Genomic DNA, 57,671 nt, shown 5'->3' with positions numbered 1-57,671 from the left:
CTTCATAGCCGGATCGGTCTTCGAGATCCTTTCAAATTTGGCAACACCAACCACTACGTTCATCCGTATCAACTTCATATCCATCTGATGCGCCATGAAAGCGCCAAGCTGCGCAATCCCAAGATAATTGCCGTAGGCCTTCACAAACAACTGTTGTGTCGCGTAAAAGGCGTTAATGACCAAACCTTCGCCTGTGGGCTCAAAGCTAACATGTTGCATGCAGGGAAACTGCAATTGCGCGTCTGCGACATGGTCCCGTGCCGGGTCAAAAACGCTTGCCTGAAACATCGACCGCCGCACGCCATCTCGCGCGCTGTATTGCGACAGAATCCATTCCAGCTGATTTCCGTCGCTCGCGCCACTCCCAAAGCTTGTCAAGCGTTCGAAGTAGAGTCCTCGCTTGTTGTCCCGGCGATTCATTGCCTGATAGCGAGGAAAAGCGTCGCGGTACAGCTTGAACAATACCTTTCTGTCGCCTCGCGCGATCTGCCAAAGTCGTTGCGGAAAGATCGTAAAGGCGACGTCCTCAACATCTCGGAACTTCTTGGAAAGCAACAGTTTGTCCAGTTCGCTACGAACGTCTGCGTCCTCAGCGGGCATCCCGTCCTCGTCAAAGCCCGTTACGCTCAGCACCAAAGGAGAAATCTCGGTCCCTCCATGGTCGATGACGTGTAGTACCGCTTTGGCCCAAGCGCGGGACAAATCAGGCTCGTCGACGAGAAATGGGGCTACGACTGGTGCACGTCGCTTAGTCATCTGACACATCCTCTAGGTGGCGATACCGCGCGAGTCCAACGTATCGCCTCCTGGTTACGCGCACAAAGGTGGCCCATGAAGTTCCGGGGATGACGACACGCGTGATACCCGGCTTCATGATGCGAAAAACTCTTCCTGCTTTTACGTCTCGCTCTGGCATCAGGATTGCCGTATCCACGACAACGCCCATTGGAAGCAGCAGCCGCGCCCCCTCCTCCGCGTCAAGCGTTGGCGAATTCCATTCGCGGTCCGCAATCGTCAGTGGTTCAGGCACAACTTCTCCGAGGAGCTCAGTCCGGATCATCTTCGGGGTTATCTTTCCGAGTTCTGCGCGCCGCGCCAAGCTCATTGCTTGTATGCCGTAAGCCATGTGATTGACAAGCGTTGCCTGCCCGACACCGAAATTGCATGCCACTGCATACATTTGTGTCGCGGAAGCGGTATTCGGGTTTAGTCCGCGCCGATTCAACGCTTCACGCAATCCCAACGTCGGCATCAGGACGAACGAAGCGAAAGCGTCTGCGAGCACTTCGTCCGGGTGGCGGGCCTCGGTCGAGAGCTGTTCTTCCCGCAGTTCATCGATTGTTGAGCCATGCCCAAACACATGATGCCCGAGTTCATGCGCACAGGTAAATGCACGCCTTGCCAATGGTCGCAAGGCCGAAACATGAATACGGGGGCGAGGCTCGCGGTCGTACATCCCCTCCATATTGATGTCATTAAACCGCACCGTGACGCGAAGTGCCTCGCAGAGTCCGTAGATGCACGCCGGACTTTTCTGGTCAAGACCGGCCTTCGTGCGCGCGGCAATTGCTGCCTGCATCCCCATCATGACCAATGCTTTCTGCTCTGTGCGCGACGTCGACACTGAGGAATTCGCGCTCATCATGAGTTACCTTCGCTTTCAGAATCCGTGCCTCTCATCGATGCCAGTAAGCGCAGCAGGCGATCGAGATCGTCTGGTTTGAGCTTGGCCAGCTCTCGCGCGGCGAGTTGCAGCCGTGGATCATCCGTTTCTAGTTGCTCAGCCGTTTCGGCAAATAGCCACGGAACGGTGACGTCGTATATCTCCGCAAATCGCGAAAGCTCCTCCGCCGAGACCCGGCGATTACCTGCCTCTATCTCGGAGATAGTCGGTCGATGCATTTCAAGCAGCTTCGCGACCTGCCCCTGCGACAACCCGGCCATTTTCCTTGCTTCCCGTAGCCGGTAAGCAATTTCGGCCCGCTTGGCCTCTTGCTGTTCACTCATTTTGCGTTTGCCGCCTGTGCGGCCTGTTGTGCCGGAGCTTGTGCGTCGACCAGCGCCACGACGAGCTCTACGCTTTCGTCAAGGGTGAGTGCAATACAACTCTTTTCCTTGCGAAAGATATTTACGTCGTTCGCGATTACGACGCCCAATTTCGCGGCAAGCATCCCTATGGCTACAGGCCAGATTTTGCTGTCGAACTTCGGTAAGACTTCCAGCGACTTCGTTTCACCGACAAGAGCTGGGCATTCGAGTCCGCTTGCGGCCTGAATTTCCTGCAGAACTTCGACGAGCGATGTACGTACTACGGCTGCATTCATGTTTGCCATCCGTGTCCGGCCTTACCGGCAGTAAGATTATCTTACCATGCAATTTCGCAGGCGCGAGCTTTTTTGAACGTCGAGCGTCAACGTCAATATCGAACCTCACTGGACCGTGTCCGTAACGACGAACACAAGGAATTGCGACCGTCAGGGTCGAAACCGCTCGGCCAGAACCGGCCGAAACGGTGCCGCTTAGCGAAGCGAAGGGACAGACCATCGCTCAGCTACGGCGGACTCGGGCGCGAACGCAGCCAATTCGGGCTTCTGAGCCCAGCATCTGGCCACGAGCAGCGGCTCACACCTATCGCGCATCGATTCGCGGCCCCTCATCCCTCCACGCAGTCTGCACACGGCTGCCGTGATCGCCCTCGCTTGTGGCGCCCCTGCGCGGTCAACCCGAGGCTCGGCATGCATCCGGTTCCCAGGTTCCCGCCCTTGACCCGCGACCGTAGCCGATAGCGGGCAGGTGTCAAGGGGCAAGGGACCATGTTGCCCGCCCCCCCCTCCCTCGCCTTTTTCCTTGACGCCTGCCCGCTATCGGCTCCTCAAACCGACCAAAGTAAAGGCATGGATCAATACACGCAAGCAAACCTTGGGCGGTGAAACCACGAAGCAGACGTTCGCTTCGAAAGGGCAAGCGCCATACGGACGAGATCACGCAACGAATGAACTAGGTACTATCTCTCATCCATTCAGGTCAACACACTCAACGTCGGCACCACGACGTATTCTGGCATCAACTTTGGAACGTAGGTCCGCCCACTGCCCCAGGCATCGACCATGTGAGCCCATTCCTACTGGATGTGGCGCCGCTGCTCGGCATATTCTGCCTTGTTGTACACCGCGCGCACCCCACGCTGCTCGTGTGCCAAACATTTTTCTATCCAGTCAGTATTAAACCCGGCCTCATGCAACGGTGTGCTAGCCGTTCTCCTCAGATCATGCACGGAGAAAGATTCAAAGTCCGGTGCCCCACTCTCACAAATCAGTCTGGGCGCCCCGTATCCCGGCAAGAAGCGCTGGCCAACAATGTTCGGCGCCTCGTCAGCGTCTCGTCGTCAAGTTGGTGCGCCTGTTGCGAAACGAATGACGAATACGGAGACAGATCACGATCGAACCCAGTCAACTCGACCGCACGAATCTTGCCGCACACATTGGGTCGAATCATATTCGTCTAGTGAACGAAATCTACAAGATCTAGTAGCGGGCCCAAGTGATCGGGTAGATCGAGCCTCGACGACCCAGCCGTCAATCGCAATCACCCGGCGCAGAATCTGCGAATTCGGATACTAAGAAGGCGACGGCTTAAATAGCCGCATCGCCGCCCCTCGCCACACGTCGACAACAGAACGAATTCGGCACGGCGTCGTGCTGGGCATGAAAGCGGTTCATCAAACTCATGAACTCGGCACCTACGATAGCGCCCGCGAATCAAAACTGTTGGTCCCTAGTAAATAGTCAACCCCAAAAATTGGCAGGATCATCCGCGCTTTTTGGTCGAGCCGACCGTTGTTCTCGGAATTCCCGCAACGCAAACGGTCAATCCTCTGGCAGCGAGTTCTTGTGTCACCCGCAATACCAGATCAGGCCCGCACGCGAATTCATGACGCGGTTCGACGACACACACGGTCAACTAGCCGAATTCGTAATGCCCGCTAGCGGCGCAAACTGACCGGCGTCAACGTGTTGCCACCGAAATCCAAGAACCAGATCCGAACTACCGAGAACTTGGCCCCCATGCGATTCCAGGCCAGTCCCCAAAGCCCCAATCGCCAACCTCGATCACATATAGATCCAGTCAAGATAGGCGAATTCGACGGCCAGCGTTCGCGCATCTCCACCATCAGGAACAACACGCTTACCGTTCGGATCTTCGTGCGCCGCCGACCGTTCGACAACCCCGGTTTCAAACTCGAATTCGGTTAATCGCAGATCAAGTCAAGTTCAGTTGGCAGCCCCGCCCGGGGCTCTAGTAAATAGTCGCATTCGCGGCCAACGAATCGGATGTCCATCAAGATGCACGATTGAACATCCGCAACTAGTACCAACGTGTTCAGCTAACGAACGCAGACATCGACGCCCCTCAGCGCATTGGCGAACCGACCCACAACTAGGCTCCCACACCCAGAACCTTCGTAGTTAGAAATCGAATTGCCGGAACGTTCGCGTTCCCGCCGGTTCGGGAGATTGCCAATTGAACTGATCGGCGCTAAACCAAGATCTGTTGGTCCGGGTCACCGAGGATTCGCGTGCATTCGCGATTCGGCGTTCGGCTAATCGGCCACCCGGATTTCCAAGTTTTGGTGGGTCAGTAAATAGGGTGTGCTTCGGGTTCTCTGCCCGATGCCGGACTTAGGCAACGATTGCCTGCTGGAGCACACGATGAACACCCAACCATTAGCCCAAGAAAACCCAACGACGGTTGCGTTGCTACGCCGCCCCGACGTCGAACGCATTACTGGTCTTTCGCGATCATCGATCTACGCGAAGATAAAAACCGGCGAATTCCCCAGACCAGTTCCACTTACCAGCAGAATCGTTGCATGGATCGAGTCCGAGATTCTTGGTTGGGTTCAATCAAGAATCGATGTTCGCGACGGCGGTGCAACGTGATAGCGGAAGCAGAATGGTTGCACGTCACCGCCGTAAGAAATTACCCGCGCGTTGAAACTCTGCAATCTCGATAGATCCGCCCGCGAACCAGAAACCGTGAGCGCCCGAAATCTGGGGTCGTAGGTCTCCCAGCTTTCGAGATGCCGTCGATTACGTGAGCCCGTCGATCACGATCATCGACGAGCGCTTCGTTGCTGACAGTCCATTGTTGAGAATGCAATAGTCATCGACACGATTCAAGTTTCCCCCAAGTCCCCGCATTGAACTTTGGCTAGTCCACACCACTGATGGTCCTCCGTTCTCCGCGTGGTCAACGTGCCAAATTGAGGTCTCTGCGAAGACGACGGCCCGGGCTGGTATCTGCAAATCTAGCGTCCCTAGTAAATACGTCCATCGAGCACACCCACATCGTCGCTCGCGGCGATTCACAGTTCCACGATCACCAACGACATATGAGACAACGACAAACGGAACGACGACCATCGACGAAAACGAAACGCGTGGCGAATTCGATCACGGGCATCGTCCGCGCTTTCGACCGAATCAAGATCTACGTTGACGATCGACTATCGGCGAAGAAGATCGAGCAAAGGCTCGTCAATCTCTGTACCGACGTTACGATCGTTTATCCGATCCATAGATCTCAGCGAATCTGGGCGACGAAGATCGAACTTCGGCAGCCGACGTCGGAAGCGTTCATCGAGCTATCCAACATGCTCGGCATACGGCACCTGACCAGGGTTAGCTATGCCGAGGTCGCCATCGATTGGCTAACCCCAGATGGAGAGAGCGCGGCTGTCATGGCCGAATATCTGCTTGAACATATGGTGGTGCGCGCACGCGAGCGGGCGAACATCGAGGAAGAGACCGCCTACTTCAATCGGCGAACCAACAAGAACGGCAATCCTAGTCCGCACGTCCCGGTGCTCTACGCTGACCGACCGAGCAAACTTCTCGCAAGGCGTTATCCGGAGCCTTGCTGTCACTTCGAGCATCGTTTCAACGGTCACGCAGCATGCTCGTCGATCGGATTGAACACCCTCGCAGATTGCATCGCGTTCGATCACCACATCTTCTGGCGGTCGACTCTTCGGTTGTGCGAATTCTCGTCGAAGATGGATCTGGGTGCTGCCCTTTCGAATCGTTCTGACCTAACAGCATCGGCGCTTCGAAATCGTGCCGCGAACTTCTTGCAGGAGCATCGCGTTGGGGCCTCCAACGAATCACCGTACGTTCTGCATAACTGTGTGAGGGCCAAGCCAATCATTCGCCGAGCACTAAGAGCTATCGACAACAGACATCTACTGGAACCGCGTCCTCGCCACTGACATCGAGACTCAATACCAATTGTGCCGTTCGCGTAGCCGTTGAACTAAGGAATGATAAATACAAAGAACATTTCCCCTTCGCACACTGATCGACATCACGTTTATACGCATTTTCTCGACGGAAACACTGCGAATCCTGCCCTTTTTGATCCACACCCCCGCTACAAATTCGCAACCCAAGCCCCTCCCCCTCGCTCAAACATCTGGTCTTAACCACAGCTTCAACATGAACTTCCCACTGACGCCTGAGCAGATCCAGGTCGTTGAATCTCGAGCCCCACGCCTGTTGATCAACGCTGCACCGGGTGCTGGCAAATCTTCAACACTGCAAGCCTGTGCCGAGTACCTGCTAAACCATGGAGCGAGCCCGACCTCGATTCTTATCCTAACCTTCAGCAATCGAACGCGCGACGAACTACGGACCCGCATCAACAATCCGCAGGTTCTTGTCAGCACCTTCCACGGCTATGCAAATCGAATCGTTCGTGAATCATCTGATCATCGGCGTGCGGTAGCGAACTCCGGTCAATTGGCAATCGCGCTGCGCCAAACCGTGGCGCACAATAGCCTCCTAGTACATCGCTTTCGAAAACACGGAATCGATCTTGCAGACAAGGCAGAGCAGCGCCGCCTCCTGCACTTCTTGATCTCTTCGCATGGAGATCCCGATCTCGAACAGCGTCTACTATCCGATCGTAAATCGTCGGTTTCGCACTACGCGCCATCCCTAATCGAACTACGGCAACTTGCGCGCAGGTTTAACCGCCGTCTTTGTGATCAGGGCCTAACCACCTATGCTCAAATGCTCGACCTAGGGCAAGCCCAAGCCGACCAGCATCGATCGGAGATCAAGCATGTACTGGTCGACGAGTACCAGGATATGGACATCGCTCAGGCCAAACTGCTGGTGACGATTTGCAAGAACGTGGAGACGCTGAGGATCTTCGGTGATCCTGGGCAGGCCATCTATTCGTTCATGGGCACCCAGGTCTCGGACCTAGCAACGTTGTTGAGCGCACACACCGCGACCCTGAGCGAATCGCACCGGCTCACCCATCAAACCGCCGAATTCGCATCCTCGCTTTTGAACTCGATCTCCATCACGGGATCTCGTGATGGCGCCCGCCCCGTGCTCAAACAATGCAAAACCCAACGAGGTCAGGAACAGTATCTAGTAGATGCAATCCGTAACCTGAAATCGCGGGGTGTTCCATCAGAGCGCATCGCCATTCTGTCTAGGACCAGAATCGAGTTGCGCATCATCGAGCGCGTGTTACGTGCCCAAGATATTGCCGTGACCCCGATGCATCGTGAAACGCAACGCCATCATCTTTTGGGGATGCTTGAACTGCTGCGCCTAGTGAACGCGAATCGCGAAGAACTTCGGGAACACCTATCGAGATCCCGAAGCCGGGACCTTGAGGCCGGCATTTCGAAAATCGTCAGCGAGGTTCCGCCACAACATCAAGCATCGCTAAGACGCGCAGTAGTTGCCGCGGCCAGGGCCGGCAGTCTAGAGGGTCGATTCAGCGCGGTTAAACGTGCATACCTTTCGATGCTGACGAAATCTGGTCTTGGCGAATCGCGAACCTCGGTCGAGCACGAACTGAATCTCTGGCAACCACTTATCCGCAAGTTCAGTACCGTGCGTTCTTTCACGGCATTCGTCGAACGGCAATACGATCAACTCGGCGTCACGCTCTCCACTATTCACTCGGCAAAAGGTAAAGAATGGGAGCACGTGATGGTGATCAATGTGACCGACGGCGTGATCCCCCACGTGAGAGAAATTCAGAAGCGGAACGTCGAGGAAGAACGCCGTCTGCTCTATGTGGCCACGACACGAGCACGAGAGAATCTGTATCTGGTCCACACGCCGGTCTTTCGTGGTCCGGTGCTTTACGCGCAACGCTCCAGATTCTTGAGAACTCGCACATTGCGTCGTTGCGAATTCTTGGGATAGCCGAGGATTCGCGTGCATTCTCGATTCGGTTTCCGGCCAATCGGCTAACCAGATTTTCAAGTTTTGGTGGATCAGTAAATAAGGTGTGCTTCGGGTTCTCTGCCCGATGCCGGACTCAGGCAACGACTGCCTGCTGGAGCACCCGATGCACCAAACACTGGTCAATGAAGAACAGACGTCGATTGTATTTCTCCGACGATCTGACGTCGAACGAATTGCCGGCCTTTCACGATCATCTATCTACGCGAAGATGAAAGACGGTCAGTTTCCCAAACCGGTTCACCTATCTTCCCGGATGGTCCGCTGGATCGAATCTGAGGTCCTTGCTTGGGCACGGGAAAAGATCGCCGTAGGTCGGACGATCACCGTTAGCGATCAGAGTGTGGCCTAGCACCCAATCAGTTTTGCTCTTCTTCGCCCCCTTCCTTCGACAAGCAGCGGGGTGTAGGAGATGTAGGAGATCTGTGGATGTCGGAGAACGCTGCGTCTTTTTTTGACCTTGATGACAGGGAAAGAAAAAGGGGCCGGGCACCAACATCACGATTTTTCCTGCATCACCTACATCGCTCGCTCCGAAATTCTAGAATCAGCGAACTACATGAAACCGACAAAAACAACCAACTGCAACATCAAGGCCATGACCCAACACCTCAAGGCCGTTGCCAGCCCATCGACCGACGGCACCCGGTGCGCCGCCATTCAGGTATTCCCCGAACGCGACGGATCGAACGTGAAGTCCCAATCACTGTATCTTGAGGCAACTCGTGAAACCGCGATCGAACTAGCGGCGCTCAACGAACGTGGTGCCGCAATCGCAGTCGTTCCTCAACGAACGGACGGTCAAGGTCGCAGGTCCGAGAACATTACGCGCATTCGCTATCTCGTTGCTGACTGTGATTCCGGTCAGACGCGCGAATCTCTGGCTGTGCTCCCCGTGCAACCCGACATTTTGGTCGAGACGTCCGCAGGTCGATTCCACGCATACTTCCGAGTGAAATGCGAACGATCCAAATTCCGGGAGTTATCGCTGGCGCTCGCGAATGCCCTCAAGTCCGATCCCAATTCGACGGACGCTGCCCACGCATTTCGACTAGCGGGCACCATTAACTGGAAACGCGGTCAGAGAACCAAACTCCGAAAATGCGGGACAGGATCTAATGCAGGAACCGCCGCCGAACTCATCGAGGCACTGGGCGGGCAGATTCCAGCAACTGAGACGCCCGTGACTGCGCGCCCCATTCGAAAACGGGGTCACAAAATAGCCGATCAGAAACCTAGTGCTGATGAAGTACGAGAACTTCTGGCTAGGATTCCAGCCCAAGATCGGACAGTGTGGCTACACATTGGCATGGCCGTGCACTCGTGGGACGACAACGCCGGATTCGAGATCTGGGATCAATGGTCAAGATCGGCCCCCGAGAAATACGACGAGGCTAGACAAAAATCAACTTGGGCCAACTTCGATCTGAACGGCACTCGAACAATCAGGACGATCTACTACTACGCGAATCAATACGGCACGTCAGGTGATGCTTCAGGACGATCCTCGTTTCCGACAAGCGATGCCGACGTTGCGAAATTCGTCGCAGTAAAACTCGGTGAAAATTTGAAGATCGTTGAGAATGAATCGTGCCGAGTCTTCATCGACCATCACTGGAGCAAAGATAAACGAGCGGCAATCCGATCCGTTTTAAGCGAGATTTCCGAACTCGTAGTCTGCGCAGAAGAAACCGGCAACTCGACAGCCGCATCGATCCTCAAACGTATGGCGTCCTATCAGAGCGCGCAGCGGATCCTCACAGGTATGCAGGCGTTTCCGGAACTCGATGCAAAGGCTTCAGACTTTGATACTGATCCGTATCTACTGGGGGTTCCGAATGGGGTCGTGGACCTTCGTACAAAGGAGTTCCGTGCGGGCCGACCGCAAGACATGATCACGTGTACGACCGATGCGAAGTTTGATCCTACCGCGCGATGCCCACAGTTCGCCGCATTTCTACAGAGTGTTGCTCCTGACCGGGTTCTCCGCAGGTTTCTTCGCTCCGTTCTTGGTTATTCGATGACAGGATTGATCAAAGAGCAGAAGGCGTTCTTCATGCTAGGACGTGGAAGCAACGGCAAAGGAACGCTGACGCGGGCGATCGAAAACGTCGTTGGGCCATTTTACTCGGGGCAGATGTCGCCATCGTTCCTGAAGGGCGCGAACAAAGGAAATGCCAATGGGCCGACACCAGCGCTAATGGCGTTACAACGGCCTCGCATACTGTTCTGCACCGAATCCGAGCGACGAGGTGGCATTGATGAACCGTTCTTCAAACAACTGACCGGAGGCGATCAGGTGAGCGGCCGCCACAATTACGGGGAAACAGAATCGTTCCGACCACGCGGAAAACTGCTTCTGAGTACAAACGAAATGCCAGATTGGGATCGAGAGAACGACGCATTGTGGCGTCGTGTCATGGTCATCCCGTTCACGCAAAAATTCTCGGGGGCCTCACGTGACAATGATCTGGATGACAAGCTCGCAACCGAGGCGTCAGGAATTCTTAACTGGCTTATCGCAGGTGCATCTGATTACCTACAAGCCGGTCGCTTACCCAGATGCGCCCAAGTTGAAGCCGCAACATCCGACGCGCGGACGCGTGCCGATTCGGTACGGATGTGGATCGACGCAGAGTGCAAACGTTCCGCGAATGGCAAAATCGCGGCGCAGGACGCGTTCGACGCATACTCGAGATTTACTGGCAGGCATGGTGTCGAACCTGTGACAATCCAGAAATTTAAACTGCGCATGGTAAGCCTCGGGTTCAAGCAAAAGCGTATCAATCGAGGCAACCAATACGTTGGAGTCCGCTTAATCAATTTCTAATATCGATGCACCTGGTCGACGTGAGAACCCACGTCGACCATCATCCGCGAAGTATGATGACGAGATCACGGCCACGGTGGTGCGCTGCGGCATCGATATCTCGAATGTCAAACGCCTTTTGCGGGCCAGTTGCAACTAACAATGCCGTCATACAACGGAATCAGCGCCTTAACTTCGTTGTTTCTCAGCTTCCTTATGGCTGTAATCGATTCGCGCACCTCTCCGTCTGCCCATTGAGGCAAAAAAGCGAACGCGTGCAACTGATCTCCGTCAAGTTGGATCACCCGTCGAGCGCTTTTCTCCCCGTTGCAGGCTTCCTCACTGAGCATGTCATTCTCGAATGCAACATGGGCGACGAGTAGCCGCTCTACAGGAGACGAAATCAATACGAACTCTGCGCTGTTCCATATCGTTAGCAAGAACAGTGATACGGTAGAAACCGCTGGCGCGAGGAATCTACGCGGACCGAGAACTTCTATTTTCTTGATGGAAACAGCTATGAAAGCAAGCAGTGATAAACCTTGACATAAAGCGATCAAAATTGCCGTTGGAAACGCCAAGTATCCGACCGCTCGAAGAAACGCGCCAAGCGCAGCCGCTACTGGCAAACGGGACGCGGCCGGACCAAAGAGTAGCGCAAGATCCTCGGCCGTATGAGCATGCGCGACCCACACCAAGATTAGCAATAGCGTCCACCGGATAACGACGCAGAACGGGCACTCCAAAGCTCGAAGTACCTTTCTGTTCCCACAAAGCACGATTGCAAGCCAAGCAAGCGGCATGAGCCCCAACACGGTCAATTGCAACAGTACGTTGAAGACGTCAGTTTCCGAAAGGTAATGCGCCATAACCCACATGCTGAGCAACGCCAGTACCGTCTGCCCAACAACCATTCGAGGTGTCGACAGAAAAATAGCAACGCCTATCGCTATGCGATTGACTTTGCCGGGTAGATGATGACGCTCACTTATGTTTCGGATGATCCTGACTAGGGGATGGAGTACGAAGGCCCACGCCTTCATAAAATGGCACGTCGCAGCAAATACGGCGAACGGGATCGCTAGCGTCAAGAAGGCACCGGTCAAAATTCTTAGGACGATCATGAAATCTCCGATTGAACCAATATCCTCATATCGGTGATCGTCGTCACATCTTGAGTCACCCTCGAAGCAAAGAGTCGCGAAAAATCCGCTTCGTGTTGTCCGTGTAGTGGTCAACCCATCCCGGACACTGCGTTAATTTTTTTCTGCTACCGCGGGAGCCACCCCGTCGTTAAGTTGATGGGGAAGTAGCCAGTTGTATCGTTGCACCGGGTAATGGCCGATGTCCCGATGAGCTTGGGGTGCAGTCATATATCCAGTGTTCGGCACCAGTTCCGTTTTCAAACTCCGGAACAAACGCTCCATTGGCGAGTTGACGCTCCTATGTCAACAGCGTCGTATTGAATCGGCCAAATCCGCCAAGATGAGAAGGTACAACTCCCTGACGATGTAGCGCTTCAGCTGCGATGAATTTTCCTGTCAAGGACCAGCGCCGCAGCATTACGTTTGAACTCGGGGGGAAACGAACGACGTTGTTTGATCATCAGACACCTCTTCATGGCAAGAATTTCCGCCTAAATTGGTGTCCGGATCGATTAGACCACTACACTCTGGGCATTGTGAACCAGTGTCGATCCTGATTTTCGAGTCGTGCACCTACTGGCCGCAAACTCTAGTACGTGTTGACGAGCCCAGCGGAGGACATTGGACTGCACGTAGCAGCGCTTTACATGCATGAGAAACTGTGACCCGGCCATGCAATACGGCGTACGGACGCCGTATCGATTGTACACAACTAAGAGTAGCGTCTAATAGACCAACGGGAGGGGAGATGCACTGCCTATTGATCGGAAATGGATTCAATCGTCTGTCGATGCAACTCAGTTGGCCTCAATTGCTAGCTCAGCTCACTAATGAGCTGGGGCTTGACGGTCAAATCATCCCCAGCGAAAAGAAGCCGCTTTCCTTGTTCTTTGAAGAGCTTTGCGTCAGGCTTCCGGACTTTAAGAACGTCAGATCAGCCGAGCTCCACGTCAAGAAGCGAATCGCAGAACTGGTGAGCTCGCTCCCCCCGCATGCACAGCTCGGCACGCTGGTAAGTCAGTTCAGCAACATACTTACGACAAACTACGACGTCGCTGTCGAGGTCGCTCTGGCCGATCATCTCTACTCGTATCGACCTACGGTTTCTGAGAGCAGGTATAGCCTATTCCGGAAGAACGAAGTCGGCACCCGGCATGTGTGGCACATCCACGGAGACGCGATGCGTCCCGCCACCATTCTCTTGGGATATGACCAGTATGCGGGCTATCTGCAAAAGATAAGGAACTACGTAACAAAAGGGCTCACGGCAAGTGAAAGAAAGTCCGTACGTCTCAGTGTGCAAGAGAGGCGGATGAAAGAGAATGCGACGTGGGAAGCGGAAATCTTCGTCGTCTCTTGGGTGGACATCTTTCTGAGAGACCACCTGCATATTGTCGGCTTCGGTTTCGACTTTACGGAAATCGATCTCTGGTGGCTTCTTCTCTACAAACGAAGACGAGACACGAGAACCGGGAAGACTTTCTTCTACTGCATTGACGTCGATGGCAGTCTCGAAAGAAGCGAAGCAGCGAAATTCTCCTTGTTCCGATCTTTGGGGGTAGAAATCATTATGGTGCCATCAGAATCCTACGAACGGGGCTACGCATCGATTATCGATTTAGTGAGACAAAATATTGTTTCTTACCCACAGTGGCTGATCACCGAAACACAAACCAACTCGAATCCAAGCGTTATCGAAGTCGATATTGTCCCTCCAAAGACTGTTGAGCGCCGTCCAACCCAGCGGCGCCTATTGTTCCCCAAATAACAGCAATTCATCTTTTGGCACGCGGGCACCATCGGCGGTTCGGCTATTAACTCAGCGCTCGCCGAACATTACCAGGACATTGCGCGGGAAAATTTCTGCGTGTGGTCGCTGGAGCGACGAGATGGGGAACGCTCTGTTCGTGACCTCTATGATTCACTGTCCGCGAAAACGCGACGTCGAAGCTCTGAGCTCGTCGATCAAACAATCGGTAAACCGGCAGCAGCCCAGTTCGTGAAGAGTGGATCAATCTGAACAACCAGTATGCTGGCCCCGAGTGGCAACGTTCAGCCGTTGAACCTATTCCGGACCGGCGACTTCATGTGTTTTGCAAGGCCGGAATCATCCGGCTCGACTACTCGGCATGATCGTGAGTTTATTGAGCCTGCCTGTAGATAACCGGACACATCCTCGGCGAGGGACCGCCCCAATAACGTAAGCGTGAATGCCATCAGCGTGCGGCGCTTTCAACGAATATAGCCGCCAAGCACGAGAATGGTAGCAAGCGTTCCGATACACGTGGCACCGGCGACGACCGTGCTTCGCAATTCGAAGTCATCGTGGTCAGTGGCCGTGTTGCCGCCCCTCGGTCCCATGAAATAGCCGGTAGCTCCGACTACCACGCTTATCGGGACCAACGCTCCTACAATGGTTCGAATAGTCACAATCATGATCAGCCTCCCCCGGTACTGCAATGCAGTTGATTCTCCATCTTGTCAGTATTGCGAGAGGGGGAAATTCGCCGACGACAATTTTCAAACGATCGATTGAAAATTAATCATACTGGAGTTGCCCCTGTAACTCAGGACAGGCGGACACCGTTAGGTTGATGACACCGCATTACGCCTGAACTCGCGAGGCGAGCGGTATTTCAGGGCTTTGTGCGGATGGCGCTCATTGTAGTGTTCAAACGCGATAGCCAGACGCGAGAGCGCTGTTGGTGCGTCAGACTTGTCCATATAGGCGACGTAATTGTGCTTCATGGTCTTCACGAACGATTCGGCCATGCCATTGCTCTGCGGCGAACGAACCGGCGTGGTCAGCGGCTCAAGACCCAGTTCGCGAGCAAAGCTGCGCGTGCGGTGGTCGATGTAGGCCGAGCCGTTGTCCGTCAGCCATTCAATGGGCTGCGCGGCCTGCGTGGTGCCGAAGCGCTGTTCGACGGCGGCCAGCATCACGTCGCGCACCACATCACCGCTATGCCCGCCGGTCGTCGCTGCCCAGCTAATCGCCTCGCGGTCGCAGCAGTCCAACGCAAACGTCACGCGCAGGGGCGTACCATCGTCGCACCGGAACTCGAAGCCATCGGAGCACCAGCGGGTGTTGCTGCGGTCCACGGCAACGCGACCGTCATGTCGCCGCTTGTCTCGCCGCACGCCAGGGCGGCGCAGCAGCAACTGATGCTCCCGCATGACCCGATACACGCGCTTGGCGTTGATGCACGGCGCACCGGTCTGCTCCCGACTGCGGCGCAGCAGCGCCCAGACACGCCGGTAGCCGTAGGTCGGCAGATGCGCCACATGGGCCTGAATCTCCTCGACCAGCCCGGCATCATTGGTCATGCGGGCACGGCGACCATCGCGCCAGTCAGACGAGCGAGTTCGCTTCACCGCCACGGCAGAGCGCGCCACGCCGAGAACTTCGCAGACCGTCTTCATCGGTCGTCCCCCGGCAGCAAGGGCGAGCGCGCAATCAGGTTTTTTGAACGGCCCCATTCCACGGCTTCTTTCAGGATTTCGACTTCCAGCGTCTTCTTCCCGAGTAGCCGTTGCAGTTCCTTGATTTCCTTGATGGCGGCGGCCAGCTCAGATGCCGGCACAACGGTTTCGCCTGCCTTCACCGCCGCCAGACTGCCTTCCTGGTATTGCTTGCGCCAGCCGAACACCTGGTTGGCATTGACGCCGTGCCGACGTGCAACGGCCGACACCGACGCTCCCGGCTCCAATGTTTCCTGCACGATGGCGATTTTTTCTTGCGCCGTGCGCCGACGACGGCGCTCCGGCTCGGTCAGAATTTCGATGCTTTCCACGTAATGACTAGGCTTACTGATAGGCACAAGACTATCCCATATTTTAAGAGAGTCCTCGTGTCCTCAGGTACGTGGGGCCGCTCCACATACCCACCAGTGAGTAACCCGACATGTCGGCGAAGCGACGTCAAATAGCCCGCATAACATTCCCGTCGGATCGCCGGCATCAGACTAATCTCTAGAATCCGTAGACGCATGCCGAAGCGACCTCCATAGACCGCTCACGCTACGTTACTTGACGCAGAAACGAGGCGATTTCTTCCTGCACGTTTGGCGGCATACATTCGTTCGTCAGCCTCTTTCAGGACCTCTGTGATCGCCGCTCCATCCTGTGGCCAGGTAGCGACACCGAGTGAAATCGTAATATGGCCGACAGGGTCGATCTGAGTGTTCATCACAACTTGGCGTAGACGCTCTCCGATGGCAGCAGCTGTGGATGTGGACGCATCCGGCAGAAGCAATGTGAACTCCTCGCCGCCCACTCGACATGCGAGATCGATGTCGCGGCTGTATTCGCGCATTAGTGCTGCAAGACGTTGCAGGACCACGTCCCCAATGTCATGTCCAAAGGTGTCGTTCACGCGCTTGAAATGATCGATATCCAACGCTATCGCAGAAAACGTTCGCTCCTCGCGCGACATTTCATCAAGCGCCTCGTCCATTGCGCGTCGATTCAGTAGGCCCGTTAGTGGATCCGTGTGGGATGCGAGCTCAAGACGGGTCACCCTAGCCTTGGTCGTGTTTATGCTTCTCAGAAGGGCCCGTTTGATGTTGCTCGCTTCAAAATACCAAGCGTTGACTCCGGCGATTGCGGTTGCACTTTCGACAATGCCAGTATTTGAAGCGCTCTCGGCAAGTCGCCTAAGCGGCTTCGAAATCAATACCGATAGCCCCCAAATCACTGCCATACCCAAAATGGCGAGAGGCACTGTCTCAATTAGGGTGCGGTAGACCATGCTTCCCAATGGACGGAGCACACTTACAACGGGCTGCTGGCTGGCAACACCCCAGTGGCCGGTAGGGATAGGCGCATAACCGGCAAGAACGTCTACCCCCAGCGAATCGGTGATTCGATCGCTTCCATCCCTCCCTTCAAGGGAGCGGTCAACCGCAGCATTTTCTCCAATCGTTGATCCCACCCTCGATTTCGTAGAGTGATAGAGAAGCGTTCGGCGGGAATCTACTATGTAGACTTGGGAGTCGCCCCAAAACACATGGGTGCTTACGAGCCTCCCTAGAACTCCATCGGATTGTAGATTAATCGCGCCGCCCAGAAATCCGAGGTAGGTCCCACTCCGAGCAAAAATGGGCATTGAGACCACCACCACCGGCTTGCCGTCGGCCGATGTATGAACATCGCTGACAAACGGCTTTTGCTCCCGGAGCGCATCAACTGTGTCTGACGACTCGACTACGTGATCACGGAGTCTTGAAGATATGGGGGTGGCGGCGACGACGTTCCGATTGGGTCCAATAATTGCTACGTTGTCAAATGTGTTGTCCTGCGCCTGCACACGATGCAATTCGTCTGCGAGAGCGTTGGGATCGTCCATCCGATCAGACAGTCGGCTCGCCGAATACCCTAGTCGAAGTTGAGTGTCGCGCAGGAAAACGTCGATCGACGACGCCACCCTAGCGCTGTACGCCCGATTTGCTTGCAACGAATTCTCTATCAATGCCTGCTTTTTGAACTCGATACGCCGAGTACAAACAATTGGCGAGGGTCGCAATACATGCAGTGAGCGTCAACCCCAGGATGAGGCTACGAAGATCAGTGCGCGGAATGGTCGACATGGTGGGCTGCCGTCAGCGTTCATCGAAGAAGATCCACTGGGACAAAGCATACCCCCGAATACGAGCGAATTCGTATCGAAAGGATCTTCAAGTGAGCATACCTAACGTCGGGGCGGCGACGCGAAATAGCCCGCATCAGGACCCCGCATTCTGATTGCGGGCTTCTCTCTTAACGTTAGCCTTACAAGTCAGAGGCACCGGGCAATGTTAGACCTTCCTCAAAAAAACAGTGAAGAACGCCGAATAGATGATTTGCATCCGCCAGAGCTCTGGTCCGATAAGTCATGGAAATCATCAGCCTTGGCTCCGTTCCGAAATATCGAAATTCCGAATAGTCCCAGTGAAGCGTTGGTCGTAGCCATTCGGCCAATTCCTTCCCGTGCGGATAAGCCTGCTTCACCCAAGTCTTGAGCAGTTCGTCGACGCACGACACGAACCCTTCGTTCTGCCCCACCTCGACGTCTCGAAATGAGATGTCGACGTATCCATAAATCAGGCCATCAATCTCCCCATGCGCGCAGCCCAGTGTCATCAGCGCTGATGTTGGCGAGTTCATCATCGAGATGAACGCCTTCAAAGCAGGAAAACTCGCTGCCTCGTGGATTTTCTCAATATCAGCCGGGTTGTTTATTAGGTCTAGGCCGCCGTTATTCGTATCGTCATCCCGTCTCTCCGCGCGATACGGGAACACCTTGAATCGATCGTTCAATTCATTCCGTTTCATGTCGGTTCATTGCTTACGTCAAGACGTCACACGATAGCAGAACGAGATTCCCACGGTCCAATCCATTACGTTCCCTACACCCATTATCTTAATTCTGCAGCCGCCCCGCTGGGCGCGCTCGACGGCCTAACCGAAGGTCAGTGACATCAAGCGCCGTGTGGAACTGCCGTGGCGCGGCTACGATGTGCAGACCATCACCCATCTCACTTCGGCGACGAACCGATGCGGGTGTTCTCCATTCCTGCGGGGGCTCTGTGAAGCTGAAGAAAGCACCGCGTACGCACATCCACCAAAAGTATGATGGCCACTGCACCCTGTTGCGGCTACCAGTTGCCCGGGCGCTCGCACACCGATCACTTTGAGCAGTGCGTCCGTGATCTGAAACGTGAGGGAGTTCGCCCAAGACGGCCCCCATCTTTCCGAGTTATCCGAACTCGGCCGATGTAACCGACTGCTCCATCCGGTCGTGCGGCGAGCACCGTCGTAACAAAAAGGGGGGCTTCAAATGGGCCGTGGTCTACATGGAGCGCCACCGATACTAAGGAGGGCGTGATTTACAGGTCGATGTCGTGCACGAGAATCACCACCGCATCGGGAATAGCAGTGCTTCCCGCTGGGTCGTAATCAACGAGTTGATTCGCAACAAGGTGGCGAATTCTCCCTTCAAGGGCAATGCGCTCCCCTATCGGCTCGTCCTCCCAGCGCTGCCGGACTATCGAATCAAGATCGATCACCAACGGAACATTCCGTCGGTCGATATCAGGCACTGTCCATTCAACCTGAACGCGGCCCATGATGTCGCTCACCGAGAACACTGTGTTCGTCGGGAATACGCTGTACAGGATGTTCCCAAGCCACGCGGCATCGTCCATTCGCGCCTCCCGTTGTTTCGAGGAATCCTAGCATGAGACAAAACGAGATCGTCCGGCTCGCGAGAGCCGAGCGCGACAGGCGAAATAGAGATATTCCGGCGAGGTACGACCAGCAGCATCAGCGCGATCGCAAGCAACAGGAACTCCGGGCCGAAGTCGAACGAAACGTAAGGGACAAGCCATGACGACAACCCATGTGGTCACAACGAAAAAGACCCATCAGTTGAGATGGGCCATAAATCCGCGGTGCCCGGGGCAAATTCAGCACCACACGGTCAGGAAAGTCTACGCCGCTAAATTAACCCCAAAAGTGAGGAATACCCGGAACAACCAAACGTTCGGCTAAGAGTAGCACCGCGGCGCGCTGTGGCCGAGGTGAAGGCTGCTCAGCAGCCGACAAGCCGACAGTCAATCGCGAAGCGAACCTCTTCGATGAGGGTCTGCTGAATTGCGTCGAGTTCGTCGGTCTTCGGCAGTTTGAGCTTTCTGGGGCCGAACGGCTCGATGAGCTCGACGCCATCGAAAGCGGTCACTTCGATGGTGATGTCCCACAGGGTCGCACGCTCGCCGATTTGAATCTCGACGGTGCACCCGCGATACACGAAGTTGATGGACGCCATGGATTTAACGGCTTCAGAGAGTGTCCGAATACAAATGATAGTACGACCGAAATTCTGCGGATCATCGTGCAAGCGTCACGGACACGCGCGCCGAAGTCCAATAGCACACCACACAGGGGACATTTTGGACGTCTGCATGTGCGTGCTCGGTTCAGCGAGCTCACCACGCGCTCTAATGAGCAGCCCTGTGCGAAGTGCCTAGTATCACGTCGATCGCCGCCTAGCCCGCTATTTCAGCGACCAGATAGGCCCATTAGCGCGAAAACGGTCCGTTGCGAACCTTGATTGGCGTGCCGAGTGCGATGACACCCGCAGGCACTATTGCACCCTCGACACTAAACCATGCCTCAAACATATCCCCTGCAGCCGGCTCCAACTTAACGCAAATATCGAAGCCGCGATACGCAATCGTTCTTTCCATTCTCTCCTCCGAAGTACGCGATGACACGACGTGCGATTTCGCTCACGCCGCCGTATATGGAGCGGCAACGCTGTGTTCATACTACTCGTCAAGCACCAACACGCCCATTGATCCCGTGCACACCATGGCATGGGACAAATGGGTTTGACACCAGTCAAGGCAGAAAGCCCAAGGGGACGGCCGTAGGCCCAAAAATCGAAAGGCGGGGGCATATTGCCCCCCGCACTCTTAAGACTAGATCACGCGATAGCGTCACCCCTTATGGAGTACCCACGACACACGGTGACGTTTGTATCGATTATTGAAACAACCGAAACGCGAAGATTCTACGGGTCAACGCTCAAGCCTAGCGTATATCGTCCACCATCTTTTCTACCGTTCGCGCCTTTTTCAACACGGCGTGTGTTGCGCTGGCGCTCGGAGGTAAAGCTGGGTCGCTGTCCGAGTTAAAAGCAGGCGGTGTCACAGTCAGTTTCGGCTCGTTTCTCGATTCTGGGAGTTCGCGGGTAAACGTACACCGCCGTTAAGTTATCACCGCGTAGCGCGAATCAATACCATTGCACCGACAGCCATCAAGAAGGCCGCCAACGCAAAGCTTGCAGCCGGCGATATTACCGTCCACAACCAGCCGACCATTGCACTAGACACAAACTTCGTCGCACCGTTTACGATGCCAAGGGCTCCATAGTTGATTACAAGAGTATCGCGCGACACCATTTCCGCAGTCACGGTAGACTCCATCGCTTCTTGTACTGCGGTATACAGTCCGGCGACGGTGAACAGGATGGTCAACAGAGCAAGATCATGCAATCTCATTAAGAACGCTCCTGCAAGAAATGCCCCAAGCACTGCACCAAGTCCATAACCGCCAACGAGCACTCGAACGTGGCCTGTACGATCCGCCAGAATCCCAATCGGATAGGACGCGATTACTTGGACCACGTTGCGCCATACGTACAGCATGCCGGCCATCTGTGCCGCATGAACAATCCCTAACGATGGCGAAAGTAACGTGGTCGCGGCGAGAATGAGCAAACTGTGAGAGAAATCTCCAAGACCAAATATGCCGACGGCCCAAAGATAACGCTTGAACTTCAGGGGAAGGCTTCGCATTGAACTGACGAACCGCAACCTCGGGTTTGCGCTTTGCTCGGGATCCTTGACCAACAACAAGAAAGCCACGACCGCCAGCACACCGGGAATCGTAGATACCCACAAGACGAGCCGAAATGGGCTGGCCATATTTGCCCAACTCATTCCTTGAGCCCAGCCTAGGAGTGCCACGCCGAGCAATGGGCCTGCGATGGCGCCCACGCTATCGGCGGCGCGGTGAAACCCGAATGCTCGCCCGCGCGTTTTCGCAGATACGGCTTGAATGACAATTGCATCGCGCAAAGGCCCCCGCAGCCCCTTCCCAAACCAGGAAATCAACCGCCCGGCTAGCAAAAGCGGCCATCCGGCAGCTAGGGCAATGAGCACCTGCCCTAGAGGCGTCAGACCGTAACCGATAAGCACCAGCGACTTGCGCGCACCGATACGATCAGCAATATATCCGGATGCCATTTTGGTGAATGCCGCGACCGCGTCAGCTACCCCCTCAATGACGCCAAGCATAAACGCCGGAACACCGAGCACCGCGAGAAAGCCAGGCAAAATGACCGTAGTCGTCTCGTAGCAAAAGTCACCGAGTGCGCTGGTCACACCGGCACCGACGATGGTCCGGTTCATCCATGGCTCCGCATGCCCGGGGGCAATATCGTCGCCGTCGCCATGCGGGTGCTCCAGCAACCCTCGCGATTCTGCAGGAACGTTGGGAACGACGCGAGATGACAACGGCGCCAAATACGGTGTGTGTGAAGGGGGGCTTTTCATCAAACCACCTCGAACGTGGTCAGTACAGGATAGTGATCAGACGCCCTATCCGTTAATTCACTTCGAATCACCTGGTAGCCCGTGGCAAAGACCGCCATAGACTTCGACGCCAACACGTAATCGCAACGCATGGTGGGAAACTCCGCTTGCCGATAGGCCAATGTCGGAACCGTGGGCTCCCCATTTTCGCCAAGTACATGACCGACATCGACCCACCCTGCCGACTCCAGCCTGTTCAACACGGCATGATCGACTCGGGTCCAATCAGCCGATGCGTATCGCGCCTGATGGTGAGGCTCCAATCTCGCCCAATCTGTAGGCAACGCGTCATGCGGCGATGCGGAGTTGAAGTCACCAGCGACCAAGGCGAGTTGGTCTGCCCGCGCCTGAATAGCCAAAACCGCCGCCTCCCGAAGTCGAGTTTCCGGACCATTGGGACACAGATGCACCCCTACCAAAGTGAGATGCCTGTCGACTCCGGGAATAGCGACTCTCAACACAGCGCAAGTGTGATGAAAATTCGCCGAATCAACGTCAAAGCTAATCGGTGCGAGGGGCGACCGTAGAAAAATCGCGACGTTCTGACCTGTACGCGGAGCCGAAGACAAAAAGCCCCGCATGCCAATGAGCTTTTCCATCGCAAACAACCCCGCTGCTCCATTGGCGCCGAAGCCTCTGGCTTCCTGCATGAAATACACGTCCGGCTTGAGTAGATTGATCGTCTCAATCTGGTCTACGAAGCGTTGGTCCTTTTGTCCGTCACGCCCGGCAAACAGCGTGTTATACGTGAGCACCCTTAGAGAGAACATCGCGAATCTCCTGTTTTTATCCTTGCGTGGGCAGGCTAGAGATGATTTTCGTCGTGTGCATCAAATACGCGTTGCGCGTAAACGTCTAGGAGCGCCTCACATGTCTCAAGGCCCGCCTTGGCTTCCGCAGCAAGGCTCGCACCATAGAAATCCAATTTGATGATCTTCTCCAGCCACGTCTGCAGCTTCTTCACGTCGACGTCGTTTTCTTCCAGCTCCGCGTAAGTGAAATGGCCCGCCGCTGTTTCCTTTGCGATCTCTTCCTCGAAATCCTTGCATTTAGCGAGGAACTCGACGTATTCCTCGTCGCGGTCTGCCTTGAAGCGCGCAACGACCTTGTCTTCCTGCAGGCGATCAAGCGCGACAGTTTCCAGAAGTACCGACTCACCCTGCATTTCGTCGATCTCGTTCTCCAGGATCTTCAGCCGCCGGTTGTGGTCGTCGTTTTTGGGCAACAAACACACACCACTCTGCAGATACACAGCCCCCATCCCTTTGAGTTTTCTCCAGAGAGCGACCCGTTTCCGGGCGGGCTCCGCTGGCACCTTGTATGTAAGCAGCAACCAATTCTGCATATCTCGTATCCACCAAAATGTAACAACCGTTACTTTTTATGATAATTTTCTGAACATTTTCAGTCAAATCACTATTTGTTATTTCTAAATATGCGGTGAACTATCGTCGCCGAAGCTCAACCGGCGACCTAGCGTCAGGGCCGCTGCGTTCACAATGACTCGAAGCGGCGTTATGCTGGGCAAAATGCGCATCTTTTTGGCATACCCTCACACCATCCACCAGTTTCAACTGCGGCAGTCAAGGAGGACTCAAATGACACGAATTCTCTTGGTCCGGCATGGACATGTTGAAGGTATCGAGCCAGTGCGATTTCGAGGCCGCGCCGACACACAGCTCACTCCCATCGGGAGAGCGCAGGCGTCTAGGCTTGCTACCAGGCTGCAAAGACACTCGCCTCCCGCATTCGTCTACACCAGCCCCATGTCTCGCTGTGTCGACACTGGGGAGTACATCGCAAACGCGTGCGGCGCAGCACGTGCAACGCTGGAATATTTGAATGACCTAGACTACGGTGATTGGCAATGGCTGACGCATGCGGAGGTCAAACAAAAATGGCCTGAAGAATTCGAGGCATGGCGAACTAGACCGCACCTCATGCGTTTCCCCGGCGGAGATTCGCTTCAGGATCTGGTGTGCCGCACCGCCGATGCATTGCGATACGTTCTGGCCAAGCACACCGACGAGCAGCGTCCCGTGGTTCTGGTCGGACATGACAGTGTCAACCGGGCGCTATTGAGCCAGCTGCTTGACCAGCCTCTGTCGGCCTATTGGCGTATCAAGCAGTCTCCCTGCGCCATCAATGAATTTGACGTCAGGCCGGCGGGTATCCAAATCCTTCGAGTGAACGATACCGCTCACCTTGAGGAGGTCTAAGGAGGCAAAACATGCGCATCCGTTGGTGCTAGAATCGTGATCACACAGGAGATGGCATTCCTCCTTCAACCGTCGCGCTCGCGACTGATGATGCCTACGTACCCCGAGACATGCGGGATGTAGGCTTATGAATTTCCCCCCAAAGTTTCGGACCGAATAGCTCTTGGCTATCGCACGTTCCTCGCGTGCTCACGGCCGACCAACGCATTGGGAGAATTTCCACATGGCCAAAGGCAGCCAATTAACGGTCTACTTCACAAAAAACCAGAAAAAGGGGGGACAAGATGCCGATACATGGATCGCATCTCTGATTGAACAGTCGGGCATCCATGGTCAGACAACGGTGCAAGCATCGACTGGGGTGGGAGCAGATGGTAGGCTGCACGCAGCTCGGTTCTTTGAGTTAGCCGATGAGCCGGTTGCCATCACCGTTGTTGCGGAGGAAGAGAAGATCGACGCCCTGATCGCGGCCCTTTCAGCCGGTGGAGTCAAACTTTTTTACACTCGAATTCCCATCGAGTATGGGTACCTCGGAGGAGATTAGTCCAACACGGCTCGTGAATACGGGGATGGCATTCCCCTAACAACCTCCGCCATCGGATGATGATGCCTGCGCGACTGCAATGGCCACCGGCCAGGGTGCAGAGTGTTCGCTGATGCGGAGCATAACGAAATGACAACCTCCCAGCACGCCGTGTCGTCCGAGATTACAGGCAAGCTCTACGGGCTTCTTGAGAAATTTGACAAACTGCGCGGAATTCTCGATACGTCACCGGCGGACTTTCGCATTTCTCAACATTGTGACGAAGAGCCGGCGCTGGTTAGGGACACAGCCCTTGACGCAGTTCACCGAGTCCGCCTCGCGATATTCGATCTGATAAGTACGGCGGGCGCTGTCACCTATCTCGACTCAAGGGACACGCTTCAAACCATGCGCGCTTGCCTCGACGAAATCTCCGCCTCGATTTCACAGCTCGACGCGTATCTTCGGCAAACGCTAACACCCGATTTCCCGGACAGCTCGCGGCATATCAGGATGTTCATTGAGCGCGTTGAAGAAGCAGCCGAAATTGTGCGCTGTTCGGTGGACGCCGCATACACACATGGTGGCGCCCCTACCTCGGCAGATTCGAATTCCCATAACGAGATTGAACTCGATTGGCTTCTGCAGACCTGCTCCCAGTTCGGATTGAGCTCATTGCAAGAACGCGCCGAAGTGTTGGTGAAGCAACGCACCACCGACTCCCTGCACCTTCTATTCGTTGGACAGGTCAACTCCGGGAAAACATCTCTGATTAACCTCGTTGCTCCTACTGCCAACTTACCGACAGGGCCGGTGCCAACCACTGCGGCAACTACGTTGATCGAGTCCGCCAAACGCACCGGCATCCATATCCTGTTTTCCAATGGAAGCCGCACTGAGGTATCTGCGACACAACTGGACGAATACCTGAACGCCCAATGGAACAGGAACAATGCGAGGCACGTATCTCTGGTGAAAGTGGATTTGCCCGCAACGAATATCGGAGATGGTCTGGTGATCATAGACTCGCCTGGTATTGATGGCGTAGAAACCAGCGGCTGGTGGTGGCGATCCTCGCAGTACTTCGACTTAGCAGTTCTCATCGTGGATGCGCAGGGTCTCTGCAATCTGGACTTGCGAATTGCGAGCCGTGCACTGGATCTGGGCGGCGAACTCGCAGTATTTATCAATAAGGCAGATCAACTGTCGTTGCGTGAACAGTGGCAAGTCCTCGAACACGCCGACAAAGTCATGAAGCGCTCGTTCGGCGAGCATATCCCGATATACCTTTCAAGCGCGAAAGAGGATCATCAGGCATTGAACGCTCCGTGGCTGGAGGGTCTATTCAAGGAAAGCATCGCGAGGCGCGCACAACTCAGAGAAGGCGTGAGGACTAGGCGGATCGGCAAGCTGCGGCGAGACACAGTAAGTACACTAAGCGCAAAGATCCATGCCCTCGAGTCGAAATCGTCCCCCCAAGACCTGGAGAATCGCTCGACCCGGTGCCATCAGGCACTTTGTCGCGCGGAGCATTGCCTGGAAAACCCACCTACCGTCAGCATGATTGAGACGAGGTACGCGGCGACCATATCTGAAGCTGTCTCGGAAGCGTGTGAGAATATCGTCGAGCTCATACGACAGAGTCCCGACGACCTGGTAGATCCGGCACCACTGATCCTGTCATCGCTTCGAAGTCGTGTGAGTTCCGACGCGGAATCCTTGATTCAACAACTCAGGCAGAGAGAGGCCGCGTTCCGCGAATTCGTAACACACGCCAGGCAAGCGATATCCGATTCTCGCACCGACTTCGATGGACACTACCCACGTCTTCCTGTACTTCCTGAAATAGACTTCGGACCTCTCACAGCCGGCAGATTCTTCGACGAACTGAGACGTCAGTCGCACTGGCGGACATTGCATTCACGTGCCATGCGTGCATTGGCGAATCTGCGTGTATTTGAAACTCTGGAGGTTTGGACGTGCGGGATCGATGGGTTGCTGAACGAAACAGCCCAGGGGTGGGCTCATGCGAGGCGCACCTGGTTGGACAGCGAGCGAAGCCGTCTGACCGACCCGCGCAACTCCGTTGCAATGCGACTCTCAGCGATGCAGGAGGCGCTAACCCAGTTGACGAGCAATTGCGTGAGTGGCACTGCGAATGGCCCTGAAAATACTGCCGGTGCTATCGGCAACAACATTTAGTCACTAGTCGCGGCAACTGAGGACACGGAGAGCCAGTTGGGGACCATCGTATTAGTGCGTCACGGAGAATCACTCTGGAATCGTGAACAGCGCTTCACAGGGTGGACCGACATCGAATTGACACCGCTCGGGGTGAAGCAAGCGAAACACGCAGGCAAAGCGATTGTGGATGCAGGACTAGGATTCGATGCTGTTGTCACTTCCAGCCTTCGGCGAGCCTCTGACTCACAGGAACATATCCTCGCTATGATGCCGACGGCTGAACGGCTTCGTTGCATCGTCGATTGGCGATTGAACGAGCGTCACTACGGTGGCTTGACCGGAATGGGTCGCGCGGAAGCCGAGATAATCTACGGTACCGCCACAGTACACCGTTGGCGCCGGGACTACACGTCCCGCCCCCCGCCGATGAATGCTGCGCAGGCGCGGAGGCTGGTCGGCAAGCTATCGGCATCTTCGAGGAATGAAGTTCCGTTCATCCCGCGCACGGAATCGCTACAGGACACGTTCCATAGGGTAGCGCCATGCTGGCGAGACACGATTACCCCGTTGCTGCGAGTCGGAGGCTGCGTGCTTGTCTCCGCGCATGGGAACAGTCTTCGCATGCTTATCGCGGCTATCCACGGCACGGATCCTGCTGCATTTTGCTCGATGGATGTCCCCAATGCGACGCCCTTGGTCTACCGCCTCGATTCGAAACTACGTATCAGGAACGTTCTTGAATTACCGACAGGCGCCGACGGCCGAACGTCGCTGATTCTGTAGTCTTGCATGCGTCGCAACCACCGAAATGCCAAGTCACTCGGCTCTCGTCCCTTCGGTAACCGGCAACCCCGCCTGAGTCGGTTCATCATCGCGATCCAGGGCCTCGCCAAAAATCCGGCGGTAGAGGTCGTCGCCGAAGCTCGTCTCAAGTGGCGCGCCCTCGATAAGCCGGAAACTCCGCGTTCCATCCTCGTTGCGAGGTGCACGAAGGAACAACGTCTTGCCAGACTCCGATGCGATGACAGATCGGGCCAAATGGTAAAAATGGGTAACGAACAGCACCCGAATCCCTTTATCCAACATGGCCCGAATGACATCGTGAGCGATTGCCGATCCTTCTCTTTCATTGGTGGCGGCAAACGATTCGTTGCATAGCAGCATGGAGTTCGGAACGATCTTCTTCGCTATTCGACTCATTCTCGACACTTCCTCGTCGAACTTCCCACTGTCAAGCCCAGCATCCTCCTCACGTTTGTAGTGCGTGAACAGGCCTTGGAAGACCTCGCTCTCGTATTGGTCAGCTCCGACCAGCATCCCCGCCTGGAACATGAGCTGCGAGATTCCCACACTCCGCAGAAAGCTCGATTTTCCGCCTTGATTCGCCCCTGTGATCATGACTAGCGACCTGCCCGTTGCATTGACGCGATTTCCTACGATTGCCTTCCCCATCTGGAGCGCGAGACACACGTCGTACATCTCGTCGAAGCGTAGTCCCCGCGAGCCGGCTGGCGCAACAGTAGGAACGCAGAGTCTCGCGCCAATCGAACCAAGTTGGCGCTGCAGATTCAACTGGGCCCGATAGAACGCTAGCTCAGTACGCAAAAGCACGAAGAATCCAAGAATGTGCTCCATGGACTGAGCCAGTGCGTTGGCAACGGAATTTATCCCCCGGCCTTGAATGTCATTGAGGGCTTGCGCACCGGCATCATCCCGCTCAGGGATTTCGAACGTGAATGCAGATTTGCGCCGCAAGATAAGCCTACGCCACCAACGCCGCACGTCCTCATTGGGTAGCCGAACCACATAATCGATGCCCCGCCCGTCCTTCCCCAGCGAGGCGCTCAACAACACCCCTTGCCGGAAGCGCAGAATTGACAGATGACGCTCAACTTCGCCGAGGTACTCCTCGGAGAGTTCTTCCTTGAGCATTGCGAAAAGGCGTCGAAAACCATCAGAGGAAAATGAATGCTCGTTCTTCTCTGCGATTTGCCTAAGCTCCCTGAGCTTCCTGACGAATATCTCCATGACTTCACGTGAACCGTGCAGCACTGCACTTGGGTACGTGGAGAGAATTCCAAAGTACGACTTCCCCTTCTCCTCTATCGCGCTCAACGCCAACAGATAGACAGCATCGATGACTTCCGTATTCTCCTGGCAGTCGCGAAGGACCGCATGTCGATAGCGAATGGTCTGCCCATCATTGGTCAGCGCACCAAACGTCGCTCGCTTAGCGACCTCGTACAGGAACTCATCATCTGCCGCCATGGCATGCCAGAGCGTTGGCAGCGCAAGATCTTTGGCTAGTTCGTCCCGATCCCATGCGCCTTCGGCCGGTGGCGAGAAGTCGCAGTCCGGGTGCATCAGGAACACGTTCATGACGGCACTCTCCTCATCAACCAGTCATAGGTGATTTCGTACTTCTCGGCAATGGCATGAGCATACGCAAGGCCATCTGCGACCTGCCGCTCAACTCGGAACGTTCGCACGGCCGGGTTCTTCGGGTCGATCATGCTGACCATGCTGACCGTCTTTTCATTGATCGTGGAGAGCTCGTCGATGAACGTGACGCAAACGCAGTAGGCATCTATGGCTGAGAGCTTCTCAACCAGACGGGCTCCAAGCTTCATCGCATCCTTCAACGACGTCGACGAGAAAATCTCGTTCATGATGATGACGCTTCTAGAGGTCGCCTGCTCCAAAATCAAATGCATGCGAAACAAGTCGTCTTCCAGTTTTCCTCTAAGCGTCGTGATGTCCTCTGACCTCTCAAAATGGGTGAATATTTCATCGAAAAGATAGAGTTTGGCTGCGCGCGCCGGCACAGGGAGGCCCAATGCAGCCAAGTAATGCAGTTGACCAAACATCCGCGCGAAAGTCGTTTTCCCACCTTGATTTGGCCCCGACACGACGACGATCCGTTCCGGGCCATCAAGCCGAAAATCATTCAACACCACGGATGAATGGTTTTGCACCAGTTTTTCGGCAAGCGCAATGTCAAATATATCCGTACCCGCGATTTCCCCTTTCTCAGCAGTAACCTCGGGGTAACAAAACGGCAACCCAACTTCTCGAAAGCGAGCGATGTAGTTAAAGTAGCCGAGATAGAAGGCCACCTCGTTGTCAAATTTGACTAAGCCACCATCCCTAAACGATGGCCGCAGCGCGAAAGCGTCAAGCTGGGAGAACGTATCCGGATATCGTCGGGCCACCAGGTCGACAATCCACGATTCAACATGATTCATGCTGTCCGAGCTTCGATAGGCCACTCGGTAGTCACGAACAGTGTTCTTGCGAAACTTGGCGAATGTAGCGTGGATGGTTTCGCTGTAATCTTGCTCTTCGCCGAATGGGTAGACCGTCACTTCGCCGCCATCGATCCATACGCAATACCGAACATTAGTGAGCATCTCGATAAGCCCAAGGATCTCGCTTTTGAGTGCAACATACTGTGGACCATGGGCGTATTCGGTCACGTACTCGCGCATACGCCGAAGGCCGGCTGATCTCAGGTCGAGGTCATTGAACGCCTCCGTCACCCGATCTACTGCAGCGCAATATTGACGGGCCGCGTCGAGAAACCAGAACTTCTTCTCGTACCCGAAATAGGCCTTGAGCGACCGCTCCTCGCTTTTTCTCGAGTGACGCATGAGCTCCGCAAATTCATTGACCGCCGTACTGACTGCCAGTTGCTCAAGCTCCGCTGCGACCTCCTGCCGATATGCGATATCGGTCAAACGTTCAAGCGGCGTGTTGAGAATAGGATCCAGATCAAACTCAGCCTGGTTCGTATTGACATGTAGCATCACCGACCCGAGGTGGAGGTCGACAAACGTCGCAGGAGCCGTGGACCTAAGCGCTGCAGGCTCTGGCCCTTCATATAGGAGACTGGGTGAGAGCGCCACGTGCTGGCCGCTGTCTCGAGCCGATGTGGCCACCAACTCGTCTGAGGAGGGACCCACGTAATGCGCACTCTCAAGCGCGTCCCGGATTTCCCGGGACATCGGTGCGGTCGCAGATCTGTTTGTGGAATGTGCCATGTTGCCTTCCATTTCGCTGAACGCGTTCATGGCAACAGGGCATAAAAAAGCCTACGCACCCGTCACCGGGAAAACGTAGGCATCATTAGCCGAAGCTTCGGCGCTTGAGGGAGAATGCCATCTCCACGAGGCCAGTCTAGCACGCTATGGTTCTTTGGGCAAAATCTGACAACGCGCTACTTCCTACGCGCTGCGATATACTCGACCACGGAGATGGCATTCTCCCGTAACCGCCCGCCGGGCTGATGATGCCTACAGGTCGCACCGTGAGGTGCGAATTTGTAGCATTGCCGACGGGAGTCGTTCGTGAGCACGCCACAACCGAACATCGATAGCCGCCCTCCTTCCACATCGCGTCTCTTGCCTGCCGCGCAGGAAGACGCCCCGCCGAACAAGGCAAAGCCGCTCAAGTCGCACAGCATTTCGCCAAGGTTCTGCGCCTGCCAAGTTTGTGCGGACGTTCAGACGGCTCAATTGAAGTATGTGCCGCGAACACTTCTGGGAAAGAACCGAGGCGACTCCGTCAGCGAAGCCCTGATACGCACGCTCGGTTTTTGCCAACAGCACACTTCCGACCTGTCCATCGAGCTCGCGGGGAGTACTGTTTTCCGAACGCGCGCGACAACGGCGATCGACTGGTTCGAGCAGATCTTCGCTGCACTGCCACAGACCACCGACAAAGTCCGAGCAATGGTTTTCGGCGCAAGACACAGATGCCCCGCCTGCTCGTATCGAAATCAGCGAGAAGGACAAAGCCTGTCGAGATTCTTCAGATCCTTACCGGAAGATCGAAAGGCATCTGATCGGTTAGTCGCAACACAACTGTGCCTCCAACACCTGCGAGCCGCCTTAACATCTGCATCGGTAGAACCCGTGGCGCAGGCGCTTCGCATCGCACGGTCGCGAATCCGATCGCTGGACGAGAGATATGGCGCCTGGAGCTTGAGCGGCCAGCCGCTCACACGCGTACCCAGCCTTTTTTCCCTGGAGCACACCTCGCTTCTGGAGGAACTGGTTCGAGCTGACCTCAGAGACGTCCCAACTGGAAGTCGCAATCCCGCACCTCACTATCCGCTTGACGCGATTTCGAGCACAACCACCGGCTGTGTAATTTGCGACGCAGTCATTTCGGCACACAAATTGTGGCACAAGCGTCTCGTCCACGCCGTCGAGCAGCAACAGCCACTGTGGCTTGTGAGCCCGACGTGTGCAAGACACGTCGCGGAGGTCCTGATGTCTCCCGGTGAGGATTGTCAGTACGCGGCGTGGAGCAGCCACAAAAACATGCTCGTGAAAAGCATCAAGCAAAGACTACACAAAACACCACAATCTGCGAGACGTCTTCGCCGTAGCGCGAGCTGGAATCTCCCTCCCATCAATGAGGTACTAGATAACGAGCGGGCGCTGGAAGCAATGGACGAGGAGGACATCGAATTGGACTCCGCCCCATCCCCGGATGCCGGATGTCCTGCCTGCGATGTCGAAGCCATCGCTCAAATGAAGGTGCTTCTCCGAACCTCGCGTCGCCTCCACCAAGGCGTATCTCCGAGCGAGGTTTGCATGAAGCACTTTGCAGAGATTTTCATCCTCGAGCCCGACCAGGTTGCGCGTAGGTATCTTGTCGCATCACAAGTGCGCAGACTACGTCGGTTGGTCGAGCGTGACCCAGTTGGTGCATTCGGAACGTTCTCATAATACGAAAAGTCGTCGATTCATCCGGTTTGAAGCACTTCATCTCAGCGAGGCAAAAGTGGAAAGCTCACTTGCACAGCAGGCAGATCGGCGAAACCCAACAAAGTCCAGAGCCGCGCTGAAATTCGTCATCCTGATCGGCGTTCTCAGCTTCTTCGCCGATTTTACCTACGAGGGTTCGCGCAGCATTCTAGGGCCGTTTTTGGCGAGCCTTGGCGCGACCGCGACTGTAGTTGGAATCGTCACAGGATTCGGCGAGCTTCTCGGATACGGACTGCGTGTCGTCTCCGGTCGTTGGGCAGATATGTCCGGGAAACCGTGGCCCATTACGATCGTGGGCTACACGGTCCAGATGTCTGCCGTGCCGGCACTCGCGCTCGTTCACTCATGGCGCTGGGCCGCTGTCCTGATCGTGTTGGAGAGAGTCGGTAAGGCGATACGCAACCCTCCCAGAGACGTAATGCTCTCATCCGCGGCGAACGACATTGGCGGATACGGCTGGGCCTTCGGCATTCATGAAGCACTCGATCAATTTGGCGCGATGGTCGGGCCGCTGCTGGTAGCGTTGGTACTTGCATTGAAGGGTTCCTATCAAATCGCCTTTGCCGTTCTTCTTGCGCCGGCAATGGTCAACATCGCTCTCGTATTGGTTGCACGTTCCCTTTATCCGGTGCCACTTGCCATGCAACCGCCTCCCGACGACGAGAGCCGGAAAGTGTTGCCTCGGGAATACTGGGTATATCTGGGCGGGGCATCTTTGGTCGCAGCGGGATTTGCCGACTATCCATTGATCGCATATCACCTCTCGACCAGTTCGCACGTCTCCAGCGACGTAATAGCGGCCCTCTACGCGTCAGCAATGGCGGTAAGTGGCGCAGGGGCCCTGGTTTTCGGCCGCCTTTTCGACAGATACGGATTTAGGATCATTGTGTCGCTGACGCTACTCAGCACGATGTTTGCTCCCCTGCTCTTTCTGGGGAGCAACTACGTCTGGTGGGTGGGTGGTCTGGTGTGGGGAATAGGAATGGGCTTCCACGAGTCGATCATTCCAGCTGCGGTGTCCCCAATGGCACCGCCTTCCGGTCGCGCATCTGCATTTGGGATTTTCACAGCCGGTTACGGAATCGCTTGGTTTGCAGGGAGTGCCGTGATTGGGCTTCTCTACGACGCATCAAAGACTTACGCAGTCGTCTTTTGCGTTGGCTCGCAATTGCTGGCGCTGCCGTTCTTTCTCTGGGTGGGAGCAATCCGCAGTCGCCAGGGCGATAGCCATGTATGAACTCTGCCGGTGACTTGATGATGGCGGGAAATACGATTGTCAACCTCCGGTGAGTCAGTCGGTCAATACGATTGACACCTTTGGCCACCGTTCCAGATATCGCTTCTGCTCGAGTCTGGCCTTGTATGCGGCGACGCTAACGCGCGCAGGGTTTCGGCGAATCACCATGCCAAACAAGTCGTCGAGTCCATGTGGTGCAATCACGTCTATCGTGTCGTCGCATCTCAGTGTCAGTCCAACACAAGTCGAGAACTCCGGCCACGATGAGATTGCATCTTCCAAAGAAGTCAGTGGAGAGACAGGGTAACCAAAGGCCGTCTCATACCAGGTATGAACGGCAGCCTGGTTCGTTACTTCCCATGGTATGAAAGGATATGACTGACTCAGACGGCACTGCATCGCCACATCGTCTGCCCCCGAGAGGTCAGACGGATCGAAATGTACAAGATCAACATCCGGTAACTCCGACATAGTGTCGAACCCGTGCAATGCGTCCCAAACAAGGTTCCGGACTGCCCCTGCGCCGATGCACCAAGATGGCAAGTTCAGCTCTCGAGCCGCCACCAGGACTGGCCAAAACCACTCTGATTCGCGCGCCATCTTCGAAAGAAGTGCATCCAGACTCATGGTCAACAGGTCGTTAGGTATCGTTGTTTGCCGCGGATTATCGACGGTTCCGGCCCTAGAGTCGACCCGCTCCGATTGAGTATCGAACTCCGGCCCTGCCGAATGCACATCAAGGGTAGTGGGAAGGTCATCCGTTGGTGACGCATTGCGCTCCTCCGAATTGATGGTCTAGAATAGCTCGCGACGGAGATGGCATTCCTCCGAAACCGCCAGTGTACCGGCTGATGATGCCTACGAATCCCTGGGATGGGAGATCGTAGGCCGTCATTTGGCAGCATCCCAGGTTTGTTATCAACAAACGTGGAATATATGCGCCTCTCTCCCACCATCCGGCGTACCGTGTTTCGCCCGGCTCTCGCTACATCCGCTCCTGGTCGCAAGGTCGCGGCCACGGACGCATCTCTCAACACATCTTCAACTGCACTAGACCATCTCGTACCCGCTCCCTACCAGCCACTGAAGTCCATTGGTTTGGCCCTGACGCCTGAACGGGTTGCATCGTCGGGAGAGCGTGTATGACATCGACGACGCTCACGAAACAGACATCCGCTGCTAGCGCGCACGCTTCAGCAGATCAGTTCCTTGAGGAGCTCCTACTTACTGCCGATATACAGATCAACGGTACTCGTCCGTGGGATATCAAACTGCTCGACAAAGACGTGCCCAGAGAGGTCATTTCCGGAGGGTCACTCGCACTCGGTGAAGCATTTATGGATGGCCGGTGGGAATGTGAAGCGCTCGATGAATTCTTCACCAAAGTACTTCGAGCACGACTAGATGAGCAAGTGCGCCCGAGCAAGATCCTCTATGTCATGTTGCGCGAGAAGCTCTTGAATCGACAATCGGTGCGTCGGGCGTGGGAGGTGGGGCGTCGCCACTATGATCTTGGCAATGATTTCTATAGTGCGATGTTGGATCGGCGAATGACTTACACGTGCGGGTATTGGTCGGCAGGCGCCCAATCGTTGAATAGCGCCCAAGAAGACAAGCTGGACCTCATATGCAGAAAACTGCAATTGAAGCCTGGTATGCGCTTACTGGACATCGGTTGCGGCTGGGGGAGCCTGATGGCCTTCGCAGCGGAGTACTACGGTGTTACTTGCGTAGGCGTCACTATCTCTGCGGAGCAGGCCGAATGGGCAAAGTCGCGCTATGCAGGACTACCCCTTGAGTTCCGATTGCAGGACTATCGGAGCCTGGACGAAAAGTTCGACCGCATCGCGAGCGTCGGTATGTTCGAACACGTTGGGGCAAAGAACTATCGGACCTATATGCGAGTCGCATCTCGCTGCCTGACCGAAAGCGGACTATTTCTTCTCCACACCATTGGCAAGAACCGCGCCCATACCCGTCCTGATCCCTGGATAGATCGATACATCTTCCCAAACGGGGAACTCCCAGCTTTGGATCAGATCGCGAGCGCAGCGAGTGGCTTATTCATAACCGAAGATGTGCACAATTTCGGCGCAGATTACGACCGGACACTAATGGCTTGGTACGCAAATTTCGAGCGTGAGTGGCCGCGATTCGAAGAGCAGATGGGTGAACGCTTTCATCGCATGTGGAAGTATTACTTGTTGTCGTGTGCCGGTTTGTTTAGAGCTCGCGAGGCGCAGCTTTGGCAATGGGTGTTCTCTAAACGAGGTGTAACTGGCGGATACCACCGGCCTCACGGGGCTTGACGACAGCGGCGCAGATGATGGCTCACCTGCGCTGCGTCAATACCTCTTATCCCTCATCGAGGGAACCCAATTTTCCGCCTTATCGACAAGTGCGGAGCAACAGTCAATGTCCATGACAAACGGCCTCGAAAGAAGGTGGTTCCAAATAAGAGTACTAGGCTGGCCGCACGGGGTGACCATCATCGGATTGGGCGTGATTTTTGCCGAGCTGCGCACAGTTCCCAGTTATTTTGACATGTGGCTATTGTTCTTAACGATTGCGGCACTGGCACTATGCTCCGTGCACTATGCGCAGCGCTTGGCTTCAAGGTTTGGTCCAATATTAGGCACGCTCATACTTGCGTTAGCTGTCACCGTTATCGAGGCCGGCTTCATCATCTCAGTCATGGCCACAGATACGCGGGCGACCCAGACGCTCGCCCGTGACACTGTATTCTCCTCGTTGATGCTCTGTTGCAACGGAATGATCGGTCTTTCGCTCTTAGTGAGTACGCGCCGCGAGCAGATCGTGAAGTTCGATGCGTTCATCGCGGGGGCAGCGTTTGCAACCGTAGCTACGGTCGCGACCCTTTCAATGGTATTGCCCACGTTTACAAGCAGTACGTCCGGCCCACAGTTCAACTCGGCACAACTAACATTTGCTTCATGTGCCTCGGTAGCGCTTTATGTTCTACATGCGGTCAAGTCAACCGGATGGCTACACGAATATGTCAATGCAGAGCGCCGTGCGGCATCTAATTCCGTACCGGTTCAACTCGCGAAGCGCCCAAATGCCATGTCTTCCGTGCTGATGCTGCTCGCAGCGCTAATGGCGATAACGCTGGCGGCTCAAATCTTGGCGCCCGGTATCGAGTCGATGGTGCAACGTGCAAGTCTCCCGATATCGTCAGTAGGTGTGATGATTGCAATCGTTGTTGCGCTTCCCGAAACATTGACTGCCATGCGCGCAGCGCACGCAGGCGAGGTGCAAGTGAGCTTCAACTTAGCCCTAGGTTCCGCCATGGCGAGCCTAGGATTAACCATCCCCGTGGTGGCGGTAGCTGCAAGCTTCATGCGTGTGCGCCTAACCCTTGGGCTTGGCCCCAAGGAAATGGTCTTCCTCGTCCTCACCACAGTGGTCGGAATTCTAACCGTCGTTTCAGGACGTGCATCGGTACTTCGAGGCTCCCTACATATGACAATCTGCAGCGCCTTTGTCTTTATGGCCTTTTTTCCGTGAATTGCCCCAAGCTCGACGCGCGATATCAATCCGTTGCCAAAGATTCATCATTGGAAAACAGCGATTGTCGCGTATCCGAGCGCAGTCATAAGCACCGAACATGTGACATGTATCGCTATCTCACCCAGTGCCCAAGCGAAGTGCCCCGCCTGAAGATGATTGAAAACCTCTGCGGAGAACGTCGAGAATGTCGAAAGCCCTCCCATCAGGCCGGTAATGACAAATAATCGCCATTCAGAGGGAATTTCTGGATATCTAGCGAAGAACGCGATTGCTACGCCAATGATGTAACCCGCAATGATGTTTGCGGCGAGCGTTCCAAGAGGAAGGTCGATGAATAGCGAGTTGAGCCTAACACCCAAGATCCAACGTAGAAGGGAGCCAAGTGCGCCGCCAATTCCGACAGCTAAGACCGCTGAGTACATAAGTGAGCCCCGGGGTAGGAAAAAAGCGTTCTGCACGCCAAACCTCGTAGGCATCATCAGCCGATCATTCGGCGGTTTCGGAGGAATGCCATCTCCCTATTCAATTAGTCTATCAAGTTCGATACGGCGGTGTCGAGAGACGCTAGCTTCGCAACGTTCACGCTCTGCATTTCGAGTAGACTTCTAGAAACTAAGGAGATGGCATTCTCCTCTAACCGCCTCCCGGCTGATGATGCCTACCGAACCGACATATTTTTTTGTCGGACGTTGGTTACCGCGCGCCCCTGCGGGCGCCGCATCTCGGGAGAGCGCCATGTATCAGATTCCCCTCATAGAATCGCTTCACGCAAGAGAGATTCTTGACTCTCGCGGCAATCCTACGCTTGAGGTCAAGGTCACATTGAGTGGCGGCGTGACCGGCATCGCTTCCTGCCCCTCAGGGGCCTCCACAGGAACCTTTGAAGCCAGAGAGTTGCGCGACGACGATGCATCCAGATATCGAGGCAAAGGTGTGCTTCATGCGGTGGCGAATGTAAATGGCCGCTTGGCTGCTTCGCTACACGGACAGCGCGTCGATAATCAACGCGAGCTTGACGCGCTACTAAATTTTCTCGATGGCACGCCTACGAAAGCGCATCTTGGTGCAAACGCAACCCTGGCCGTTTCCTTGGCGTGTGCAAGAGCGGCAGCCCAATACCATCACATTCCGCTGTACTTATATCTGGGTGGCTCCAATGCTCACGTGCTTCCGGTGCCTATGTTCAACGTTGTCAATGGCGGCGTCCACGCCAAGGGCGGCACTGACGTCCAGGAGTACAAGATCATTCCGATCGGGGCTCCGACATTTTCTGAAGCATTACGCTACGGGTCAGAGATCTATCACGTGCTTGGCGATGTACTGATCTCAAGGGGGTACGGGTCGAGCATCGGGGACGAAGGCGGATATGTGCCCGGGGTTACTTCAAACGAAGAGGTATTGACGCTTCTGATGGAAGCCATTGAACTGGCCGGATACGCTGCCGGAACTGACGTTGCCATTGGCGTCGACCCCGCCGCCAATGCATTTCGTCACGGAGAGGAGTACCTGCTCCGGCTCGATTCGCAGACGCTCAGTTCCGAGGAACTTATTTCGTATTGGACCGGTTGGCTTGATAGATATCCCATCATCTCGCTTGAAGATCCCCTCGCAGATGATGACTGGGCGGGATTTGCCTCAATGACGAAGAGCCTCGGCGATCGTGTGCAGATTGTGGGCGATGATCTGTTTGTGACTAATCCGGCCTTTATCCGCAGAGGAATCGAGGAAAAATGTTGCAACTGTGCGTTAATCAAACCGAATCAAATTGGAACGATGACGGAAACACTTGATGCCGCAGCTATCGCATTACACGCTGGCTACGCGTGCATGGTTTCTCATCGTTCAGGAGAGACCCTCGACACGGGTATCGCGGATCTGGCAGTCGCACTGAATTGCGGACAAATCAAGGCCGGATCTCCGATTCGCGGTGAACGCGTCGCCAAGTACAACAGACTATTGGAAATTGAACACGAGCTCGGGGAAACTGCGAAATATGCGGGCTCGAGCGCGTTCCGACCCACCACAGAGATCGATGCGCGCTAATAGAGGAGGCCGACCATGCTATTCATCGATATTCCGGGATTTGGCGAACTGTCCTTCGAGCATATTGTTCTCGACTTCAATGGCACACTAGCACGCAATGGTGTGGTCCTCCCGGGAGTAACGCCATTGCTACAGGTCATTGCACGTGACGTCTTGCTTCATGTGATCGCCGGCGACGTATATGGTGACCTAGCAGTACGGGCGAAGGACTTGCCTGTGCAACTCGTGTCCTTGCATGGTGAGGAACAATCCGACATGAAGGCCGACTACGTCCGACATCTGGGCGCGTCTCGGGTCGCTGCCATTGGAAACGGGCGAAATGATGTTGGCATGTTCAATGCCTCACGACTTTCCATTGCGGTGATAGGACACGAGGGGGCGGCTTCGGAAGCGATCGCCGCCGCTGACATAGTCACGTGTCTAATCCATTCGGCCCTAAAGCTGTTTTTGTACCCAGATCGGACCGTCGCGACCTTGGGAACAGCTGTTTCGTTGTCACCGAAGGACTGTGATGTGCTAAATTAGATACCAATAGGAGATGGCATTCCTCCTGTAACCGCCACCTTTGGCTGATGATGCCTACGGACCGCTGACGCGGGGCGTAGGCTTTTGTCCCCGTCGATCACGAAAAATATAAGCTGACGGAGGGACCTGTGCGCGATAACCATCCTGAAAATCTGTATTTGGGCTAGCTGGATCTGCGCCCGGACTTCGCTCGCGTGGATCCTGTGGAGGTCATCATGCAAGGATGTCAGCTCACTTTCTATACCCAGCAAAATCACCGGCATGGCCATCAAACGGTGGCCGAATGGCTCATGTTCGAAGTGCGCCGGTTGGGCATTCGCGGCGCGACGATGATTGCCGGTACAGAAGGAATCGATCATGTCGGCAAGCTCCACGCAGCCAGATTTTTTGAGCTTGCCGAGCAGCCGATAGAAGTCGTACTGGCCATAACGGACGAAGAAGCCGAGCGGCTGCTTGATGTCGTCCGCGCCGAACGCGTTCATGTTTTCTATACCCGTTTCCCCATTGATTTCGAGATGCTCGGTGACAATTAGCCTATGCGGCAAATCTCACTGTGCGGTAGACGATTTTCGCTGTCATAAGGCTCAATACCCATGGACTTTAATAACATCTCTGCTGGCGCAAACGTTCCGGACGATTTCAACGCAATCATCGAAATCCCCGCAGATGGTTTGCCGGTTAAGTACGAGGCCGACAAAGCGTTAAACCTATTTCGTGTGGACCGCTTTCTGTCGACCAGCATGCGCTATCCAGCGAACTACGGCTTCGTGCCAAGCACGTTATCCAAGGATGGGGATCCTGTTGATGTTCTGGTCGTCGCACCATATCCAATTACGACAGGAGCATTGGTCCGATGTCGTCCCATTGGGCTAATGAAAATGACTGACGAGGCCGGCGAAGACGCAAAAGTTGTTGCGGTGCCCATCGACAAAATTTGTGCAACCAGCGTTGGCATCGACTCGCTTACGGATTTGGGTGACGCCCTTCTGCGCAGGATTGAACACTTCTTCACCAATTACAAGTCCCTTGAGCCTGGCAAGTGGGTTCGATTCGAGGGATGGGGTGACATCGACGCTGCACGTAAAGAACTTATTGATGCGAAAGCTGCATTCGAACCGCACGAATAGACGTCGCAAAACGCCTCAACAAGAACGAAGTGGGATGTGCACGGGAGATAAAGAATGGATGTGCAGGTTGCCGATATTAACGCCCGGATCGGGCGGATGATGGGCGTTGCCCCTATATCGCGTTGGGTTGTCCAGGATACCGCCGACGTCGCGTTCACCAATGATGCAGAAGATGAGCGATCTGCACTCGCGATGATTTCCGCAATTTGCGAAAAAACCGGTCGACCGGAGAACGAATTTCGCGCCATCAAGGAGGTTCGATGGCCAGACTATTTAGGTGTTTGTTCGCTTGAGCACGAACAAACAGCGTTCATACATTGGGCGATGCGAGAACTCGGGCATGTCTCCGTGTTCGGGTTTAACGAGCGCCCGTCGGACGAAGCGTTTCTGGTGATTGATCAGAACGGCAAACGAGCCACGGGCCGAACCCTGGCCGAGTGTTTATATCGTCTGGTTGAGTACACCCGCGCGCGTTCCTCCGTGAGCGCTTGAATAAGGAATTCTCACCTTCTATACTCGCAAATAACAATAAGGAGATGACATCCTCCTCAACCGCCGCAATGGCTGATGATGTCTGCGCTCACCCGGGTACGGGATTGCGCGGACTTTATTGCGCAACTCCGTTCGAAGATGCAAAGATTTTCGGTCGGAGGCACACGTGAGTTTCCGCAAATCCCCTTCCTGTTTCGGTTGGCATGCCGCTCGGTCTGTCCCGCGCGCCAATCGCGTATGTTTGGGCTGTGGAGGTGCCAAATGAAAGATGTTTGGCTCCTCGCCTCCATCTGGCTCGCGATGGCGCTCATCGCGACGCTACTTTCCATTTGGCTCCGTATTGCGACGGCACTCTCCGAGATCGTCGTCGGCACGGTCGCGCAATTGCTCATCGGCGCAGTTATTGGTGCCAGTGTGCTGCAAACCGACTCAGGGTGGATTCAGTTCCTCTCTGGTACCGGTGCGATTGTGCTCACATTCCTCGCTGGCGCGGAGCTAGACCCCAAAGTTTTTCGGCTCAAGTGGAGAGAAGCATCGGCCGTGGGCCTAATCGGCTTCTTCGCTCCATTTTTAGGATGCTTCGCAGTCGCTTATTTTTTTCTCCACTGGGACTGGCGAGCGAGTTGGTTAGTTGGCATCGCGTTGTCGACAACATCGGTCGCTGTCGTTTACGCCGTCATGCTCGAATTTGGCCTCAACGCGACAAACTATGGGAAGACTGTGCTTGCCGCGTGTTTTGTGAACGACTTGGGAACGGTACTCGCACTAGGTTTCATTTTTTCTCCATTTTCCCTTCGCACGCTCATCTTCTTTGGCGGACTCGCGATAGCGTTTTGTGTTCTTCCGTGGATCACTCCAAGGTTCTTTAAACACTACGGCAACCGTCCGTCCGAACTCGAGGCGAAGTTTCTCCTCCTGGTGCTTTTTGCTTTGGCTGCACTAGCAACCTGGGCTGGTAGTGAGGCTGTTCTGCCGGCGTATATCGTCGGAATGGTCTTGGCAGGCACAGTAGGGAAGGACCACGTCCTAATCAGGCGACTTCGCACACTAACGTTCGGCCTGCTAACACCGTTTTACTTTATCCGCGCCGGATCGTTCGTTTCCGTACCGGACATTATCGCAGCGCCTTTTCCCGTTCTTGTCCTACTCGGGGCAAAGATCCTCACGAAATGCGTCGGCGTATATCCCGTTGCACGCAGCTACGGGTCCCCAAAACGCGAGTCAATGTACACAACTCTACTAATGTCTACGGGCCTGACTTTCGGGAGCATTTCGGCATTATTTGGTCTCTCTCACGGCATCATTAGCCAGGCGCAATACTCGTTCATGATTGCGACGGTGATCGGCAGCGCAATTGTCCCAACGCTTATCGCAAATGCCGCATTTCTCCCGAAGCATCTTCTCAGAAAGTCATCCACTGTAGGTGACGAACCAACCGAATCGTCGATAGATCTCCCGTCTCCAGAATCGACACGGACGGGCGAGTAATTGGGGAGGTAGCGATTATGTTCAAGATCATCATCCTTGCGTTTGACGGCTCTCCTGCAGCACTAAAAGCGTTTGATTACGCACTGGATATCGCATCAAAGTACCGAGCAGTTTTACATGTCCTCGCGGTCTCGAGACCTCCAGAGATCGCCGAGGACGTTGAAACGGAAGCACTTCTCGAGCAAGCAGAGACTTATTTTGACGAAGCATTCAAACATTTGCGGCAACGAGCGGAAGAGGCAGGGTTGCTCATCGAATGCACTGTTCGGGTCGGCCATCCTGCAGAACAGATCGTGATCCTGGCTGAAGAATTGGACGCGGATCTGATTGTGACCGGACACAGAGGTCGAGGACTATTCGAGAGATGGATATTGGGCTCGGTGTCGCGCCTTGCAGTCGCATACGCTCATTGCCCCGTTCTGGTCGTTCGGTAATTTTGTCTCGTCAAGGAACTCCATGACCACCGTACAAACAGTTTCGATGGTTGGCCTGGCGCTATGCGTGATGTACATCGTTAATATGGTGCTCGACAGCTTCCGTAGGGACGAACGGGTTCGCGCTTCGCGACACATAGCCGATGAAATGCAAGCGGACGGCACCAAGTGCCCCTTCTGCTTCGACGATGGGAAAGCGGTATTTCGTCAGGCACACGCGCGAGTCATATACGACATCAATCCGGTAACCACTGGACACATGCTTGTCGTGAGCAACAGGCATGTATCGTCCTACTTCGATCTGTCGCAGGAAGAGAAACTAGCGATGTGGGTTCTGGTCGACGAGGTAAAGGCGTTTCTCGATAGACAGTTCGAGCCAGACGGCTATAACGTCGGCGTGAACGTCGGAAATGCCTCCGGCCAGACGATTCCGCATGTACACATCCACGTGATTCCGCGTTATGTGGGAGATACACCCTGGCCCCAAGGAGGCGTCCGAGGCGTAATCCCAGAGCGTCAATCCTACGAGTGACAACGTCGACACGCGCGTATTTACGGTTGACTAATACGCGCGTGCCGAAACTACTCAAGTTCCCTGTGGGTTAATCTCACAAGGAAAAAACACTGCTCGCACGTTTTCCAGGTGTTCACCGTGGTGAGCGAGAAACTCCCGAAGTCGATGCTCGAGGTCAATCAGTTCGATGCAATGAGGCAACTTGTGCGGACGAATGTCCGAGTGGTCTCTGCTTAACTTGTCTCCAGGCAGATACCCTGCCTTGACGTGATGCATAACGACTTGGTGAATGCCTGCTTCACTGGCCTTCTTAAGCAAATGGGATGCGAGCGACGGACGTGCCACCTTATGCCAAAAGCGCGAGGGGCGCACACGAGCCGAGTGATGAAAATAAAGTCTGAGCGCAAAGTGTTTGCTCATGATGATGTAATCCTGAATGCAATGGGGAGTTTTGACACGACTACGGGCGTTCGACTGTGCTATCAGTGCGTGGAACGTTACCCCGCCGAAAGGCATGAATCTCCGAGAGCCTGAGACCTTCTGGAATGGAGATTCGTTTGGCATGCCCGATACGTTGTGCACGATATATGCCTGTGTGCCCCGAAAACAGATAGCTCACTACACAAGCGACGGCAGCGTAGGCGCCGATTTGTGGGCCAAAAATCTCGATTGCCATTACGGTTGAAGCGATAGGCGTGTTGGCGGCACCGGCAAACACCGCTACAAAGCCGAGCCCTGCGAGTACTGGTGCTGCAAGCGGCAAAATATGCGATAGGGCGTTACCCAATGTCGCACCAATGTAGAAGAGCGGCGTGACCTCGCCCCCCTTGAATCCTGAGCCCAGAGTGAGAATCGTGAAACCCGCTTTGCCCAGAAAGTCGTACCAAGGCAACTGGTGGTGGAACGCGTCGACAATGGTCGGAATACCAAGCCCAAGGTACTGAGGCGTACCAATCAACGTGGCGGCTATCGCGACTACGCCCCCCCCAACGAGGGGCCGCAATGGCGCGAACTTGAAGACTTTTTTGAACAGCGCCGACGTCGCATGTACGCCCTCAGCGAAGAGCATTCCAGCAACACCAAAAATTGCACCTGCCGCGATCACGAGCAGAGTGTGCACAGCATTAACTGATGGTATGGAAGCAATCACGTACTCTGTGTGGTGAATCCCCCAAGCACGAGTTGTCAGGTCCCCGACAATCGCACCGATGAAGCACGGTAAAAGGGCGTCATATCTCAGACGCCCGACGGCCAGCACCTCAAGTCCGAAAATTGCGCCCGCCAGCGGGGTACCGAACACCGCGGCGAAACCCGCGCTGATCCCCGTCATCAGGATAACGCGCCGTTCCTCACTATCGAGTCTGACGAAATGGGTCAGTTGGTCGGCAAGCGCGCCACCCATTTGAACCGATGTCCCTTCGCGCCCCGCCGACCCGCCAAATAAATGGGTAGCGACTGTGCCTAAGAATACGAGCGGCGCCATGCGAAGAGGGATAACCTTCTTCGGATCATGAATTTCATCGATAAGCAGGTTGTTTCCGCCTTCCACGCTTTGCCCGAAAATCAGGTAAAGCCAGCCAACTATGAATCCGCCAACAGGAAGGAGCCATAGCAGCCATGGGTGCGCCAGACGTGTGTCGGTCGCCAATTCGAGCGACCACAAAAAGAGTGCGGAAGCGCTACCAGATAAGCCACCGACTACGGTTGCCAAAGCAACCCAGCGCCCGATGTATGGCAGCATCATCAACTGCTCTCGCGCAGCTGATAATTTATGTATTTTCATGAGATTTCCAGGTTAGTCAGACGCGAAAAACCTGGACAAAGAGGCGCGAGGGCGGCCTGCGTCCTCCTGTATCCAGGATTAAGCAGGCATCATCAGCCCTGCGAGGGCGGTTACGGGAGGAATGCCATCTCCGTATTTCGACTGTGGAGTCTACCAGACCGGGGAGAAGTCGGCAAACGGCCGAGAAGAAGGCCCGCATATCGGCCCGAAATCCTCACAATCCAGTCGTATAGGCCGGCGAACTTGCCGTTGAGGCACGGGAAAGAGATGCAGTGGTGGCAACACCACCAGTCAATATTCTGGTCGCGCGTCACCCGTACGCGTGCAGCGCGGCGTAGTGGTCGAGGCCAGCTTGACGTTCTCGGTTTTGAGCCGCGGTCCGCCCCGCAGCTTTTTGGTCGTGCTCATTGCATTGCCCCCCGCCTGAAGAACCTCGGCTGGTACCGTCGGAGCGAACTTTACGCTATCGCGGACTTGATCCAATGTGGCGAAGACACGCCGGACGTGCTCCAAGAACAGGCGCCCCATGCGGGTCAGTTGGGTGCGGCGGGCGATGCGAACGAAAGAACGGGTACCGAGCTCTTCCTCCGGTTCCTTGATAGAGCGGGATAGCGGCGATTGGCTATGTGCAGCCGTTCGGCGGCGCGGGCGAAGCGGAGTTCTTCCGCGACAGCCAAGAAGCATCGAAGGTGGCGTAGTCCCATTGCAATGCCCCTCCCATGCTATACGAGGAGAAAAGTGGATAGATTGAGATTGGTCGGCGCTTCTGCTTCTTCATGCCATTGAACGCGGAAGGCGTGAACCGTTGCGCGATGGCTACGGCTATCCAATCCTGCTAGTTCACACATTGCACGCGCATCACCGGACGTCCCGTTGTTTCGCTTCACGAAGGGCTGCACGAACAAGGATTGCAAGACAGCCCAAAAAAAGCAGGCTTCCGCCCCACAGCGGCTCGACTTTTACGGCGAGGACAAGGGCAGTCACGAGTGCGACAAGCACTAGCGTTGCCGTAGTGAGCCGCGCGTCCGCGAGGAACATTCCGAGAAGTTCCTGGGCAACTTCACGAAGAATACTCATTGCACCATCTCCATACGCACTCGTCGAAGCCGGTATGCGGTTGCAAGACCGACGGCAAGGAACACACCTGCAAATACCACCAATGCTAGATCCTGGCCTGGCCAATCGACGCCGAGACCTTCGCCCGTCCAGAAGACGCCAAAGGCAGACAGCATGACACCGACACCGAACTTCAAAGTGTTCTCCGGCACCCGCGCCAGAGGCCTATGGACAATGATTCCGATGGTGAGGACGACGATGCAGGCTGCCAGTGCTCCCAAGGCAGCCGGCCAAAGCAGTCCTCGACCGGCACCTACGGCAATGACGATGAATACAACCTCCAATCCTTCCAGCAATACCGCTTTGAACGCAGTCATGCCGGCTATCCAGTTAAGCGAGGCGCGTTCACGAATGCCCGCGTCAACGAGTTGCGCGGACTCAGATGCGAAAATGGCCACCTCGTCATGTAACGGGATAACACCTGCCGCTCGGAGAATGGCTTTGCGAAGCCATCCCATTCCAAACAGAAGAAGCAACACCCCAATGACGAACTGGAGTAAGTGAAGGGGTACCTGGTTGAGCAATGGGCCTAGCACCACAATCATCAGGGCGAGCACAATGAGCGCCGCAGCGGTGCCAAGTGCCGCAGGTTTCCATCCGCGCAAAATGCCGACCGCTAGAACGATCGTGAACGCTTCCACAACCTCGACAAGCGACGCAAGGAAGGCAGCTCCAATAGCGGGCGCAGCGATATTCCAGGCAATAGAGTTCATTGGGCACCAATTGGATTGTAGTGTTTGCTACATATTTGCTAAAATTCTCGTAGCATTTACAACATAAGTCAAGGAGCATCTACACGTGCCGCCAACACCGTCAACTTTTGATGAGCGAATCGCGAACAGCATCGAGCGCATGAGTCCGGCAGAGCAACGCGTCGCAGCGTTCTTTCAGGAGAACCGCGAGCAGGTTCTCATCGCCTCTGCCGCCGCACTGGCGGCGAAAGCAAGCACCAGTGATGCCACGATCGTGCGTACAGCTAAGGCCTTGGGCTTTGCCGGTCTTGACGATCTTCGGCGCGCACTTGCCCGCGAATTGCGTGATTCAATCTCGCCGGCCGACCGGCTCACTCGAACACTAGGCGAAGTTGGCTCCAGCCTAGCAGTAGCTTTCGACGTGACGATGGAAATACACCGGCAGTCGCTTGAAGGCGTCTGTCGTTCGATCAAGCCCGAGGACTTTGAAAATGCCGTTCGCAGCCTGATCCAGGCTCAACGAATCCTCGTTTTCGGCTTGGGGCCATCAAGCGCCATAGCAACCTATCTCGTCCTGCAACTCAAACGCTTCGGGTTGGATGCCGCGGGTCTGACTAACAGCGGCCTTCTTTTCGCTGATGATCTGCGGTCGTTGCGCAAGGGGGATCTCGTTGTCATTCTTGCTTATGGACGAGTGTATGAAGAACTGGCCTTGCTGCTGCGTGAAATCAAACGGCAGAAGCTGGGGTCACTGCTTCTGACGGACACGCTTGCCGCCAAGCTTCGGCAGCAGGTCGATCAAATTCTTCCCGTGGCACGGGGACGTGCGGACATGCTGAGCATGCACACTGCAACGCTCGGCCTCATCGAAGCCTTGCTGGTGGGCATCGCAACTCAGCGGCCCACAGAGACGGTCGCAAGTCTAAAGACACTCAACGACCTGCGGAAAAAGTTGGCGGGCAAAGCAGTAAATCTACCTATATCGAAGGACGATGACTGATTCATATGCCACCGGCGGTAGCGATCCAGATTCCGACCGATTTGAATCTCAAACTGTAGTGGCCTATGTTCGCCATGAATAGGTGCCTGATGACCACTATTACCTGTGTTCCGCGCCCATTCCGTCTTCAACTCCATTGGCGAGTTAACGCCCCCATGTCGGGAAGAGCACGCTAAATCACCTAGGTCGGTAGGAATGAGCGGACATGATTCTCTGCCGTTCTACTTGCGGCGCACTTCATGCTCTCATTGGGGAGAATTCTCGATCGCCCCGACCATGCGCAATTCCGAACGCGAGCAAAAGTGACGCATTGTCACAGCAAAGCCTCTCGACCACTTGAGCGGCCCAGTTGAAGTATTCCCGCCTCTGATCAAGAGACCACCCCGAAGGCGGCGCATCCACCAAGTCACGCAAGTTGCAAGTGGCGTCAGCGATTTTTATGAGGGCAGCGTTGTGTGACTTTTCTGGCGCGAATTGCACTTGCAAATCCTTTCGCTTCTGCTTTGGCAGCGTCTTGTCGTCCGTCACTTCCGAAACGATCTGCGCGACCTCTGCACCAAACAGCGATCTCAGTTCTTCAACTGTTGTCCCCGTGTCCTCGATGGTGTCGTGGAGAATTGCAGCCATCAGTACTGAAATATCGCTAACCTCACCCACCGTCGCAAGCAAATGAGCGACCGCGATCGGATGATTGATATAGGGTGACGCATCAACGTCTTTCCGACGCTGATTCCTGTGTCGCTCGGCCGCAAATTGAATCGCGCAGAGAAAATCTGCCGGATTACTCATTAGCCTTGTCCATTGAATGCGCGCGGACTCAAACCCCGTGCGCGCTTATCGAAATTGCGCCCGCACCTGAATCATGTTTTCTGAGCGCCCACATCGGTACTCGTGCTGCCAGTTATCGACCAAGCAGCCCGGGCGAGCTCAGCATGATCGGCCAACGGGCAAACGTAGCCGCGTCGAGCGAGCGTTCGTGCAGTGATCTTGTTGCCCCATAGCGCGTAACGTCCCACGTAGAGCCCGTACGCGCACCACAGCAACAGAGACACCATGTAGAAGTCCCTGTTCGCATATGCGGGCTCCTCCGGTATCACGTCGATGAGCCCAATCCATATCGAGTTGCCTGTGCGAAGCAACGTTTGCGCGACGATGTAGCCGATGACGATCAACGCCGGGATGTACAGACGGCGCCTTGCATACGCAACAATCGCCACGATTGGAAATGCGAGCCCGAACCAAAACGACCAGGCCACGCCGATCTTCACTGAGACGACGGTGTCATCTTTTTTCATCAGAACATTCATGTTTCTTCCCCACTTATGTGTCCGACTTCGATCTGCAAGGAATGCCGCAGCGGCTTACTTCTTCGGAATGAGCACCATTGCCCTCGAACGATCATCGAACTCCTTCGTGCCGTCTGGCCAAACGAGGAGATCCCCGATAACGCTGACCGTTTGAGAGGCGTCTTCGAGCCGGTTAATTTGCTCGGCAGCACTTTCGGGCACGTTCCAGACGTAACGAAGCTTGTACTGACGGTCACCCACCTGAACTGCGGTAAAGCCGCCAGCGGCGTCGTGGTCAAATACGAGGGCTCCATAAAGGATCACCCCAGCGATTACGGACGTCTTCGGGGGAAGTGGGGCTGGTCCAGTGCCAGGAAGAGCAAGCACTCGGCCGTTTTGTGCGGTCACGCTAAGTGCGCGCGTTCTAGCGCCGTAGGCGTCCGCAATACATTCGTCGGTACGACACTTGTCGCGAATAGTCGTCCGCCACTTGTTCTGGTCTTTTCGAAGCCCTTCCTCGTCAGTTGTCCGGGCCGACGCCGCAACAAACGCCTGTGCAAGTTGACGATCCAGCGCCGAAAGCTCAGGGCTAATGCAGATCGAACGCTCAACCGAACTCGTCGCTTTGCGGCAGTCGAACGAGGGCTGCGACGTCTCGGCCCGCGCCCACCCAGCGAAAGCAGATCCGATCACGACGGACGTGACTACCAGCACGCTTCGCGCGCGATTCGAACTCGTTGTCCCTCGACTCATCGGATTGCCCCCGCAGCTTGCTGGCATCGCGAAGTCATGCCACCACCGAACGTGAGCATCGTCGTGACGTTGATAATCCCCTTTTGCAGTTCATCGCGTGCGGTCGTTGCACAGGCTTGAGCCACCTGGTCATAACCATCGCTCTTGATGTGCGCCCGAATATCCGCCACCAATCCGCGCGTGTCCACGTACCGCTTGGTGTTTTCAAGGTCGGCAGGCTTACGCAACTCGATGAGTTTGACCAAATCCGCCCCACACACATTGATCGCCGTGACGTATTGCTGGCAGGCCGGAGGAATGGACTGTGCCGTGACACTTTCTGCGGCACCAGCCAGCAGGACGATGAGCCCCGAATACAACATCTTTTTCATTCTTCAGTTTCCCGAAAGTTCGTCGGACGTTTTCCCATTGCTTCATTCAGGACAAATTGTAGCATTTGTCTTGCAAATAAAAATGTCTACAAGATAGGTGCCGTGGTTACGCGTCGTGTTTCAACCAAGAATCCCGGGGACTTCGTTCTTCGGGAAGGTCTTGATGAGAAGCTTGAGGGAGTGCTTTGCCGAAACGGTCAGAGCCCGCCGCAAACACTTGAAGTTGTCGCAGGAGGCATTCGCGGACAAAGTGGACATGGACAGAACGTCGATTAGCCGCATCGAGCGCACCGCTCCAAACGTTTCAATCCGAACGGTCTTTCGGATCGCCGAAGCACTTCAGACGAAACCGGGCGCGTTGCTCGTCGGCGAACACACCGAGCAGTCGATGAAATCGGTGCCGCCTGAAGTATTCGGTCACGCGGTTAGAGATGCACGCGTGATTCGCGGCCTGTCGCAAAAGGCGGTGGGAGATATGATCGGGATGGATCGGAACTACGTAAGCACGATAGAGCGGTCCGAAGAACTTCCTACGCTTGATACTCTGGAAAAATTCGTCGGCGCCCTTGACCTGGACGTGCGGGCTATTTTCGGCTGATCAATGCCCAGCGGGGTCATCTGACTTGATAGTCGAACTGATAGTCGATCGAAACACCAATAAAAAAAGCCCTTGAAATCAAGGGCTTTTTCACATCTTTGGCGGAGAGAGGGGGATTCGAACCCCCGATAGGCTATTAACCTATACACGCTTTCCAGGCGTGCGACTTAAACCGCTCATCCATCTCTCCTGAAGGTCGCGAATTATAGCAGATCATCGGCAACATCCCATACCCTTTCGCACGAACCCCGCCAAAAATGCTTCCGCCACGCATCGTTACGGGCGGCGAAGATGGTCCACCAGATGTCGATCACGTTCGCTCGGACGCCCACCCAGCAAGCTGAATAGGATCGCCACCGCAAACCCCGCCGGTACCCCGAACGCCCCCGCCGAAATCGGATCCACCCCCCACCAGCGCGCCCCGACAAACCCCGTCAAACGCGTGAAGAACGGATACGTCGTCACAATGTAATACACACACACCAGCAACCCACTCACCATTCCCGCCGTCGCCCCCAGCCGTGTCGTACGCTTCCAAAACACCCCCAGCACCAACGCCGGGAATAAGCACGACGCCGCCAACGAAAACGCCGCCCCCACCAGGAACAAAATGTTCCCCAGGTTCAGCGACGTCACATACGACGCAAACATCGCCACGCACAACAACAAGATCTTCGACGTCGTCACCCGCTTCTGGCTCGACGCATTGCGATCCACCATGTGAAAGTAGACGTCGTGCGACAACGCGTTCGCAATCGTCAACAGCAACCCGTCCGCCGTCGACAACACCGCCGCCAACGCCCCCGCCGCCACCAACCCCGAAATGACGTACGGTAGTCCCGCAATCTCCGGCCCCGCCAACACCAGCATGTCCGGCTGCATCCATATCTCGCCCCACTGCACCACGCCGTCGCGATAGACATCCGAGATATCGAGCTGCACCGGCGTCGCATGCCGCCACTGCATCACCCACCCCGGCAGATTCTCATAACGCGCCCCCACCAGATGCAACAGCACGTCGTACTTGAGCATCACCGCCAGCGCCGGCGCACTCACATACAGCAGTGCCACGAAGAACAGCGTCCACCCCACGGAACTACGCGCGCCCTGCACCGTCGCCGTCGTCCCATACCGCGTCAAGATGTGCGGCAAGCTCGCCGTGCCGATCATCAGGCACACCATCAGCAACAGAAAGTTCAAGCGCTGCGCGTTGCGCGTAGCGTCGTCGTGCGCCGGGAACGGCTCCGTCATCGCGTGCTGCGGCTCACTGCGCTCCACATACTGATTGCGCATCTCCAGCCAACGGTTCTGCGCCTCGCCGACGTCGCGCGGGAACGCCTCCAGCTTCGCTTCCAGCACCTTCACGTCGCGCAACGGCCCGTTGCGACGCTTCGTATCCAGCAACTGCCGCTCCAGCTCCGCACGCTCACCATAAAAGCTGTCCGGTAAGCCGTCCAACCGACGCTGCATCTGCTCCGCCTGCTCACGGTAGTAATCACGCACCTCACGCTCAGGCACCGACTGCTGTATCTGGCGCTCCAGCGCCTCGACTTTCGCCAACGCCGTGCCATAGCTGAATTGCGGAAACCAACCGTTACCCGTCTGATGGCCGATCATGGCCGTCGGCACCAGAAATGCCGTGATCATGATGATGTACTGCGCCACCTGCGTCCACGTCACGGCGCGCATGCCCCCCAGGAACGAGCACACGAGAATGCCCGCCAACCCAAAGAAAATGCCAATGGTGAATTCCACACCGATGAATCTCGACGCGATCAGTCCCACGCCTTGAATCTGGGCCACCAGATAGACGAATGAACACAGAATCGTTGAGAACACTCCCAACGCCCGAACCACGTTGCTGTCGTAGCGCGTGCCAAGAAAGTCCGGCACCGTGTAGCGCCCCATCTTGCGCAAATACGGCGCAAGCAGGAACGCCACCAGACAGTACCCGCCGGTCCATCCCATGACGTACGCAAGGCCATCGTAGCCCGACACGTAAAGCGACCCCGCCAACCCCATGAACGACGCCGCGCTCATCCAGTCCGCCGCGCATGCCATGCCATTGAACACCGGCGGCACACGACGCCCCGCAACGTAGTACTCGGCAGCGTCCGACGTCCTAGAGATCAGGCCAATTACGGCGTAAACGGCAATCGTCACGAACAGGAACGCGTAGCCGATCCACACGCCCGGGCCGTTGACCCGCTCGAGCAGCCCCATCATCAACACGAACGCCAGGAAGCCCGCCGTGTAATAGAGGTAGTAGCGCAGCATTCTGCGCGTGAAACTCATCGGGACGTCGGCGCCGACGCGACGCGAGAGGGAGCGAGAGAGGAAGCGCTTCGCGATGCCGCAGACGCCGCAGCGTTGTTCATCCCGTCGCTATCCAGGCCGAGACTTTCGCGATGCGCATCGCGCAACGCGTTTAGCTCACGATGGTAGCGCGCGTCATTGCGCCGTTGCAGCCACGCGTAGGCGACGATCAGGCCGATGTCGACCAGAATCGAACCCTGGGCGCCCATATAGAACGGCAGCGGCCACCCGGCAAATCGCGTCTCGGCCCACTCGCGCGCCCAGAACTGCGGCACGAATGTCACCACGAAGCCGATCGCCATGAGCACGGCCACCCAACGCAATGTCCTGCGCCAGTGGCGCGCCGCAATGCCGGCGGCTGCCCCATGCCAGTCGACATCGGGCAGCGAGCCACCGGCAGCAAGCCCCGGCGGCCGGCTGACGCCCACCGGGTCGGCCTTGCCGGCCGAGCCGGTCTGCGAGCGATTTGCCATAGCCCCGCCGCGGAACCCGCGCTTACTGCGCCTGCTTGAGCTGCTCCAGAATGGCCGGATTCTCTAGCGTAGACGTGTCCTGCGTAATCTCCTCACCCTTGGCAATCACGCGAAGCAAACGGCGCATGATCTTGCCCGAACGAGTCTTCGGCAGGTTGTCGCCAAAGCGAATGTCCTTCGGCTTGGCGATCGGCCCGATCTCCTTGCCCACCCAATTACGCAGTTCAACGGCCAGTTGCTTGGCTTCGTCGCCCGTCGGGCGCGAACGCTTGAGCACCACGAACGCCACGATCGCCTCGCCCGTGGTGTCGTCGGGGCGCCCCACGACCGCCGCTTCGGCCACGAGAGGATTGGCGACAAGCGCCGACTCGATTTCCATCGTGCCCATGCGGTGACCCGAGACGTTCAGCACGTCGTCGATACGGCCCATGATCGTGAAGTAGCCCGTCTTGGCGTCGCGAATCGAGCCATCCCCCGCCAGATAGATCTTGCCGCCCAACTCCGACGGGAAGTAGCTCGACTTGTAACGCTCCGGATCGCCCCAGATCGTACGAATCATCGCCGGCCACGGACGCTTGATCACCAGCATGCCGCCCTGACCGTTGGGCACGTCCTGCCCGGTTTCGTCGACGATGGCCACCGCAACGCCCGGCAGACCCAGCGTGCACGACCCCGGCACCAGCGGCGTGGCACCCGGCAGCGGCGTAATCACGTGTCCGCCCGTCTCCGTCTGCCACCACGTGTCGACGATCGGGCAACGCCCGCCGCCAACGTTTTCGTAGTACCACATCCACGCCTCCGGATTGATCGGCTCGCCGACCGACCCGAGAATGCGCAGCGACGACAGGTCGTACTGTTTCGGATGCACCGCGGGTGTCTGCTCGGCCGCCTTGATCAAAGAACGGATCGCCGTCGGCGCTGTATAGAACACGGTCACCTTGTGACGCCCGATCATCTCCCAGAACCGCCCCGCATTCGGGTACGTGGGCACGCCTTCGAACACGATCTGCGTCGCGCCCACCGCCAACGGACCATAAGCGATGTACGTGTGACCAGTGATCCAGCCAATGTCGGCCGTGCACCAGAAAACGTCGTCGGGCTTGATGTCGAAGGTCCACTGCATGGTGAGCGACGCCCACAGCAGATAGCCACCGGTGCTGTGCTGCACCCCCTTCGGCTTGCCCGTCGAGCCCGACGTATAGAGGATGAAAAGCGGATGCTCCGCGCTGACCCACTCCGGTTCGCACTGATCCGATTGACCGGCGACGAGATCTTGCAGCACTTCGTCACGACCTGGGTGCATCGTCACATTGCCGCCCGTGCGACGGTAGACAATCACGGACTTCACATGGTCGCAGCCGCCCATCGCGAGCGCTTCGTCGACGATGGCCTTCAAGGGCAGCGCCTTGCCGCCCCGCATCTGCTCGTCGGCAGTGACGATCGCCACCGCCCCGGCGTCGATCACGCGCTCGTTGAGCGACTTGGCCGAGAAGCCGCCGAAGACGACCGAATGCGTCGCGCCGATACGCGCGCACGCCTGCATGGCGACCACGCCTTCGATCGACATCGGCATATAGATGACCACGCGGTCGCCCTTCTTCACTCCCTTGGCCTTGAGCGCATTGGCGAAGCGGCTCACGCGCGCGAGCAGGTCGCGATAGGTGACCGGGGTCACCGTGCCATCGTCTGCCTCGAACAGAATGGCCGTCTTCTCGCCCAGGCCCGCTTCAATCTGGCGATCCAGACAGTTATAGGAAGCGTTGATCTGACCGTCGGCGAACCACGTGTAGAACGGCGCGTTGGTCTCGTCGAGGACTTGCGTGAACGGCTTGTGCCAGGCCAGATTTTCGCGCGCCTGGCGCGCCCAGAATCCCTCGTAATCCTTGTCGGCCTCGGCGCACAGCGCCTCATAGGCGGGCATGCCGGAGATCTTCGCTTGGGCGACGAGCGCCTGCGGCGGCGCGAAGACGCGCTGCTCCTGCAATACCGATTCGATTGCTGCCATGAGTTGTCCCCTCTTATAGATATGCAAAAACCATTGCAATCAAGCCCAAACAGATCGCTAACGTCACATTAAGACGAGCGACTTACTAACGCCTTACACTGGCGCACGCGACATCGTCGCGCCGCGCGCGGGACTCGCGCGAACGCGCACCCGTAGGGCGTCAGACTGTGGCGAATTCGCTACAATCCTACCCGCATCCCCCCCGACTCGCCACCCCGGACTCGCACGGAGCGCCCGTGAATTCGACATCTCCGTTCCAACCACCCACGCCGTCGCCCCCGACGGGGTCACCCGCCGACCGCCTGTTTGCGCGTTTTCCGAGTTTCGCGCTGGCACTGGCGATGACCTTCGTGGGCACCAACGTCGGCATCGGCAAGACCATGGTCGCCGTCATGCCGGTGGCCGCCTTCGCGCTGTGGCGCTTCGTGATCGCCATCGTCGCCCTCGCGCCCCGCTACCGTCCCTCGGCCATGCGACGCGTCACGCGCCCCCAATGGCGCAACCTTTTCGTGCAAACGTTCTTCGGCACGTTTCTCTTCACCTTGCTCATGCTCTCGGGCGTACGGATGACGACGGCCACCGCCGCCGGGGTCATCACCGCGACGCTGCCGGCCTGTGTCGCCCTGCTGTCGTGGGGCGTGCTGCGCGAACGCCCGTCACGACGCACGCTGGTGAGCATCGGACTGGCGATTGCCGGGGTCGCCCTGCTCAACCTGTCGCGCGGCGACACGCACAGCGCCAGCGCCCCGGGCGCCGCCGGCAACGCCTGGCTGGGCAACCTGCTCGTGCTCGGCGCCGTGGTCTGCGAAGCCATTTACGTGATCGTC

At 56.0% G+C, this 57,671-nt stretch carries 52 protein-coding genes, 1 tRNA gene, 3 pseudogenes and 10 riboswitches (1 of these 66 cut by a window edge); of the genes and pseudogenes, 24 read left to right on the top strand and 32 right to left on the bottom strand.

What is annotated here, in order from left to right; all coding sequences use genetic code 11:
- The 5 genes and pseudogenes from A985_RS0109510 to A985_RS29105 all read right to left on the bottom strand — a co-directional run.
- A protein-coding gene (locus A985_RS0109510) for a hypothetical protein (RefSeq protein ID WP_026131804.1) crosses the window boundary here: on the bottom strand, positions 1–756 show its 5' portion. The gene continues 96 nt to the left of window position 1, outside the view; 756 of the gene's 852 nt are visible here — the first part of the coding sequence; its start codon is at positions 754–756; its stop codon lies beyond the left edge, outside the window.
- A complete protein-coding gene (locus A985_RS0109505; RefSeq protein WP_017233174.1) occupies positions 749–1,645 on the bottom strand; it encodes an ImmA/IrrE family metallo-endopeptidase in 897 nt (298 codons plus the stop codon). Before A985_RS0109505 ends, A985_RS0109510 begins: the two co-directional genes overlap by 8 nt.
- Positions 1,642–2,007: a helix-turn-helix domain-containing protein gene (locus A985_RS0109500; RefSeq protein WP_017233173.1), complete on the bottom strand. Its 366-nt coding sequence runs from the start codon at positions 2,005–2,007 to the stop codon at positions 1,642–1,644. The genes A985_RS0109505 and A985_RS0109500 overlap by 4 nt, the downstream gene beginning before the upstream one ends.
- Positions 2,004–2,324: a hypothetical protein gene (locus A985_RS0109495; protein ID WP_026131803.1), complete on the bottom strand. Its 321-nt coding sequence runs from the start codon at positions 2,322–2,324 to the stop codon at positions 2,004–2,006. The genes A985_RS0109500 and A985_RS0109495 overlap by 4 nt, the downstream gene beginning before the upstream one ends.
- A 695-nt stretch (positions 2,325–3,019) precedes the next feature.
- Positions 3,020–3,304, bottom strand: a pseudogene (locus A985_RS29105) (integrase); the annotation flags it as partial.
- A 1,405-nt stretch (positions 3,305–4,709) separates the two neighbouring features.
- Between A985_RS29105 and A985_RS27485 the strand changes: the two are divergent.
- The 5 genes from A985_RS27485 to A985_RS27470 all read left to right on the top strand — a co-directional run bounded on the left by A985_RS27485 (position 4,710) and on the right by A985_RS27470 (position 11,100).
- Positions 4,710–4,940 carry an AlpA family transcriptional regulator gene (locus A985_RS27485; RefSeq protein WP_083902248.1) on the top strand — a complete coding sequence of 77 codons (231 nt, stop codon included), beginning with the start codon at positions 4,710–4,712 and terminating at the stop codon, positions 4,938–4,940.
- A 500-nt stretch (positions 4,941–5,440) separates the two neighbouring features.
- The gene (locus A985_RS24875; protein ID WP_017233170.1) at positions 5,441–6,268 is read left to right on the top strand and encodes a hypothetical protein; all 828 of its coding nucleotides are present in this window, start codon (positions 5,441–5,443) and stop codon (positions 6,266–6,268) included.
- Positions 6,269–6,494: 226 nt separating this feature from the next.
- The gene (locus A985_RS27480; RefSeq protein WP_157211406.1) at positions 6,495–8,231 is read left to right on the top strand and encodes a UvrD-helicase domain-containing protein; all 1,737 of its coding nucleotides are present in this window, start codon (positions 6,495–6,497) and stop codon (positions 8,229–8,231) included.
- Between the two features lie 106 nt (positions 8,232–8,337).
- Positions 8,338–8,622: a helix-turn-helix transcriptional regulator gene (locus tag A985_RS27475; protein WP_369751563.1), complete on the top strand. Its 285-nt coding sequence runs from the start codon at positions 8,338–8,340 to the stop codon at positions 8,620–8,622.
- A 111-nt stretch (positions 8,623–8,733) separates the two neighbouring features.
- The gene (locus A985_RS27470) at positions 8,734–11,100 is read left to right on the top strand and encodes a phage/plasmid primase, P4 family (RefSeq protein ID WP_157211405.1); all 2,367 of its coding nucleotides are present in this window, start codon (positions 8,734–8,736) and stop codon (positions 11,098–11,100) included.
- Positions 11,101–11,207: 107 nt separating this feature from the next.
- Here A985_RS27470 and A985_RS0109455 read toward each other — a convergent pair whose 3' ends face one another.
- A complete protein-coding gene (locus A985_RS0109455) occupies positions 11,208–12,203 on the bottom strand; it encodes a hypothetical protein (protein ID WP_017233165.1) in 996 nt (331 codons plus the stop codon).
- A 110-nt stretch (positions 12,204–12,313) separates the two neighbouring features.
- Positions 12,314–12,515 (bottom strand): annotated as a pseudogene (locus A985_RS28520) (IS3 family transposase); the annotation flags it as partial.
- A gap of 499 nt (positions 12,516–13,014) precedes the next feature.
- On the opposite strand from A985_RS28520, the gene A985_RS0109450 reads away from it, so the two are divergent.
- Positions 13,015–13,992, top strand: coding sequence for an SIR2 family protein (locus A985_RS0109450; RefSeq protein ID WP_017233164.1), 978 nt, complete (start codon positions 13,015–13,017; stop codon positions 13,990–13,992).
- An 818-nt stretch (positions 13,993–14,810) separates the two neighbouring features.
- Here the strand turns inward: A985_RS0109450 and A985_RS0109440 are convergent.
- From A985_RS0109440 to A985_RS0109395, 8 genes are all read right to left on the bottom strand, one after another.
- Positions 14,811–16,009 (bottom strand): IS3-like element ISButh1 family transposase gene (locus A985_RS0109440; protein ID WP_162840579.1). Its coding sequence is split into 2 segments (ribosomal slippage): positions 14,811–15,694 and positions 15,694–16,009, totalling 1,200 coding nucleotides; the frame shifts between segments, so codons are not numbered across the junction.
- 230 nt (positions 16,010–16,239) lie between these two features.
- Entirely contained in the window at positions 16,240–17,679 is a 1,440-nt protein-coding gene (locus tag A985_RS24865) for a sensor domain-containing diguanylate cyclase (RefSeq protein ID WP_198288679.1), read from the bottom strand.
- 314 nt (positions 17,680–17,993) lie between these two features.
- The gene (locus A985_RS0109425) at positions 17,994–18,536 is read right to left on the bottom strand and encodes a hypothetical protein (RefSeq protein WP_017233160.1); all 543 of its coding nucleotides are present in this window, start codon (positions 18,534–18,536) and stop codon (positions 17,994–17,996) included.
- 554 nt (positions 18,537–19,090) lie between these two features.
- Positions 19,091–19,408, bottom strand: coding sequence for a hypothetical protein (locus A985_RS0109420; RefSeq protein ID WP_017233159.1), 318 nt, complete (start codon positions 19,406–19,408; stop codon positions 19,091–19,093).
- Positions 19,409–19,794: 386 nt separating this feature from the next.
- Positions 19,795–20,028 carry a hypothetical protein gene (locus A985_RS0109410; protein WP_017233157.1) on the bottom strand — a complete coding sequence of 78 codons (234 nt, stop codon included), beginning with the start codon at positions 20,026–20,028 and terminating at the stop codon, positions 19,795–19,797.
- A gap of 952 nt (positions 20,029–20,980) precedes the next feature.
- The gene (locus A985_RS0109405; protein ID WP_017233156.1) at positions 20,981–22,177 is read right to left on the bottom strand and encodes an MFS transporter; all 1,197 of its coding nucleotides are present in this window, start codon (positions 22,175–22,177) and stop codon (positions 20,981–20,983) included.
- Positions 22,178–22,320: 143 nt separating this feature from the next.
- On the bottom strand, positions 22,321–23,130 hold the full coding sequence (locus tag A985_RS0109400) for an endonuclease/exonuclease/phosphatase family protein (RefSeq protein WP_017233155.1): 810 nt from the start codon (positions 23,128–23,130) through the stop codon (positions 22,321–22,323).
- 35 nt (positions 23,131–23,165) lie between these two features.
- Positions 23,166–23,705, bottom strand: coding sequence for a Chromate resistance protein ChrB (locus A985_RS0109395; RefSeq protein ID WP_036656109.1), 540 nt, complete (start codon positions 23,703–23,705; stop codon positions 23,166–23,168).
- 154 nt (positions 23,706–23,859) lie between these two features.
- On the opposite strand from A985_RS0109395, the gene A985_RS0109390 reads away from it, so the two are divergent.
- From A985_RS0109390 to A985_RS29795, 4 genes are all read left to right on the top strand, one after another.
- Positions 23,860–24,579, top strand: coding sequence for a histidine phosphatase family protein (locus tag A985_RS0109390; protein WP_369751561.1), 720 nt, complete (start codon positions 23,860–23,862; stop codon positions 24,577–24,579).
- 38 nt (positions 24,580–24,617) lie between these two features.
- A riboswitch (Fluoride riboswitch) is annotated at positions 24,618–24,683 on the top strand.
- Between the two features lie 119 nt (positions 24,684–24,802).
- Positions 24,803–25,123, top strand: coding sequence for a DUF190 domain-containing protein (locus A985_RS0109385; protein WP_017233152.1), 321 nt, complete (start codon positions 24,803–24,805; stop codon positions 25,121–25,123).
- Positions 25,124–25,135: 12 nt separating this feature from the next.
- A riboswitch (Fluoride riboswitch) is annotated at positions 25,136–25,199 on the top strand.
- 53 nt (positions 25,200–25,252) lie between these two features.
- The gene (locus A985_RS0109380; RefSeq protein ID WP_017233151.1) at positions 25,253–27,304 is read left to right on the top strand and encodes a dynamin family protein; all 2,052 of its coding nucleotides are present in this window, start codon (positions 25,253–25,255) and stop codon (positions 27,302–27,304) included.
- A gap of 54 nt (positions 27,305–27,358) precedes the next feature.
- A complete protein-coding gene (locus A985_RS29795; protein ID WP_369751562.1) occupies positions 27,359–28,069 on the top strand; it encodes a 2,3-bisphosphoglycerate-dependent phosphoglycerate mutase in 711 nt (236 codons plus the stop codon).
- Between the two features lie 33 nt (positions 28,070–28,102).
- Here the strand turns inward: A985_RS29795 and A985_RS0109375 are convergent, their stop codons facing one another.
- Positions 28,103–29,665 carry a hypothetical protein gene (locus tag A985_RS0109375; protein WP_017233150.1) on the bottom strand — a complete coding sequence of 521 codons (1,563 nt, stop codon included), beginning with the start codon at positions 29,663–29,665 and terminating at the stop codon, positions 28,103–28,105.
- Entirely contained in the window at positions 29,662–31,356 is a 1,695-nt protein-coding gene (locus A985_RS0109370; RefSeq protein ID WP_083902244.1) for a hypothetical protein, read from the bottom strand. Before A985_RS0109370 ends, A985_RS0109375 begins: the two co-directional genes overlap by 4 nt.
- Before the next feature lie 39 nt (positions 31,357–31,395).
- A riboswitch (Fluoride riboswitch) is annotated at positions 31,396–31,460 on the bottom strand.
- Between the two features lie 66 nt (positions 31,461–31,526).
- A riboswitch (Fluoride riboswitch) is annotated at positions 31,527–31,588 on the top strand.
- 1,398 nt (positions 31,589–32,986) lie between these two features.
- Here A985_RS0109370 and A985_RS0109360 point away from each other — a divergent pair.
- Positions 32,987–34,297 carry an MFS transporter gene (locus A985_RS0109360; protein WP_198288678.1) on the top strand — a complete coding sequence of 437 codons (1,311 nt, stop codon included), beginning with the start codon at positions 32,987–32,989 and terminating at the stop codon, positions 34,295–34,297.
- A 54-nt stretch (positions 34,298–34,351) separates the two neighbouring features.
- Here the strand turns inward: A985_RS0109360 and A985_RS24860 are convergent, their stop codons facing one another.
- Entirely contained in the window at positions 34,352–34,897 is a 546-nt protein-coding gene (locus A985_RS24860) for a nucleotidyltransferase family protein (protein ID WP_232424575.1), read from the bottom strand.
- Positions 34,898–35,100: 203 nt separating this feature from the next.
- Positions 35,101–35,165: riboswitch (Fluoride riboswitch) on the top strand.
- A 274-nt stretch (positions 35,166–35,439) separates the two neighbouring features.
- On the opposite strand from A985_RS24860, the gene cfa reads away from it, so the two are divergent.
- On the top strand, positions 35,440–36,606 hold the full coding sequence (cfa, locus tag A985_RS0109355; RefSeq protein WP_017233145.1) for a cyclopropane fatty acyl phospholipid synthase: 1,167 nt from the start codon (positions 35,440–35,442) through the stop codon (positions 36,604–36,606).
- A gap of 106 nt (positions 36,607–36,712) precedes the next feature.
- Entirely contained in the window at positions 36,713–37,825 is a 1,113-nt protein-coding gene (locus tag A985_RS24855; RefSeq protein ID WP_017233144.1) for a calcium:proton antiporter, read from the top strand.
- A 47-nt stretch (positions 37,826–37,872) separates the two neighbouring features.
- On the opposite strand, the gene crcB is transcribed toward A985_RS24855, so the two are convergent.
- Complete coding sequence (gene crcB / locus A985_RS0109345; RefSeq protein ID WP_026131797.1) at positions 37,873–38,250, bottom strand: fluoride efflux transporter CrcB; 378 nt, start codon at positions 38,248–38,250, stop codon at positions 37,873–37,875.
- A gap of 40 nt (positions 38,251–38,290) precedes the next feature.
- Positions 38,291–38,355, bottom strand: a riboswitch (Fluoride riboswitch).
- An 80-nt stretch (positions 38,356–38,435) separates the two neighbouring features.
- Positions 38,436–38,496: riboswitch (Fluoride riboswitch) on the top strand.
- A 76-nt stretch (positions 38,497–38,572) separates the two neighbouring features.
- Between crcB and eno the strand changes: the two genes are divergently transcribed.
- From eno to A985_RS0109305, 8 genes are all read left to right on the top strand, one after another.
- Positions 38,573–39,871: a phosphopyruvate hydratase gene (gene eno / locus A985_RS0109340; protein WP_026131796.1), complete on the top strand. Its 1,299-nt coding sequence runs from the start codon at positions 38,573–38,575 to the stop codon at positions 39,869–39,871.
- A gap of 15 nt (positions 39,872–39,886) precedes the next feature.
- Entirely contained in the window at positions 39,887–40,396 is a 510-nt protein-coding gene (locus A985_RS24850; RefSeq protein WP_017233141.1) for an HAD hydrolase family protein, read from the top strand.
- Positions 40,397–40,460: riboswitch (Fluoride riboswitch) on the top strand. It abuts the gene before it with no gap.
- Between the two features lie 151 nt (positions 40,461–40,611).
- A complete protein-coding gene (locus A985_RS27455; RefSeq protein WP_028731200.1) occupies positions 40,612–40,929 on the top strand; it encodes a DUF190 domain-containing protein in 318 nt (105 codons plus the stop codon).
- A gap of 60 nt (positions 40,930–40,989) precedes the next feature.
- The gene (ppa, locus tag A985_RS0109325) at positions 40,990–41,523 is read left to right on the top strand and encodes an inorganic diphosphatase (protein WP_017233139.1); all 534 of its coding nucleotides are present in this window, start codon (positions 40,990–40,992) and stop codon (positions 41,521–41,523) included.
- Positions 41,524–41,577: 54 nt separating this feature from the next.
- Positions 41,578–42,015 carry a hypothetical protein gene (locus A985_RS0109320; protein WP_017233138.1) on the top strand — a complete coding sequence of 146 codons (438 nt, stop codon included), beginning with the start codon at positions 41,578–41,580 and terminating at the stop codon, positions 42,013–42,015.
- A gap of 31 nt (positions 42,016–42,046) precedes the next feature.
- A riboswitch (Fluoride riboswitch) is annotated at positions 42,047–42,107 on the top strand.
- 169 nt (positions 42,108–42,276) lie between these two features.
- A complete protein-coding gene (locus A985_RS24845; protein ID WP_051060112.1) occupies positions 42,277–43,503 on the top strand; it encodes a cation:proton antiporter in 1,227 nt (408 codons plus the stop codon).
- Between the two features lie 17 nt (positions 43,504–43,520).
- Positions 43,521–43,937, top strand: coding sequence for a universal stress protein (locus tag A985_RS27450; RefSeq protein ID WP_083902243.1), 417 nt, complete (start codon positions 43,521–43,523; stop codon positions 43,935–43,937).
- A 22-nt stretch (positions 43,938–43,959) separates the two neighbouring features.
- A complete protein-coding gene (locus A985_RS0109305; protein WP_232424570.1) occupies positions 43,960–44,469 on the top strand; it encodes an HIT family protein in 510 nt (169 codons plus the stop codon).
- Positions 44,470–44,523: 54 nt separating this feature from the next.
- Here the strand turns inward: A985_RS0109305 and A985_RS27445 are convergent, their stop codons facing one another.
- From A985_RS27445 to A985_RS0109285, 5 genes and pseudogenes are all read right to left on the bottom strand, one after another.
- Positions 44,524–44,871, bottom strand: coding sequence for a DUF190 domain-containing protein (locus A985_RS27445; RefSeq protein WP_157211402.1), 348 nt, complete (start codon positions 44,869–44,871; stop codon positions 44,524–44,526).
- 40 nt (positions 44,872–44,911) lie between these two features.
- The gene (locus A985_RS0109300) at positions 44,912–46,234 is read right to left on the bottom strand and encodes a voltage-gated chloride channel family protein (RefSeq protein ID WP_017233133.1); all 1,323 of its coding nucleotides are present in this window, start codon (positions 46,232–46,234) and stop codon (positions 44,912–44,914) included.
- Positions 46,235–46,310: 76 nt separating this feature from the next.
- A riboswitch (Fluoride riboswitch) is annotated at positions 46,311–46,375 on the bottom strand.
- A 309-nt stretch (positions 46,376–46,684) separates the two neighbouring features.
- Positions 46,685–46,938 (bottom strand): annotated as a pseudogene (locus tag A985_RS28140) (LysR family transcriptional regulator); the annotation flags it as partial.
- A 154-nt stretch (positions 46,939–47,092) separates the two neighbouring features.
- Positions 47,093–47,311 carry a hypothetical protein gene (locus tag A985_RS0109290; protein WP_017233131.1) on the bottom strand — a complete coding sequence of 73 codons (219 nt, stop codon included), beginning with the start codon at positions 47,309–47,311 and terminating at the stop codon, positions 47,093–47,095.
- Complete coding sequence (locus A985_RS0109285) at positions 47,308–48,063, bottom strand: COG4280 domain-containing protein (protein WP_017233130.1); 756 nt, start codon at positions 48,061–48,063, stop codon at positions 47,308–47,310. Before A985_RS0109285 ends, A985_RS0109290 begins: the two co-directional genes overlap by 4 nt.
- 85 nt (positions 48,064–48,148) lie before the next feature.
- Here A985_RS0109285 and A985_RS0109280 point away from each other — a divergent pair, with 85 nt between their 5' ends.
- Positions 48,149–49,042, top strand: a complete 894-nt coding sequence (locus A985_RS0109280) for a MurR/RpiR family transcriptional regulator (protein WP_036656100.1) — start codon at positions 48,149–48,151, stop codon at positions 49,040–49,042.
- A 237-nt stretch (positions 49,043–49,279) separates the two neighbouring features.
- Here A985_RS0109280 and A985_RS24840 read toward each other — a convergent pair whose 3' ends face one another.
- The 4 genes from A985_RS24840 to A985_RS0109260 all read right to left on the bottom strand — a co-directional run bounded on the left by A985_RS24840 (position 49,280) and on the right by A985_RS0109260 (position 51,452).
- Positions 49,280–49,831 carry an HD domain-containing protein gene (locus tag A985_RS24840; RefSeq protein ID WP_017233128.1) on the bottom strand — a complete coding sequence of 184 codons (552 nt, stop codon included), beginning with the start codon at positions 49,829–49,831 and terminating at the stop codon, positions 49,280–49,282.
- A gap of 71 nt (positions 49,832–49,902) precedes the next feature.
- Complete coding sequence (locus tag A985_RS0109270) at positions 49,903–50,349, bottom strand: hypothetical protein (protein ID WP_026131793.1); 447 nt, start codon at positions 50,347–50,349, stop codon at positions 49,903–49,905.
- A gap of 54 nt (positions 50,350–50,403) precedes the next feature.
- The gene (locus A985_RS26985) at positions 50,404–51,042 is read right to left on the bottom strand and encodes a lysozyme inhibitor LprI family protein (RefSeq protein WP_017233126.1); all 639 of its coding nucleotides are present in this window, start codon (positions 51,040–51,042) and stop codon (positions 50,404–50,406) included.
- A 35-nt stretch (positions 51,043–51,077) separates the two neighbouring features.
- Positions 51,078–51,452 carry a hypothetical protein gene (locus A985_RS0109260; protein WP_017233125.1) on the bottom strand — a complete coding sequence of 125 codons (375 nt, stop codon included), beginning with the start codon at positions 51,450–51,452 and terminating at the stop codon, positions 51,078–51,080.
- Between the two features lie 163 nt (positions 51,453–51,615).
- Between A985_RS0109260 and A985_RS29790 the strand changes: the two genes are divergently transcribed.
- Positions 51,616–52,050, top strand: coding sequence for a helix-turn-helix domain-containing protein (locus tag A985_RS29790; protein WP_017233124.1), 435 nt, complete (start codon positions 51,616–51,618; stop codon positions 52,048–52,050).
- Positions 52,051–52,149: 99 nt separating this feature from the next.
- On the opposite strand, the gene A985_RS0109250 is transcribed toward A985_RS29790, so the two are convergent.
- The 4 genes from A985_RS0109250 to acs all read right to left on the bottom strand — a co-directional run bounded on the left by A985_RS0109250 (position 52,150) and on the right by acs (position 56,844).
- Positions 52,150–52,240, bottom strand: a tRNA-Ser gene (locus tag A985_RS0109250).
- Positions 52,241–52,326: 86 nt separating this feature from the next.
- Complete coding sequence (locus A985_RS0109245; RefSeq protein WP_026131791.1) at positions 52,327–54,345, bottom strand: sodium:solute symporter family protein; 2,019 nt, start codon at positions 54,343–54,345, stop codon at positions 52,327–52,329.
- Positions 54,342–54,839: a DUF4212 domain-containing protein gene (locus tag A985_RS26980; protein WP_017233122.1), complete on the bottom strand. Its 498-nt coding sequence runs from the start codon at positions 54,837–54,839 to the stop codon at positions 54,342–54,344. Before A985_RS26980 ends, A985_RS0109245 begins: the two co-directional genes overlap by 4 nt.
- Positions 54,840–54,861: 22 nt before the next feature.
- On the bottom strand, positions 54,862–56,844 hold the full coding sequence (gene acs / locus A985_RS0109235) for an acetate--CoA ligase (protein WP_017233121.1): 1,983 nt from the start codon (positions 56,842–56,844) through the stop codon (positions 54,862–54,864).
- A 341-nt stretch (positions 56,845–57,185) separates the two neighbouring features.
- On the opposite strand from acs, the gene A985_RS24820 reads away from it, so the two are divergent.
- Positions 57,186–57,671: DMT family transporter (locus A985_RS24820; protein ID WP_039830115.1), on the top strand; the 486-nt coding region annotated here is incomplete at its 3' end.

The organism is Pandoraea sp. B-6 (assembly GCF_000282835.1).
In the GTDB taxonomy this organism is placed as follows: Bacteria; Pseudomonadota; Gammaproteobacteria; order Burkholderiales; family Burkholderiaceae; genus Pandoraea; species Pandoraea cepalis.
The sequence above is the reverse complement of the archived record's forward strand: the minus strand, read 5'-3'. Positions and strand labels throughout refer to the sequence as shown.

Excerpts from the sequence above, each read along its gene's own strand:
- A985_RS0109505 (WP_017233174.1), bottom strand. The coding sequence starts at position 1,645 with ATGATGAGCGCGAATTCCTCAGTGTCGACGTCGCGCACAGAGCAGAAA.
- A985_RS0109500 (WP_017233173.1), bottom strand. The coding sequence starts at position 2,007 with ATGAGTGAACAGCAAGAGGCCAAGCGGGCCGAAATTGCTTACCGGCTA.
- A985_RS0109495 (WP_026131803.1), bottom strand. The coding sequence starts at position 2,324 with ATGAATGCAGCCGTAGTACGTACATCGCTCGTCGAAGTTCTGCAGGAA.
- A985_RS27485 (WP_083902248.1), top strand. The coding sequence starts at position 4,710 with ATGAACACCCAACCATTAGCCCAAGAAAACCCAACGACGGTTGCGTTG.
- A985_RS27480 (WP_157211406.1), top strand. The coding sequence starts at position 6,495 with ATGAACTTCCCACTGACGCCTGAGCAGATCCAGGTCGTTGAATCTCGA.
- A985_RS27475 (WP_369751563.1), top strand. The coding sequence starts at position 8,338 with ATGCCGGACTCAGGCAACGACTGCCTGCTGGAGCACCCGATGCACCAA.
- A985_RS27470 (WP_157211405.1), top strand. The coding sequence starts at position 8,734 with ATGACAGGGAAAGAAAAAGGGGCCGGGCACCAACATCACGATTTTTCC.
- A985_RS0109455 (WP_017233165.1), bottom strand. The coding sequence starts at position 12,203 with ATGATCGTCCTAAGAATTTTGACCGGTGCCTTCTTGACGCTAGCGATC.
- A985_RS0109450 (WP_017233164.1), top strand. The coding sequence starts at position 13,015 with ATGCAACTCAGTTGGCCTCAATTGCTAGCTCAGCTCACTAATGAGCTG.
- A985_RS0109425 (WP_017233160.1), bottom strand. The coding sequence starts at position 18,536 with ATGAAACGGAATGAATTGAACGATCGATTCAAGGTGTTCCCGTATCGC.
- A985_RS0109420 (WP_017233159.1), bottom strand. The coding sequence starts at position 19,408 with ATGGACGATGCCGCGTGGCTTGGGAACATCCTGTACAGCGTATTCCCG.
- A985_RS0109410 (WP_017233157.1), bottom strand. The coding sequence starts at position 20,028 with ATGGCGTCCATCAACTTCGTGTATCGCGGGTGCACCGTCGAGATTCAA.
- A985_RS0109405 (WP_017233156.1), bottom strand. The coding sequence starts at position 22,177 with ATGAACCGGACCATCGTCGGTGCCGGTGTGACCAGCGCACTCGGTGAC.
- A985_RS0109400 (WP_017233155.1), bottom strand. The coding sequence starts at position 23,130 with ATGTTCTCTCTAAGGGTGCTCACGTATAACACGCTGTTTGCCGGGCGT.
- A985_RS0109395 (WP_036656109.1), bottom strand. The coding sequence starts at position 23,705 with ATGCAGAATTGGTTGCTGCTTACATACAAGGTGCCAGCGGAGCCCGCC.
- A985_RS0109390 (WP_369751561.1), top strand. The coding sequence starts at position 23,860 with ATGACTCGAAGCGGCGTTATGCTGGGCAAAATGCGCATCTTTTTGGCA.
- A985_RS0109385 (WP_017233152.1), top strand. The coding sequence starts at position 24,803 with ATGGCCAAAGGCAGCCAATTAACGGTCTACTTCACAAAAAACCAGAAA.
- A985_RS0109380 (WP_017233151.1), top strand. The coding sequence starts at position 25,253 with ATGACAACCTCCCAGCACGCCGTGTCGTCCGAGATTACAGGCAAGCTC.
- A985_RS0109375 (WP_017233150.1), bottom strand. The coding sequence starts at position 29,665 with ATGAACGTGTTCCTGATGCACCCGGACTGCGACTTCTCGCCACCGGCC.
- A985_RS0109370 (WP_083902244.1), bottom strand. The coding sequence starts at position 31,356 with ATGAACGCGTTCAGCGAAATGGAAGGCAACATGGCACATTCCACAAAC.
- A985_RS24860 (WP_232424575.1), bottom strand. The coding sequence starts at position 34,897 with ATGGCGCGCGAATCAGAGTGGTTTTGGCCAGTCCTGGTGGCGGCTCGA.
- cfa (WP_017233145.1), top strand. The coding sequence starts at position 35,440 with ATGACATCGACGACGCTCACGAAACAGACATCCGCTGCTAGCGCGCAC.
- A985_RS24855 (WP_017233144.1), top strand. The coding sequence starts at position 36,713 with ATGTCCATGACAAACGGCCTCGAAAGAAGGTGGTTCCAAATAAGAGTA.
- crcB (WP_026131797.1), bottom strand. The coding sequence starts at position 38,250 with ATGTACTCAGCGGTCTTAGCTGTCGGAATTGGCGGCGCACTTGGCTCC.
- A985_RS24850 (WP_017233141.1), top strand. The coding sequence starts at position 39,887 with ATGCTATTCATCGATATTCCGGGATTTGGCGAACTGTCCTTCGAGCAT.
- A985_RS27455 (WP_028731200.1), top strand. The coding sequence starts at position 40,612 with ATGCAAGGATGTCAGCTCACTTTCTATACCCAGCAAAATCACCGGCAT.
- ppa (WP_017233139.1), top strand. The coding sequence starts at position 40,990 with ATGGACTTTAATAACATCTCTGCTGGCGCAAACGTTCCGGACGATTTC.
- A985_RS0109320 (WP_017233138.1), top strand. The coding sequence starts at position 41,578 with ATGGATGTGCAGGTTGCCGATATTAACGCCCGGATCGGGCGGATGATG.
- A985_RS24845 (WP_051060112.1), top strand. The coding sequence starts at position 42,277 with ATGAAAGATGTTTGGCTCCTCGCCTCCATCTGGCTCGCGATGGCGCTC.
- A985_RS27450 (WP_083902243.1), top strand. The coding sequence starts at position 43,521 with ATGTTCAAGATCATCATCCTTGCGTTTGACGGCTCTCCTGCAGCACTA.
- A985_RS0109305 (WP_232424570.1), top strand. The coding sequence starts at position 43,960 with ATGACCACCGTACAAACAGTTTCGATGGTTGGCCTGGCGCTATGCGTG.
- A985_RS27445 (WP_157211402.1), bottom strand. The coding sequence starts at position 44,871 with ATGAGCAAACACTTTGCGCTCAGACTTTATTTTCATCACTCGGCTCGT.
- A985_RS0109300 (WP_017233133.1), bottom strand. The coding sequence starts at position 46,234 with ATGAAAATACATAAATTATCAGCTGCGCGAGAGCAGTTGATGATGCTG.
- A985_RS0109290 (WP_017233131.1), bottom strand. The coding sequence starts at position 47,311 with ATGAGTATTCTTCGTGAAGTTGCCCAGGAACTTCTCGGAATGTTCCTC.
- A985_RS0109285 (WP_017233130.1), bottom strand. The coding sequence starts at position 48,063 with ATGAACTCTATTGCCTGGAATATCGCTGCGCCCGCTATTGGAGCTGCC.
- A985_RS24840 (WP_017233128.1), bottom strand. The coding sequence starts at position 49,831 with ATGAGTAATCCGGCAGATTTTCTCTGCGCGATTCAATTTGCGGCCGAG.
- A985_RS0109270 (WP_026131793.1), bottom strand. The coding sequence starts at position 50,349 with ATGAATGTTCTGATGAAAAAAGATGACACCGTCGTCTCAGTGAAGATC.
- A985_RS0109260 (WP_017233125.1), bottom strand. The coding sequence starts at position 51,452 with ATGAAAAAGATGTTGTATTCGGGGCTCATCGTCCTGCTGGCTGGTGCC.
- A985_RS29790 (WP_017233124.1), top strand. The coding sequence starts at position 51,616 with ATGAGAAGCTTGAGGGAGTGCTTTGCCGAAACGGTCAGAGCCCGCCGC.
- A985_RS0109245 (WP_026131791.1), bottom strand. The coding sequence starts at position 54,345 with ATGAGTTTCACGCGCAGAATGCTGCGCTACTACCTCTATTACACGGCG.
- A985_RS26980 (WP_017233122.1), bottom strand. The coding sequence starts at position 54,839 with ATGGCAAATCGCTCGCAGACCGGCTCGGCCGGCAAGGCCGACCCGGTG.
- acs (WP_017233121.1), bottom strand. The coding sequence starts at position 56,844 with ATGGCAGCAATCGAATCGGTATTGCAGGAGCAGCGCGTCTTCGCGCCG.